Source organism: Laceyella putida (genome assembly GCF_042665195.1).
Classification (GTDB): Bacteria; Bacillota; Bacilli; order Thermoactinomycetales; family Thermoactinomycetaceae; genus Laceyella; species Laceyella putida.
The window spans coordinates 1-55,178 of the sequence record NZ_JBHTBW010000047.1 but is presented as its reverse complement, the minus strand read 5'-3'; the positions used below and the strand labels follow the sequence as shown (position 1 = coordinate 55,178).

General features: G+C 49.2%; 62 protein-coding genes, 6 tRNA genes and 1 pseudogene (1 of these 69 running past the window's edge). 14 read left to right on the top strand and 55 right to left on the bottom strand.

The window, feature by feature from the left end; translation table 11 throughout:
• The 6 genes from cysK to ACFQNG_RS14505 form a co-directional block, all read right to left on the bottom strand.
• Positions 1-855, bottom strand: partial view of a cysteine synthase A gene (gene cysK / locus ACFQNG_RS14530; protein ID WP_379866297.1) — the 5' portion only. The gene continues 78 nt to the left of window position 1, outside the view; the window shows 855 of its 933 coding nt (coding positions 1-855); the start codon lies at positions 853-855; its stop codon lies beyond the left edge, outside the window.
• Positions 856-863: 8 nt separating this feature from the next.
• Positions 864-1,184, bottom strand: a complete 321-nt coding sequence (locus ACFQNG_RS14525; RefSeq protein WP_379866107.1) for a rhodanese-like domain-containing protein — start codon at positions 1,182-1,184, stop codon at positions 864-866.
• A gap of 16 nt (positions 1,185-1,200) precedes the next feature.
• Complete coding sequence (resA, locus tag ACFQNG_RS14520) at positions 1,201-1,740, bottom strand: thiol-disulfide oxidoreductase ResA (RefSeq protein ID WP_379866106.1); 540 nt, start codon at positions 1,738-1,740, stop codon at positions 1,201-1,203.
• 56 nt (positions 1,741-1,796) lie between these two features.
• Positions 1,797-2,507 carry a cytochrome c biogenesis CcdA family protein gene (locus tag ACFQNG_RS14515; RefSeq protein WP_379866105.1) on the bottom strand — a complete coding sequence of 237 codons (711 nt, stop codon included), beginning with the start codon at positions 2,505-2,507 and terminating at the stop codon, positions 1,797-1,799.
• 17 nt (positions 2,508-2,524) lie between these two features.
• Positions 2,525-3,109 carry a TlpA family protein disulfide reductase gene (locus ACFQNG_RS14510; protein ID WP_379866103.1) on the bottom strand — a complete coding sequence of 195 codons (585 nt, stop codon included), beginning with the start codon at positions 3,107-3,109 and terminating at the stop codon, positions 2,525-2,527.
• A gap of 110 nt (positions 3,110-3,219) precedes the next feature.
• Positions 3,220-3,855, bottom strand: a complete 636-nt coding sequence (locus ACFQNG_RS14505; RefSeq protein ID WP_379866101.1) for an MBL fold metallo-hydrolase — start codon at positions 3,853-3,855, stop codon at positions 3,220-3,222.
• A gap of 131 nt (positions 3,856-3,986) precedes the next feature.
• Between ACFQNG_RS14505 and ACFQNG_RS14500 the strand changes: the two genes are divergently transcribed.
• Both ACFQNG_RS14500 and ACFQNG_RS14495 read left to right on the top strand, forming a co-directional pair.
• Complete coding sequence (locus ACFQNG_RS14500; protein ID WP_379866099.1) at positions 3,987-4,574, top strand: YhcN/YlaJ family sporulation lipoprotein; 588 nt, start codon at positions 3,987-3,989, stop codon at positions 4,572-4,574.
• Positions 4,575-4,761: 187 nt separating this feature from the next.
• Complete coding sequence (locus ACFQNG_RS14495; protein ID WP_379866098.1) at positions 4,762-4,971, top strand: DUF2197 domain-containing protein; 210 nt, start codon at positions 4,762-4,764, stop codon at positions 4,969-4,971.
• On the opposite strand, the gene ACFQNG_RS14490 is transcribed toward ACFQNG_RS14495, so the two are convergent.
• The 7 genes from ACFQNG_RS14490 to ACFQNG_RS14460 all read right to left on the bottom strand — a co-directional run bounded on the left by ACFQNG_RS14490 (position 4,953) and on the right by ACFQNG_RS14460 (position 9,532).
• A complete protein-coding gene (locus ACFQNG_RS14490) occupies positions 4,953-5,237 on the bottom strand; it encodes a hypothetical protein (protein ID WP_379866096.1) in 285 nt (94 codons plus the stop codon). The two genes, ACFQNG_RS14495 and ACFQNG_RS14490, sit on opposite strands and share 19 nt — an antisense overlap.
• Before the next feature lie 98 nt (positions 5,238-5,335).
• Positions 5,336-5,608, bottom strand: coding sequence for a YlaH-like family protein (locus ACFQNG_RS14485; RefSeq protein ID WP_379866094.1), 273 nt, complete (start codon positions 5,606-5,608; stop codon positions 5,336-5,338).
• Between the two features lie 15 nt (positions 5,609-5,623).
• Positions 5,624-6,460 carry a deoxyribonuclease IV gene (locus ACFQNG_RS14480; RefSeq protein ID WP_379866091.1) on the bottom strand — a complete coding sequence of 279 codons (837 nt, stop codon included), beginning with the start codon at positions 6,458-6,460 and terminating at the stop codon, positions 5,624-5,626.
• 31 nt (positions 6,461-6,491) lie between these two features.
• Positions 6,492-7,286 (bottom strand): glycerophosphodiester phosphodiesterase, encoded by a 795-nt coding sequence (locus ACFQNG_RS14475; RefSeq protein WP_379866090.1) that lies wholly within the window; start codon positions 7,284-7,286, stop codon positions 6,492-6,494.
• A gap of 13 nt (positions 7,287-7,299) precedes the next feature.
• Complete coding sequence (locus tag ACFQNG_RS14470; RefSeq protein WP_379866088.1) at positions 7,300-7,611, bottom strand: iron-sulfur cluster biosynthesis family protein; 312 nt, start codon at positions 7,609-7,611, stop codon at positions 7,300-7,302.
• A 103-nt stretch (positions 7,612-7,714) separates the two neighbouring features.
• Positions 7,715-9,205 carry a leucyl aminopeptidase gene (locus tag ACFQNG_RS14465; protein ID WP_379866086.1) on the bottom strand — a complete coding sequence of 497 codons (1,491 nt, stop codon included), beginning with the start codon at positions 9,203-9,205 and terminating at the stop codon, positions 7,715-7,717.
• A gap of 135 nt (positions 9,206-9,340) precedes the next feature.
• Positions 9,341-9,532, bottom strand: a complete 192-nt coding sequence (locus ACFQNG_RS14460) for a hypothetical protein (RefSeq protein WP_379866085.1) — start codon at positions 9,530-9,532, stop codon at positions 9,341-9,343.
• A gap of 325 nt (positions 9,533-9,857) precedes the next feature.
• Between ACFQNG_RS14460 and ACFQNG_RS14455 the strand changes: the two genes are divergently transcribed.
• Positions 9,858-10,484 (top strand): YktB family protein, encoded by a 627-nt coding sequence (locus ACFQNG_RS14455; RefSeq protein ID WP_379866084.1) that lies wholly within the window; start codon positions 9,858-9,860, stop codon positions 10,482-10,484.
• A gap of 228 nt (positions 10,485-10,712) precedes the next feature.
• A complete protein-coding gene (locus ACFQNG_RS14450) occupies positions 10,713-12,167 on the top strand; it encodes an aminotransferase class I/II-fold pyridoxal phosphate-dependent enzyme (RefSeq protein WP_379866081.1) in 1,455 nt (484 codons plus the stop codon).
• A gap of 74 nt (positions 12,168-12,241) precedes the next feature.
• Here ACFQNG_RS14450 and ACFQNG_RS14445 read toward each other — a convergent pair whose 3' ends face one another.
• The 3 genes from ACFQNG_RS14445 to ACFQNG_RS14435 all read right to left on the bottom strand — a co-directional run bounded on the left by ACFQNG_RS14445 (position 12,242) and on the right by ACFQNG_RS14435 (position 13,520).
• Positions 12,242-12,382, bottom strand: coding sequence for a GapA-binding peptide SR1P (locus tag ACFQNG_RS14445; protein ID WP_379866079.1), 141 nt, complete (start codon positions 12,380-12,382; stop codon positions 12,242-12,244).
• 246 nt (positions 12,383-12,628) lie between these two features.
• Positions 12,629-12,931 carry a DUF3055 domain-containing protein gene (locus ACFQNG_RS14440; RefSeq protein WP_379866076.1) on the bottom strand — a complete coding sequence of 101 codons (303 nt, stop codon included), beginning with the start codon at positions 12,929-12,931 and terminating at the stop codon, positions 12,629-12,631.
• Between the two features lie 148 nt (positions 12,932-13,079).
• Positions 13,080-13,520: a hypothetical protein gene (locus ACFQNG_RS14435; protein WP_379866073.1), complete on the bottom strand. Its 441-nt coding sequence runs from the start codon at positions 13,518-13,520 to the stop codon at positions 13,080-13,082.
• A gap of 305 nt (positions 13,521-13,825) precedes the next feature.
• Between ACFQNG_RS14435 and ACFQNG_RS14430 the strand changes: the two genes are divergently transcribed.
• A complete protein-coding gene (locus tag ACFQNG_RS14430; protein ID WP_379866071.1) occupies positions 13,826-14,242 on the top strand; it encodes a DUF1885 family protein in 417 nt (138 codons plus the stop codon).
• A gap of 87 nt (positions 14,243-14,329) precedes the next feature.
• Here the strand turns inward: ACFQNG_RS14430 and ACFQNG_RS14425 are convergent, their stop codons facing one another.
• Entirely contained in the window at positions 14,330-15,652 is a 1,323-nt protein-coding gene (locus tag ACFQNG_RS14425) for a tetratricopeptide repeat protein (protein WP_379866069.1), read from the bottom strand.
• Between the two features lie 196 nt (positions 15,653-15,848).
• On the opposite strand from ACFQNG_RS14425, the gene ACFQNG_RS14420 reads away from it, so the two are divergent.
• Positions 15,849-16,148 carry a hypothetical protein gene (locus ACFQNG_RS14420; protein ID WP_379866067.1) on the top strand — a complete coding sequence of 100 codons (300 nt, stop codon included), beginning with the start codon at positions 15,849-15,851 and terminating at the stop codon, positions 16,146-16,148.
• 152 nt (positions 16,149-16,300) lie between these two features.
• Here the strand turns inward: ACFQNG_RS14420 and ACFQNG_RS14415 are convergent, their stop codons facing one another.
• The 3 genes from ACFQNG_RS14415 to ACFQNG_RS14405 form a co-directional block, all read right to left on the bottom strand.
• Complete coding sequence (locus tag ACFQNG_RS14415) at positions 16,301-16,834, bottom strand: phosphatase PAP2 family protein (protein WP_379866065.1); 534 nt, start codon at positions 16,832-16,834, stop codon at positions 16,301-16,303.
• 120 nt (positions 16,835-16,954) lie between these two features.
• Complete coding sequence (locus tag ACFQNG_RS14410; RefSeq protein ID WP_379866064.1) at positions 16,955-18,139, bottom strand: peptidoglycan DD-metalloendopeptidase family protein; 1,185 nt, start codon at positions 18,137-18,139, stop codon at positions 16,955-16,957.
• Positions 18,140-18,383: 244 nt separating this feature from the next.
• Positions 18,384-22,019 (bottom strand): dynamin family protein, encoded by a 3,636-nt coding sequence (locus ACFQNG_RS14405; protein WP_379866062.1) that lies wholly within the window; start codon positions 22,017-22,019, stop codon positions 18,384-18,386.
• Positions 22,020-22,237: 218 nt separating this feature from the next.
• Here ACFQNG_RS14405 and ACFQNG_RS14400 point away from each other — a divergent pair, with 218 nt between their 5' ends.
• Positions 22,238-23,557: a DNA recombination protein RmuC gene (locus tag ACFQNG_RS14400; RefSeq protein ID WP_379866059.1), complete on the top strand. Its 1,320-nt coding sequence runs from the start codon at positions 22,238-22,240 to the stop codon at positions 23,555-23,557.
• A gap of 47 nt (positions 23,558-23,604) precedes the next feature.
• Here the strand turns inward: ACFQNG_RS14400 and ACFQNG_RS14395 are convergent, their stop codons facing one another.
• The 3 genes from ACFQNG_RS14395 to ACFQNG_RS14385 form a co-directional block, all read right to left on the bottom strand.
• Positions 23,605-24,786, bottom strand: coding sequence for a DUF819 family protein (locus ACFQNG_RS14395; RefSeq protein WP_379866057.1), 1,182 nt, complete (start codon positions 24,784-24,786; stop codon positions 23,605-23,607).
• Between the two features lie 131 nt (positions 24,787-24,917).
• Entirely contained in the window at positions 24,918-26,129 is a 1,212-nt protein-coding gene (locus ACFQNG_RS14390; RefSeq protein WP_379866055.1) for an ATP-grasp domain-containing protein, read from the bottom strand.
• Between the two features lie 333 nt (positions 26,130-26,462).
• Positions 26,463-26,606, bottom strand: a complete 144-nt coding sequence (locus tag ACFQNG_RS14385; RefSeq protein WP_379866053.1) for a hypothetical protein — start codon at positions 26,604-26,606, stop codon at positions 26,463-26,465.
• Between the two features lie 318 nt (positions 26,607-26,924).
• On the opposite strand from ACFQNG_RS14385, the gene ACFQNG_RS14380 reads away from it, so the two are divergent.
• Positions 26,925-28,133: an aminotransferase class V-fold PLP-dependent enzyme gene (locus ACFQNG_RS14380; protein ID WP_379866051.1), complete on the top strand. Its 1,209-nt coding sequence runs from the start codon at positions 26,925-26,927 to the stop codon at positions 28,131-28,133.
• Positions 28,134-28,793: 660 nt separating this feature from the next.
• Here the strand turns inward: ACFQNG_RS14380 and ACFQNG_RS14375 are convergent.
• From ACFQNG_RS14375 to ACFQNG_RS14350, 6 genes are all read right to left on the bottom strand, one after another.
• Positions 28,794-28,868: transfer RNA gene (locus ACFQNG_RS14375), tRNA-Val, on the bottom strand.
• A gap of 30 nt (positions 28,869-28,898) precedes the next feature.
• Positions 28,899-28,974, bottom strand: a tRNA-Ile gene (locus tag ACFQNG_RS14370).
• Positions 28,975-28,985: 11 nt separating this feature from the next.
• Positions 28,986-29,062, bottom strand: a tRNA-Asp gene (locus ACFQNG_RS14365).
• Between the two features lie 3 nt (positions 29,063-29,065).
• A tRNA-Met gene (locus ACFQNG_RS14360) sits at positions 29,066-29,142 on the bottom strand.
• Positions 29,143-29,206: 64 nt separating this feature from the next.
• Positions 29,207-29,386, bottom strand: coding sequence for a hypothetical protein (locus ACFQNG_RS14355; protein ID WP_379866048.1), 180 nt, complete (start codon positions 29,384-29,386; stop codon positions 29,207-29,209).
• Between the two features lie 253 nt (positions 29,387-29,639).
• Entirely contained in the window at positions 29,640-30,167 is a 528-nt protein-coding gene (locus ACFQNG_RS14350) for a phosphatidylglycerophosphatase A family protein (RefSeq protein WP_379866046.1), read from the bottom strand.
• 123 nt (positions 30,168-30,290) lie between these two features.
• Here ACFQNG_RS14350 and ACFQNG_RS14345 point away from each other — a divergent pair, with 123 nt between their 5' ends.
• Entirely contained in the window at positions 30,291-30,800 is a 510-nt protein-coding gene (locus ACFQNG_RS14345; RefSeq protein ID WP_379866044.1) for a 2'-5' RNA ligase family protein, read from the top strand.
• A 382-nt stretch (positions 30,801-31,182) separates the two neighbouring features.
• Here the strand turns inward: ACFQNG_RS14345 and ACFQNG_RS14340 are convergent, their stop codons facing one another.
• The 6 genes and pseudogenes from ACFQNG_RS14340 to ACFQNG_RS14315 all read right to left on the bottom strand — a co-directional run bounded on the left by ACFQNG_RS14340 (position 31,183) and on the right by ACFQNG_RS14315 (position 36,851).
• Positions 31,183-32,004: a PHP domain-containing protein gene (locus tag ACFQNG_RS14340; RefSeq protein WP_379866042.1), complete on the bottom strand. Its 822-nt coding sequence runs from the start codon at positions 32,002-32,004 to the stop codon at positions 31,183-31,185.
• Positions 32,005-32,573: 569 nt separating this feature from the next.
• Positions 32,574-32,879, bottom strand: coding sequence for a hypothetical protein (locus ACFQNG_RS14335; protein WP_379866040.1), 306 nt, complete (start codon positions 32,877-32,879; stop codon positions 32,574-32,576).
• 105 nt (positions 32,880-32,984) lie between these two features.
• A complete protein-coding gene (locus ACFQNG_RS14330; protein WP_379866311.1) occupies positions 32,985-34,241 on the bottom strand; it encodes a hypothetical protein in 1,257 nt (418 codons plus the stop codon).
• Between the two features lie 111 nt (positions 34,242-34,352).
• Positions 34,353-34,418, bottom strand: a pseudogene (locus tag ACFQNG_RS14325) (SEC-C metal-binding domain-containing protein); the annotation flags it as partial.
• A 320-nt stretch (positions 34,419-34,738) separates the two neighbouring features.
• Positions 34,739-35,716 (bottom strand): 3D domain-containing protein, encoded by a 978-nt coding sequence (locus tag ACFQNG_RS14320; RefSeq protein ID WP_379866037.1) that lies wholly within the window; start codon positions 35,714-35,716, stop codon positions 34,739-34,741.
• A gap of 154 nt (positions 35,717-35,870) precedes the next feature.
• Entirely contained in the window at positions 35,871-36,851 is a 981-nt protein-coding gene (locus tag ACFQNG_RS14315; protein WP_379866035.1) for a VanW family protein, read from the bottom strand.
• A 202-nt stretch (positions 36,852-37,053) separates the two neighbouring features.
• On the opposite strand from ACFQNG_RS14315, the gene ACFQNG_RS14310 reads away from it, so the two are divergent.
• Positions 37,054-38,406 (top strand): cytochrome ubiquinol oxidase subunit I, encoded by a 1,353-nt coding sequence (locus tag ACFQNG_RS14310; RefSeq protein ID WP_379866033.1) that lies wholly within the window; start codon positions 37,054-37,056, stop codon positions 38,404-38,406.
• Positions 38,403-39,416, top strand: a complete 1,014-nt coding sequence (locus tag ACFQNG_RS14305) for a cytochrome d ubiquinol oxidase subunit II (RefSeq protein ID WP_379866031.1) — start codon at positions 38,403-38,405, stop codon at positions 39,414-39,416. Before ACFQNG_RS14310 ends, ACFQNG_RS14305 begins: the two co-directional genes overlap by 4 nt.
• A gap of 65 nt (positions 39,417-39,481) precedes the next feature.
• On the opposite strand, the gene ACFQNG_RS14300 is transcribed toward ACFQNG_RS14305, so the two are convergent.
• The 11 genes from ACFQNG_RS14300 to ACFQNG_RS14250 all read right to left on the bottom strand — a co-directional run bounded on the left by ACFQNG_RS14300 (position 39,482) and on the right by ACFQNG_RS14250 (position 47,213).
• Positions 39,482-40,192, bottom strand: coding sequence for a gamma-glutamyl-gamma-aminobutyrate hydrolase family protein (locus ACFQNG_RS14300; RefSeq protein WP_379866029.1), 711 nt, complete (start codon positions 40,190-40,192; stop codon positions 39,482-39,484).
• Between the two features lie 465 nt (positions 40,193-40,657).
• Positions 40,658-40,876 carry a DUF378 domain-containing protein gene (locus tag ACFQNG_RS14295; protein WP_379866027.1) on the bottom strand — a complete coding sequence of 73 codons (219 nt, stop codon included), beginning with the start codon at positions 40,874-40,876 and terminating at the stop codon, positions 40,658-40,660.
• 125 nt (positions 40,877-41,001) lie between these two features.
• Positions 41,002-42,108: a flavodoxin-dependent (E)-4-hydroxy-3-methylbut-2-enyl-diphosphate synthase gene (gene ispG / locus ACFQNG_RS14290; RefSeq protein ID WP_379866025.1), complete on the bottom strand. Its 1,107-nt coding sequence runs from the start codon at positions 42,106-42,108 to the stop codon at positions 41,002-41,004.
• A gap of 165 nt (positions 42,109-42,273) precedes the next feature.
• On the bottom strand, positions 42,274-42,495 hold the full coding sequence (locus tag ACFQNG_RS14285) for a YqzE family protein (RefSeq protein ID WP_379866023.1): 222 nt from the start codon (positions 42,493-42,495) through the stop codon (positions 42,274-42,276).
• Positions 42,496-42,537: 42 nt separating this feature from the next.
• On the bottom strand, positions 42,538-43,464 hold the full coding sequence (locus tag ACFQNG_RS14280; RefSeq protein ID WP_379866022.1) for a shikimate kinase: 927 nt from the start codon (positions 43,462-43,464) through the stop codon (positions 42,538-42,540).
• The gene (locus ACFQNG_RS14275; protein WP_379866020.1) at positions 43,448-43,972 is read right to left on the bottom strand and encodes a hypothetical protein; all 525 of its coding nucleotides are present in this window, start codon (positions 43,970-43,972) and stop codon (positions 43,448-43,450) included. Before ACFQNG_RS14275 ends, ACFQNG_RS14280 begins: the two co-directional genes overlap by 17 nt.
• Complete coding sequence (locus ACFQNG_RS14270) at positions 43,914-44,291, bottom strand: pilus assembly FimT family protein (RefSeq protein WP_379866018.1); 378 nt, start codon at positions 44,289-44,291, stop codon at positions 43,914-43,916. Before ACFQNG_RS14270 ends, ACFQNG_RS14275 begins: the two co-directional genes overlap by 59 nt.
• Complete coding sequence (locus tag ACFQNG_RS14265; protein ID WP_379866016.1) at positions 44,288-44,725, bottom strand: Tfp pilus assembly protein FimT/FimU; 438 nt, start codon at positions 44,723-44,725, stop codon at positions 44,288-44,290. The genes ACFQNG_RS14270 and ACFQNG_RS14265 overlap by 4 nt, the downstream gene beginning before the upstream one ends.
• Positions 44,722-45,072, bottom strand: coding sequence for a competence type IV pilus major pilin ComGC (locus ACFQNG_RS14260; protein ID WP_379866015.1), 351 nt, complete (start codon positions 45,070-45,072; stop codon positions 44,722-44,724). The genes ACFQNG_RS14265 and ACFQNG_RS14260 overlap by 4 nt, the downstream gene beginning before the upstream one ends.
• 13 nt (positions 45,073-45,085) lie before the next feature.
• On the bottom strand, positions 45,086-46,129 hold the full coding sequence (locus tag ACFQNG_RS14255; RefSeq protein WP_379866013.1) for a type II secretion system F family protein: 1,044 nt from the start codon (positions 46,127-46,129) through the stop codon (positions 45,086-45,088).
• On the bottom strand, positions 46,101-47,213 hold the full coding sequence (locus ACFQNG_RS14250) for a GspE/PulE family protein (RefSeq protein WP_379866011.1): 1,113 nt from the start codon (positions 47,211-47,213) through the stop codon (positions 46,101-46,103). Before ACFQNG_RS14250 ends, ACFQNG_RS14255 begins: the two co-directional genes overlap by 29 nt.
• A gap of 182 nt (positions 47,214-47,395) precedes the next feature.
• Here ACFQNG_RS14250 and ACFQNG_RS14245 point away from each other — a divergent pair.
• Positions 47,396-47,470, top strand: a tRNA-Gln gene (locus ACFQNG_RS14245).
• 127 nt (positions 47,471-47,597) lie between these two features.
• Here the strand turns inward: ACFQNG_RS14245 and ACFQNG_RS14240 are convergent.
• The 5 genes from ACFQNG_RS14240 to ACFQNG_RS14220 form a co-directional block, all read right to left on the bottom strand.
• Positions 47,598-48,290 carry a TerC family protein gene (locus ACFQNG_RS14240; protein WP_379866009.1) on the bottom strand — a complete coding sequence of 231 codons (693 nt, stop codon included), beginning with the start codon at positions 48,288-48,290 and terminating at the stop codon, positions 47,598-47,600.
• 276 nt (positions 48,291-48,566) lie between these two features.
• Positions 48,567-49,766: a tRNA uracil 4-sulfurtransferase ThiI gene (thiI, locus tag ACFQNG_RS14235; RefSeq protein WP_379866007.1), complete on the bottom strand. Its 1,200-nt coding sequence runs from the start codon at positions 49,764-49,766 to the stop codon at positions 48,567-48,569.
• Entirely contained in the window at positions 49,763-50,926 is a 1,164-nt protein-coding gene (locus ACFQNG_RS14230; protein ID WP_379866005.1) for a cysteine desulfurase family protein, read from the bottom strand. The genes thiI and ACFQNG_RS14230 overlap by 4 nt, the downstream gene beginning before the upstream one ends.
• An 85-nt stretch (positions 50,927-51,011) precedes the next feature.
• Entirely contained in the window at positions 51,012-52,037 is a 1,026-nt protein-coding gene (locus tag ACFQNG_RS14225; protein WP_379866003.1) for a LacI family DNA-binding transcriptional regulator, read from the bottom strand.
• Between the two features lie 138 nt (positions 52,038-52,175).
• On the bottom strand, positions 52,176-52,523 hold the full coding sequence (locus tag ACFQNG_RS14220) for a CHY zinc finger protein (RefSeq protein WP_379866001.1): 348 nt from the start codon (positions 52,521-52,523) through the stop codon (positions 52,176-52,178).
• Positions 52,524-52,556: 33 nt separating this feature from the next.
• Between ACFQNG_RS14220 and ACFQNG_RS14215 the strand changes: the two genes are divergently transcribed.
• Positions 52,557-52,688 (top strand): hypothetical protein, encoded by a 132-nt coding sequence (locus ACFQNG_RS14215; protein ID WP_379865999.1) that lies wholly within the window; start codon positions 52,557-52,559, stop codon positions 52,686-52,688.
• A 49-nt stretch (positions 52,689-52,737) separates the two neighbouring features.
• On the opposite strand, the gene msrA is transcribed toward ACFQNG_RS14215, so the two are convergent.
• Positions 52,738-53,208: a peptide-methionine (S)-S-oxide reductase MsrA gene (msrA, locus tag ACFQNG_RS14210; protein WP_379865997.1), complete on the bottom strand. Its 471-nt coding sequence runs from the start codon at positions 53,206-53,208 to the stop codon at positions 52,738-52,740.
• Positions 53,209-53,223: 15 nt separating this feature from the next.
• Positions 53,224-53,781 carry a beta-class carbonic anhydrase gene (locus ACFQNG_RS14205; RefSeq protein ID WP_379865996.1) on the bottom strand — a complete coding sequence of 186 codons (558 nt, stop codon included), beginning with the start codon at positions 53,779-53,781 and terminating at the stop codon, positions 53,224-53,226.
• 106 nt (positions 53,782-53,887) lie between these two features.
• Here ACFQNG_RS14205 and ACFQNG_RS14200 point away from each other — a divergent pair, with 106 nt between their 5' ends.
• Positions 53,888-54,181: a PGPGW domain-containing protein gene (locus tag ACFQNG_RS14200; protein ID WP_379865994.1), complete on the top strand. Its 294-nt coding sequence runs from the start codon at positions 53,888-53,890 to the stop codon at positions 54,179-54,181.
• Positions 54,182-54,225: 44 nt separating this feature from the next.
• On the opposite strand, the gene ACFQNG_RS14195 is transcribed toward ACFQNG_RS14200, so the two are convergent.
• Positions 54,226-54,858, bottom strand: a complete 633-nt coding sequence (locus ACFQNG_RS14195; RefSeq protein WP_379865993.1) for an O-methyltransferase — start codon at positions 54,856-54,858, stop codon at positions 54,226-54,228.
• 101 nt (positions 54,859-54,959) lie between these two features.
• Positions 54,960-55,033: transfer RNA gene (locus ACFQNG_RS14190), tRNA-Gly, on the bottom strand.
• Positions 55,034-55,178: the final 145 nt, after the last annotated feature.

Sequence of the window (55,178 nt, the reverse complement as noted above, 5' to 3'; positions counted from 1 at the left end):
GCCAAGACGTTCGGCCATTTTGAGGGCGGCCCACACCGAAGCTCCGGAAGACGGGCCCACAAGCAAGGCTTCTTTACACGCCAGGGCCCGGGTTGTGCCGATCGCATCCTCATCGCTCACATGAAAGATTTCATCATATATTTGCTGATTGAGCACAGGCGGAATAAAACCGGGACTTGTCCCCGGAATCTCGTGCGGACCCGGGTCGCCGCCCGCCAACACGGGAGAGCCCTTGGGTTCCACCACCCCGATGAAGAGGCCCGGCAAGTGTTCGCGCAGGTATTCTCCCGCTCCAGTGATGGTGCCGCCCGTTCCCGCTGTGGCAATAAACGCATCCAAACGCCCATGCATCTGTTTGAGGATTTCCGGTCCCGTCGTTCGCCGATGGACATCCGGGTTAGCCGGATTCTCAAATTGCGACGGCATAAACGCATGGGGGATTTCCGCCAGCAACTCTTCCGCTTTCCTGATCGCTCCGGGCATCCGTTCACTTCCCGGGGTCAACACCACTTCCGCCCCATACGCTTTCAACAGTTGCACACGCTCTTTGCTCATCGTGTCCGGCATGACGAGAATGGTGCGGTATCCGCGGGCCGCCCCCACCAGAGCCAACCCGATCCCCGTATTGCCGCTTGTCGGTTCCACAATGGTGGCGCCACGCTTTAAGCGGCCCTTGGTCTCCGCATCAAGAATCAGATTGTAGGCGGTCCGGTCTTTGACACTGCCGCCCGGGTTCATTCTTTCCAATTTCACATAGACATCGGCCCAATCCGGTTTGACGAGCCGATTCAATTTCACGACCGGCGTCATGCCGATCAAATCAAGCACTTGCTGGGCTACCCGCGCATGCGGCATCTTTCTGTCTACTCCTTGGTTTGCGGACCCGTCCACTCCAGCATTCCTCCTTTGAGGTTATATAAGTTCGCAAATCCTTGATCGGCCAAAACATTGGCGGCAAACACACTGCGCCGTCCACTGCGGCAAATCAACAGGATCTTTTGTCCTTTGTATGGCGTAAGCTCCGTGTGGCGCGTTTCCATCTGGTCATGCGGGATATGTATGGCCCCCGGAATGTGGCCTTCCTGATATTCCTCATCGGTGCGCACATCGACACAAACATATTGCTTTACCTCTTCAGGCGCTTGGCTAAGTTGGCTCGCTTCAATATCCTGGTATTTTCCCATGATGGATCACTCCTTGTTATTTTTGCGGCAACATCGGCCGAACGATTTGTTCCAACTGCTCCACCGTGAGTGGCGCTTCCATTCGCTTCTTTATCGTTCCCTGACGATCGATGAAGAATGAGCTGGGGATCGGCACCACATCATACAGCTTGACGACATCACGTTGACGATCCATGAGAATCGGAAAGGTGGTTCCCATTTGTTTCGTAAAGGCATTGGCCGTAAATTCCGTTTCAGCAATGTTGATTCCCAACACCACAAACCCCTGATCCTTGTATTTTTCATAAACGCTCTCTAAGGCGGGCATCTCCTCGCGACACGGCTCACACCAGGAGCCCCAGAAATTAAGCATGACCACTTTTCCTTTGTAGTCATCGAGCGAAACTTCTTTGCCATCCATGGTCGTCAGTTGGAAATGGGGAGCCGGATGACCCGGTTCAGGACGCTTCCCTTCTCCCTGCGCCACGGATTGGTACAAGGCGTAACCGACGAGACTCAGCATCACAATAAACAGAAGCCGTCTGGACCAATACCGCACCCGTCTGTTCAAGTTCATCACCTGTCTTTCCTATCAAATTGTAGCAAAAAAGCTGAAATGGCGCACCACTTCAGCTAAAACCCGGCAAATCCGGTCACTTGCGTCAACCAAGCGGCAATGGCCGCCATCTGGTCGGTATACAACAAAACACCAAACAATACCATAAGGCCTCCACCGATTTTCATCACTTGGCCGGAGTACTTTAAAATCCAGCGTGTCTTTCCAATGAAGAAGGCCATGATGAAAAACGGAATGGCGAAGCCCAAGATATAAGAAGTCAAATATGCGAATCCCATTTCCGGCCTTAGCGTCGTCATGGTGATAATCCCGCCCAAAATCGGCCCCACGCAAGGGGTCCATCCTGCCGCGAAGCCAATCCCCACCACGAACGAGCTGAAGTAACTCACGTTTTTCTTGGTCACTTGCCATTTATATTCGCGCATCAGGAAAGACGGCTGGAAAACGCCAAGCATAAACAGTCCGAAAGCGATCAGTAAGATGGCCGCGATCATGCGGACCAGATCATCATAAGCTTTAAAAGCGGTCCCCACCCAACTGGCCGTAAAACCGATGGCGTAAAAGAGCAAGGAAAAGCCCAGGATAAAGAAAAAGGTATGCAGCAGCGTGTTTTTCTTAATATCCTGTGAACGTTCCCGATCTTTGAGCTGAGCTACCGATATTCCTGTGATATACGACAAATATGAGGGATACAACGGCAGGCAACACGGCGAGATAAAAGACAAAATTCCCGCGCCGAATGCCAGCCAAACACTTAACCCTTCCATGATTTCTCCTCCTACAGCTACCTGGACAATTCTTGCATCAGCATGAATATCTGCTCTTCTTCGATGCCGCCGATAAACCGATACAGAATTTTCCCGTCAGCCCCCACCACATACGTGGATGGAAGCCCATACAGCCCATACAAGTCAAACCCGACCGTCTTTTTGTCTTTGAGGGGATCGAGCGCCACCGGGAACGTGTAACGGTACTTGTCCAGATATGCCTTAATCTGCGCTTCATCTTTCTCTTGCGATGTTTCATTGACCATGATGAAATTCAGCTTGTCCTTATACTGGGCGTAAGCCTTTTGGAAATAAGGCATCTCTTTTTTGCACGGCGGGCACCATGTCGCCCAAAAATTGATGACGGTCGGTTTGCCGTGATTCCGATAAAGTTCCACTTCTTTGCCATCGATTGTCTTTAATGTGAAGTTCGGCGCGCAATACCCTTCTTCCGGACGCGCTTCCCCTTTGCATTGAACGGAAGAGGTCGCTTGGGTGCCACCCACCACATCCACTTTTTGCTTGTCCTGGGTCACCGTCCACAAGGCGGCTCCCGCCAAAGCAAGTAAGACACAGAGGACGATCAGGTTTTTTCCTTTCATGTCTCTCATGCTCCTTTGACTAAAAATCCAATTGAAAATCGTTTTGCCATACGCTTAACAAGCGATGTGGCGCCCGCTCCGTCCAAGGATTTCCGCGCAAACACTTGGGCTCATAAGCCACCCGTAACGTAAGGATTGGACTGTTGCTCCCGCCCGATCGTCGTCGCCGGCCCATGCCCGCACAGCACACGGGTCCCTTCGGGCAACTCCATCAACAGCTCGTGAATGGAGCGCATCAATGTTTCGTAATCCCCGCCAGGCAGGTCGGTCCGGCCAATCGATTGCTGAAAGAGCACATCGCCACTGAATATCACGTCACGCCAGACATACGTCACACTTCCGGGGGAATGGCCTGGTGTATGCAACACCTTCAACTCTTCGCCAACCAGTTCAAGCGACTCTCCGCCCGCCAATAATTGCTCCGCCGGCTGACACGTTACCAATGGAAAACCCGGAAAAAAAGTGGAACCGTTTTTCGCGGGATCGGTCAACCAATCGGCTTCGGCCCGGTGCACATAGACAGGCGCTCCCGACAGCTCACGCACCGCTTCCACACCGCCAATATGATCAAAATGGGCATGCGTCAACAAAATGGCTTCCAGCTTGATTTCCAGCTCTTGCATGCGGCTAAGCAATTGGCTTGGGTTCATGCCGGGGTCGACGACCCATCCCCGCTTGCTCCCTTCATCATATACCAAAAAACAGTTGGTCATCGCGGGACCGAAGACATATGTTTCTATTTTCATGTGCGAGCCTCCTAACCTCTCTTCCTTTCCCATTCTACACCGAACGCCGGCCCGGTTCAAAGTTGGTACATGGTGACAGCGGAAATGGGGTAGACTATGGAACAAACGCGCAGAAAGGAAGAGGTTGCGAAATGCAGTTTTTATGTAGACTGGCCATACCTCTCATCGCTTCACTCGTCTTGGCGACGGGTTGCCAACAGGAAAATAAACCACCCGCCAATCAATCGGCGCCCCGCATGGATAAAAATATTCCGGAGGTCCAGCGTGTCAAGCAAACGGCTCCAGAACCCCGCCGTGACCAATCTTCCCAAGCGATAGCCAATCGACTGGTGCGCATTGCGACCAGTGTTCCCCATGTAAAGGGAGCCAACGCGATCGTCATTGGCAAGTACACCTTAGTCGGGATTGATCTGGAACCCACATTGGACCGGGGCCGTGTGGGCACGATCAAGTATACGGTAGCGGAAGCATTGAAAGAAGATCCGCAGGGAGCCAACGCATTGGTCACCGCGGATACCGACATCGTGCAACGCATTCGCGAGTTGAGCGAAGATATCCGGCAAGGTCGCCCGGTCAGCGGGTTGATGCATGAACTGGCCGAAATCGCCGCCCGCATCGTCCCATTACCGTCCCGGGAAACGGAGAAATCCGAACAAAAACCGGACAAATTGAACCAAGAGCGGCTCAACCAATCGCGCCGCGCCCCCGCCAATCACTGATGGCAATAAAAAGTCGTTCCCAGCAGAGCCGGAACGACGCGCTCCGCAAGCAATCATTTGCGGAGTTTCTTTTTTATGAACATAGCGCACGAATGGGTCGTTTCCCTTGTCCCTACCATTAGCTTATGCTTCCGTTTATGTAGTATACTAGCTTTATACTATCTGCACGGAAAGGACGTAACTCGCTGTGAAAGTGATCTGTATCTTATGTGACCGACCCTTCCAACCCGATAAGTTCACCGAAAAAAAAATCAAGAAGCATCCCCACCGCATCCAAATTTGCCCCGGCTGCCACCAGCGCATCACCGAGCAAGCAACGCGGCGCAAACGCCAAACCGCTTTATCAACCCCTTTCCACGCGGCTGACCTAAAGCCTGATCAATCTTCAAAGGATTGATTGTACTTCGGCTCATTGATGATATCGTTCAAAAGCTTTTCCGCCATATCGCGCGGAAACTCAACTTGCCGCTGTTCACCAGCTTGCTCATAAGTGATCACGTAATTTCCGCCCTCCACCTTTTTCTCCACAATCGTCACTTGATGATCTTCACGCAGCATTTCCTCAAAGAAATGCGCCGTGTCTTTGGCTGAGCGATCACTTGGACGTTTATCCCACACCACTTGGATCTGCAACCAATTAAACAACGCGTCTTTCAACTGCATGCTTGATTTCTCCTCTCAATTCCCTCTTGCCAAAAACGGGAAAGGGTCTTGATCCCCCTTTGGCTTTCTCCACTTCTTTCCCTCACGCCGGCAAACACTCAATTTTGTTTTCGGAAAAAATGGAGCCGTATCCTTGTGACAGCAATGAGAACAACGGTAAAAAAGAGAATGGGAACAATGGGAAAGCCCATGTAGTGAAACAGGGTCAACAATAAACAGCCGACAGCCAAAGCCAAATAAACAACGGCTTGTTTCAACAGCGGCAAGCGAATGGCAAAGGCCACCTTATACACGACAGCCGCCAGTACAAGAATGAGCAAATACGTCATCCACGGTGAAAGGCTTCCCAGCCACGATTGTATCGCCTCCATGTCGTTTCTCCTTTCTCAAGCCCCTTGGCTCAACTGGTGTAAGTATTTAATCTCTTCGGCATACTCCATCTCGTCATCGACCGGGGTCTCCAAAATGATGGGCAAATGGGCAAACGCATCATCCCGCAAAAATAAAGCCAAGGCATCTGACCCGATTTCCCCCTTGCCGATTTTCTCATGCCGGTCTTTTCGGCTGTTGAACGGCACCTTGCTATCATTGAAGTGAATGGCCACAAGATGGTCAAGATAACCTGTCTCCTTCATCTCTTCCACCAAGGCTCCAAACGATTCCTCTGTCCAGATTCCCGCAGCAAAGGCATGGCAGGTGTCAAAGCAGAAGCCGATTTTTTCCGGATAATTCGTCGCATTGCGGATCTCCGTCAACTCACGGATCGTCAAACCCAGCTCACTGCCTTGACCCGCGGTATTTTCCAACAGCAGCTTCGTGGTTCCCCGGTAATCAGCCAGAATGAGGTTGAGCGTTTCAACCATCCGTTTGCGTCCGTATTCTTCCCCTTCACCCACATGCTTGCCACAGTGAACGACTGCGCCAACCGCCCCATAAGCTTCGGCAATGGTCAGATCTTCTTTGATTGACCGAATCGTCACTTCATGCAAATCTTCTTTGGGAGTGGACAGGTTGGTAATATAAGGGGTATGCGCGATCAACACGATGCCGTGCTCTTCGCAAAACGCCTTCCCGCGGTCCGCATCGCCCATGTCAAGCTTCTTTGGTTTCAAGCCGCGCGGATTTTTCGTAAACACTTGAAACGATTCAGCCCCCAACTCTTTGGCTTTTGATGCCGCTTTGGCAAAGCCTTTCGCTACGCTGATATGGCAACCTATTTTCATCTCGATTCCTCCTGAAAGACAAAAAGCGCCGCTATTTCAGGCGCCGCTCCACTTTCCCTATTGTATCATCTTCTGATTGGGGCAACAACTCTTCGGCCCCATGCCGCGCCAACTTTTGCACGCGATCGGGATGATTGGTGATGATCGCCTCCACTCCCGCCGCAAGGAGCCGCTTGATATCCCGCTCCTCATCCACCGTATAAGGGCGTATGCCAATCCCGTGTCGCTGGCAGGTTTGCACCATCTCCTCGTCGACGGACCGATAATGGGGATGAAGTGAATTCACCCCAATAAGGCGCGCATATTGCCATGGCTCGACCAACTTGCAATCATAGAGGGCCGCAAGTGACCAACTGGGCTTCAGCAAGCTCAACTGTTTCAAGGAGTTGTGGTTGAATGAGGATAAAATCACGCGTTCCGCCATATGATATCGTTCCACCAACGCAACTACCCGCTCTTCCATTCCGGGGTAAGCGACCCAGTTATTCTTCAATTCGATATTGAGGCAAATGTCCGTTTCCCACGCCAATTCCAGCACCTGAGCCAAGGTAGGCAACCGTTCCCCCTTAACGGGCGGGACATACCACAAACCGCATTCCACCGCTTCCAGCTCAGCCCACGTCCGATCTTTCACCCAACCGGTTCCCGTCGTGGTCCGCTCCAACTGCTCATCATGCAACACCACGATTTCCCCATCCCCGGTCATGTGCACATCCAGCTCTATTCCGTCCGCTCCCGCTTCCACCGCCAATTGGAACGCCGCCATGGTATTTTCCGGAGCGATGCCGGAAAAGCCGCGGTGGGCAAACACTTTGGTTCGCTTCATCTTCTCACCCATCTCATAACATTAGATGATTCGCGAAAATTTGTTCCTTGTTCTTCAATACATAAGCATGATGCGCCTCATGCCAATCCACCCATAATGCGGGCCCAAAAAATTGAACACTCTCCCGGTCCAAAACGACTTGCAAGGCTTGCGACACGGTCACTTTGACATCATCCGGCTTCGCGTAATCCCAGTTCATCTCAAATGCCGCATCCGCACTGCAACCGCATCCTTCCGTAATGGCGGCAATGCGCAACACCGCTTCATCTGTTGGTTTGGCTTCCAGCAAATGGGTTAAGGCCCGATCCGACACCGTTATGTTCATCTTGACTACCCTCGCTTTCTTTGTTTCTTGTCTATTGTACACAAAAAAACCGGAGCAGATGAGCGGTCTTTCTGCCCATCTGTCCGATTTTCATCCCATCCGTTCAGCCGAAGCGAACCGCCAATTGGATCAATGTCCGCACCGCCACCCCGGTCGCCCCTTTGACAAAGATTCCTGATTCGCGAGGCACCGTGGCTGTTCCGGCAATATCCAGGTGCACCCATGGGGTCTCTTCGGCAAACTCCCGTAGAAACAAGCCGCCTTGGATGCACCCCGCCGGGCTTCCACCTTCGTTCTTCACATCGGCGATTTCACTTTTGACATAGGTTTCAAACTCTTTGTACATCGGCAACTCCCACATGCGCTCACCTGCAATGCGGGCCGCCGTCTTCACTTCGCTCACCCATTCTTCATCATTGCTCATCACGCCGGTCGCCTCATGTCCCAGGGCAACAATCACCGCTCCCGTCAGTGTGGCCACATCCACTAAGCGTGTCGCTCCCTTCCGCTTCGCATAAGAAATCGCATCAGCCAGAATGATCCGGCCTTCGGCATCGGTATGGACAACTTCGATCGTCTTGCCGCTAAATGAGTGAATCACATCGCCAGGCCGATACGACTGACCGCTGATCATATTTTCACAGACCGGCATCACCGCCAACACATTGCTATGGGGCCGCAATTCCCCAATCGCATCCATCGCCGCCAGCACCGCTGCCGCTCCTGCCATGTCTTCTTTCATCTCATTCATGCCTTGCCAAGGTTTCACCTGAATGCCACCGCTGTCAAAAGTCACACCTTTGCCGACCAGACCGAGGACCTCTCTGCTTTCCGGCGCCCCTTGATAAGACATCACGATCATGCGCGCGCCGGTTTCGCTCCCGCGCGCAACGGACAACAATGCCCGCATGCCCAATTCTTCCAAACGCGCCTCTTCCAACACTTCTATCTCCAAACCCCGTTTTTCGGCAATCTGTTTGGCATAGTCAACAAACTGTTGTGGCGTTAACAGATTGGCAGGTTCATGAGACAAAAACCTAGCGTAGTTGGTTGCGCGGGCAAAAATCTGCCCCCGTTCGATCCCCGCTTGTGCGGCCGAATCTTTTAATTGGGGAGAAATGATCAACACACTCTCCAGCTCTTTCTTCTTTTCTACCGTTTGGTATGTCTGGTGTTGATATGTGCCCAATTCGACCCCTTCCACAATCGCTTGCACGACATCAACTGAGTTGTATCGTTCGATAATGAATGACGGGCAACCGATGCCCACACTTTTTAGCCCTTTTTGCTTGGCGGCGCGACTCGCTTCCGCAATCGCATGTTTGAACTGATGCAAATCAATGCTGGTCTCCTCGCCCAAACCAACCACAATGACACGCCCAGATGGAATCTTACCCCAATTGTGCAACTGGGTCACTTCGCCCAGTTCACCCGTAATCTCTCCTGCTGCGATCAGGCTGGAAATCCGAAAACCGAGAGCCTCGTCAATCTCACGCGCCATTCCCTGTGTCGATTCTCTTTCTTTGGAATGAAATACAATAATCCCGTCCGTAGCCACTGAGGCTAACGGTTCTCTTGTCAATTTCCACTCCATGATTACGCCCCCCGAATAATTGGAATAAGTCACTAAAAAAATAAAAAGTGTAACATGCGACCTAAAATTCTCACATGTTACACTTTCGACAAATTCTAATTTATTTCCTTTTCTCCAGAAATAGACGGAATTGTTTTATAAAACTTCCAAGATGAGCATCTCTTTTCTGATTTCTTCCAATCGAGCTTTACATTGGTCGATCTTGTGGTAATTTCTGTTCTTCAAGGCTTCATGTAGCTTCTCCAGTTCATAATCTAATTCCATTTGCAAAATCGGGATACGTTCCTCTGCATCTCGGCAACGGTAGGCTCTGATTACCTCTTCCACGGTCCACTACACCCCTTTTTTATTCTTGGGCTTTGGGTCCCAACCGCTGACCTAAAAGGTTAGCTTGGATACAGCTTTGCCCCAACTCAGACGAATTAAACCTACCTGACGGCTAACATTCTTTCCTTTAATTTACGCAGTGTTCATAGAAAGGGGAACGGTGAACAGCTTTATAAAGTTTAAATTTTTAGAATTTAATTCTCTGAAATTTTTATCTACCTCACCACTGTGGTAAGATAATACAAAATCCACTCTGCTCTATCGCCCGTTCCCAGACAACGAATAGGAAGACACATGACTTCAATCAATACGGATGGTGAAAACGATGAATAAACCCGGTTTTATTGACCAAGATTTTCAAGTGTTCCACATCGATGGGCTCGAGCCGCGCATGTACGCGATCAAACGGAATATCCAGCCCAAATTTGAAATCATCGGGCAACACATTTCTTCTTTTTTGACGATGAAATTGGGAGAACCCGTCACTGTACATATTGCCAAACACGCCCGCCGCACCGTCAATCCCCCAGAAGAGACGTGGGTGGCCTGGTCCACCAGCAAGCGGGGGTACAAAGGGTTGCCCCACTTTCAGTTTGGCATTCGCGACACCCACCTCTTCATCTGGTTTGCCCTGATTTATGAATGTGAGCGCAAACAACCTTTTGCCCGTAACCTGCGCGAGCAATTTGATGAAATGTGGCCCACCATTCCTGATTCTTATTATTTTTCACAAGATCACACCATGCCCGATGTCACCCGCAAAGCGGATTTGACGGAAGAACAAGCGCACAAGCTGCTGGACCGTTTGGAAAAGGTGAAGAAAGCGGAGTTTTTATGCGGAAGTGTGATTCCGCGCAAAGAAGCTTGCCGGTTATCCGGGGATGATTTGATCAGCAAAATCGAATCCACTTGCGAGACGCTATATCCCCTTTACCAATTGTCGCTGAAATAAAAACACTTCTTCAAAGCGCCTCTTCGGAGGCGTTTTTTGCTATGTTTCTTCCAACTCCCGGCCCCCTCCCTTCACCCCTCAGCCCGCTGTCACATTTTGCTTCGAAATTTTTCTTTTGTTGCCGGTTCGTTTTTGTTATACTAACGGTCGTGCATATGATCAGGCAATCATCCGTTTATTCATGCGGTTCATGTGATAAAGCTAATACGGTAAAGGCAGGCAACGCTTATGAACAGACAATATCATACCCCTTTATTTACAAAATTGAGAGAACACGCGAACCTTAATCCCATTCAATTTCATATTCCCGGACATAAAAAAGGGCAAGGCATGGACCCCGAATATCGCGATTTCATCGGCTTGAATGCCCTGTCGATCGATTTGATCAACATTGCCCCTCTCGATGATTTGCATCATCCGCAAGGCATTATCCAGGAAGCCCAACAGTTGGCCGCCGAAGCCTTTGGGGCGGATCATACCTTTTTCTCCATCCAAGGAACCAGTGGCGCGATCATGACCATGGTGATGTCCGTGGTGGGGCCTGGTGATAAAATCATCGTGCCGCGAAATGTGCATAAATCCGTCTTATCCGCCGTCATTTTAGCGGGGGCGCTTCCCATTTTTGTCCACCCGGAAATGGATAAGACCTTGGGCATCGCTCACGGCATCACCGCTTGCCAAGTGGACAAAGCGTTGAAACAACATCCGGATGCCAAAGCCGTACTGGTCATCAATCCCACCTACTATGGTGTGGCAGGCAACCTGAAGGAAATCGTCGAGCTGGTTCATCGTTACGGCATCCCCGTCCTCGTCGATGAAGCCCATGGTGTGCTGACCCACTTTCATGACCGTTTACCCATGTCGGCGATGGATGCCGGCGCCGACATGGCCGCCACCAGCGTGCATAAATTGGGAGGTTCGCTCACCCAAAGCTCCGTTCTCAACGTGCGCGAGGGATTGGTTAACCCAGCCCGTGTGCAATCCATCATCAGCATGTTGACCACGACGTCCACATCGTATATCCTACTCGCCTCCCTTGATGCCGCCCGCCGTTATTTGGCGGTCAATGGGGAAGAGATCATTGAAGAGACACTGAAATTAGCCGATTACGCCCGTCGCCAGATCAATGAAATTCCCGGTTTGCGTTGCGTCGGACGTGAATGGTTGGGGAGCGACGCCGTCTATGACATGGATGAGACAAAGTTGCTCATCCATCTGGAAAATATGTCCATCAACGGAAGTGAAGCGGAGAATTGGTTGCGTGACCACTACCAAATTGAAGTGGAACTCAGCGATTTATATAACCTTCTCTGCCTGATCACGCCCGGTGACACGAATGAGACCATCGATCAATTGCTCACTGCGCTCAGAGGCATGTCTTCCCAATTTTATCAAGCGGGACGATGCTCCGCCGTGGAGATTCATCTGCCTGATATCCCGACGCTGGTTCTCTCTCCCCGCGAGGCTTTCTACAGCGAAACAGAATCGATTTTGCTGAAGGAAGCCGCTGGCAGGGTGATCGCCGAATTCATCATGATCTACCCGCCGGGCATCCCGATCTTGGCACCCGGAGAAGAGATTACCGAGGAAAACATCTACTATATCGCGGAACACATTCAAGCGGGCCTTCCCGTCCAAGGGCCGGAAGACCCCACGCTGCAAACGGTTCGAGTGATCAAATAAGCCACCGCCTTGAATGGCGGTGGCTTTCTCATTTATCTTAGAAGGAATAAGGTTTCTGTCTTATGCAATCTGGTTTACTCTCTTGAAGCGTTAGCCAAAGCGGCTTTCTCTTCCTCTTTGTCACAACCTGGACATTGTCCGTATAACGTGCCCACCTTTTCAGATGGCACATACGTAATAACATCCTCACACGTTTGGCACACAATCGCTTCCATTGAAGTTCCCCCCACACCTATTTTGCATCCTCATCATTGTAAACGCTTTTAATATGGTGTCACTTATATTGTATTATGTCATACTATTTTTGTCAAAGGGAAGGAACATCCTCACCACTACGGGTTGGGGTGGCCGAAAATCAAGAAAAAAGCGAACCCGATTGAGACGGCTCATTTCGTCCACTTTTGTATGGAAGGGAATTTCGCCCACAAAAAAAGAGCAAATCCGAAGACTTGCTCTACCTATCAATGCTCCGATTCTATTTCCATTGTAATCGCGGGAAGATTGTTTTTGAAAAAGAGGGCGATCTCTTCCGCTTCTTCTCGTGAACGAAGATTAAAGATCTTCTGTAGATATTCCAAGTTCTCAGCATCTTCTAAGCAAAGTAATGAGGAGCGTCCTGTTTGCATGCAGATTACCAGCGGCTTACCAAAAAACATTTGTGTATACACGATTCCGAAGTCATACCGGCCATTCTCGGATATGAAACCAACAAAGCGAACTTTCGCTTTCTCGGACTCGTCATACAGTCGTTCGTAAAGACTCATCTTATCTCCTCCTCACTTTCTTATTAGAAGAATAGGAAAGACATTGCGGATGCAATGCCCTTGGTCATGAAGCGCTCTCTTACTAGAAGCTCGATAAGACAGGGTTATTAACCTATTCCCCGTCCACCTATCAGCTAAACCTCTTTTTTCACGAATGATGTTTTCCCACTTTCGTCTCAAAAAGAGATGCTAACTCCATAAACAAAGTGATGTCTTCTTCATCAATTACGTCTTCCTGTTTGGCTACTACAACGAGTACACCAATCAAATGATGCGCTCGGTAAAAAGGCATGTACACCTCTACCTGTTCAGCCAGTCGTTCGCGAACCATGCTGCCTCTAGCCGCCGCCACACTCATCAAGCCTTCGCCAAAAGGGATCTTTTTCGGCAACGACGTTTCTCCCATTTGATAACTTAGCGAGAAGGAGAAATCCTGAACCAAGTAAATGCTTACCCATTTATAACCTGACATTCTTTTTTGCAAACAGTCACAGACAAACTGGTATAAATGGCCTATTTGATCCTCACATTTGTCCGAAAAGACGCCGATCTCTGAGCGTAACTCGTCGAGCAAATCCACTTTACGCATCAGAAAGCCTCCAAACCTGTAGAATAAGTGAAATTCTAACATAACAACATATCAAAAACAAGACAAAATTTTTGATATTTTTAAAAATTCAATTGATATCAACCAACCCGTTCAAAACATCGCTTTCATGCCCCAACACCTTATAACCGAAAAAAACGATTTTCAAACGTTCGCGCGACAAAAACGGATTCCCCGTGGCCCGTCCGCTTTCCAAATACTAAGATTTGATTGATTTGCGCAACCATTTCTCCCCATGCTAAGATGATAATAAAGATGAGAAAGCAATGGATGAGGAGCGAATTTCATTGAATAAAAGCGCATACATAAAATTGGTGAACGGTTCGGCACAGACTGAGATCACCTTGGCTGAAGTGAAAAAACTCTTTGAGCACTATCAGCATATGACCTCGTTGACCGGCCAACAGCTGGGTTGGGATTACAAGGCAGCCGCTTTCCCTTATACCATGGAGGAAAAAGAACAGGGGGGAATCCCCTACCTGCTGCTTAATGGAAATCAAACTCAACTGTACCATTACTTGATCGTGGGCGTCAGCCAGGAAGAAGAGACGGGTCTCCATTATATTCAGATCGTCTTGCCGGAACAAGCGACGCACGGGGATCTTGCCAAAGCCAATGAATTTTGCAAATACTTGGCCAAACGACTTAAAGGGGAACTGCATCTGTTCAATGGACGCATCATCTATTACAATCCCCGCAAATAAAAAACACCCTGGGGCTACCAGGGTGTTTTTAGGTTACCGTTCGGTCCGACCGGTCAGGCCAATGCGCGGATTCCCAACCGCCAACGGTTAATAAGGGACATCCAGTTCCAAATCCAATTCGTTTTCCACGCGATATAACTCTTGCAAAAACTCGGCAAATTTCTCTTTATCCTGTTGTTCATAACATCTGGCCAATTTGAGGATCACCTTATGCTCTTGAGGCTTATCCCCTTTTTTCCGGGCCATTTTCCACACTTTTTCATACACCTGGATCGCTTGCGCATACTCGCCTTGTCTGGCGTAACAATCCCCCAACACAATATACGTTTCCCGATGTGGCATCGTCTGGTGATTTCGTTCACAAATGGCCACAGCTTCTTCCAGCACATGTCTGGCTTCTTCGCTTTTCCCTTGTTCCAACAACACCATACCCAAGTATGTATGTGTTTTGATTTTCAATTCATCCGATTTTATCTTTTCTTGCAGGAAGAGCGCCGTGCGAAAACAATCTTCCGCCTCGTCCCATTTGCCCTTGCGCAGATGAATGCCTCCCAGCATCATCCACAGCTCAGACGCATGCTCCGGTTTTTTGTTGATCCGCGCCAACTCGATCCCATTGTTGGCATACTGAATCGCTTCATCATACAATTTAAGCTTGGTCAACATGGAAATGCGCGATTGAGATAATTCCAACACCACTTCCACATTTTTAATCTCATGAATCTCTGTCCACAATTCTTCAATAAGCCGCAACCCCTCTTCCAGTCTCTCCAACTTTTCTAACACCTTCACTTTGGCGGTCAATAACATCGCTTTGTAGTCGTTGCGGTCACCATCCTCTTGATAATGCTCGATTCCCTCTTCCACATACTTGAGGGCTTGGTCCGCATCATGCACCTCCATAGCAATGCGCCCCAACTCATGGTAACTGGCCGCCTTGATATTGCTTTTTAACCATTCATTCTTTTGGTCAACAATGCGGATCGCTTCCAAAAAATGATTTTGCGACTTCACCCAATTCTTTTTTTGCAGATATATTTTCCCGCGCAAAAAATGTACATAAGCCGTGGACAAATGGTTATTGGGAACTGGCAATTTGCGCAGTTTCTCCAGTCCCTTATCGGGATTCATCAAATCCACAACGCTCTCCACCGCCGCCAATTTCAATTCCATCTGCTCTTCTTCTTGCTTCTCTTTGGCCCACAATTCATGGATCTGATCAAGATTCACACCCAATTTGTCGGCAATATAACGCACCTTTTCCTCATTCACATAGGTAATGCCGCGTTCAATATTGCTTATCGTGGACGGGGAAATGAAATCATCGGCCAGATCCTCCAGCCGCAGACCCAGTTCTTTCCTCCGCTTGCGCAGCAATTCACCTACTTGACTGGGATGAATATATTCCATCACGTTCACCTCTTTGTTTGGTGTTTTAATGCAATACTAATGGATTGGTTGAAATTGCAACAAAATAACATCATTAGAATTTAAGGTCATTGATTTTTCGCGCAAAGAATCAGTTTGACATAAATTTTTCCAGGATGTATACTCTTCGTATCACAATATAAAATTTTCAGTAAAAAGGAACGAGAGGATTGAAACCATGTTGACGTTGCTCATTACTGGAAAGCCCGCCGAATTACACCCCTTCCTGTTTGACCTGACCACTCAACCGCAATACCATGTGCAATTGCAATCAGTGGAACAATCACCTTCACCCGTGCAAGAAGCGAAGGTAGAAGCCCGGATTCATTTTGCACCAACCCATCGCAAACCACTGCATATCACGTTGATCACAGACACAGATGAGCAGATCCACATCCATTTTGTCGATGGCTGTGCAGTCAAAATGGATGAAACATTCACTTTTATCAGTGGGAAAGTTTTTGACATATTTGGATAGAAAAAAAACCCCACAAAAAAAAGTCTAGTTGGGGCAAAAAGAAAAGTTGGTCTATTCTATATTGTAGCACAATTGTTGGTGAATGGTAAGAGGTCTGTGCAAAGGAAATCAGCCCCTTTCCAAACAATTTGTGCGGAAAGGGGCTGAATGGGTTATACCACTTGAAACAGATACACCGAACCGACCGCAAACGCGCTTCCCAAGCATGTGCCGATCAATACATCGGTTGGATAATGCAAAGCGAGGTACATGCGCGAGAAACCGACAATCACAGCATAAGGCAATAAGATATAGATAAATGCCGTTGAATGCAAGATAAACGTCACGGCGACAGAAAACGCCGCTGTGGTATGGCCTGATGGAAAAGAATAATCTGTCAATGGATTGGGAAATGTATGCAAATGCTCAAGCCGCAAATAAGGACGGATTCGAGGCATAAACATTTTCAGCAATCGCACCATCAAATGGCTGCCGGCCAAGGCGATCATGCCTTCCACTGCCCATGTTTTGAAGTCTTTGGGCATGAACAAGTACCACACAATCAAAAAGCCGATCGTAGCCGTGGGGCCACCCAGATGAGTGATCCGCGGCATCAGCCAATCCAATAAACGACATTTCCAATGACAATTAACCAGCTGAATCAATGAATGATCGTATCGAGTCAGCCATGAAGCAAAAGTTTTCAAACCGCCTCACCTCCGCCCTAGTCAGCGCAACATTTCTGTATAATACCATGGTAATCCAATTGGTTAAAGAGAAAGTAAATAAGGTGTTAATCTTTGTAGTGAGATTAACACCCGTGTCCCTTATTGATTGAAGACACCTTCCAAAATCATCCTGCGTTCTTCAGGGCTGTATCGGTTCCAAAACCAGTCACCGTAAAGAAGCAGATCCAAGTGCAGATGCAACCCATTATCATTGCCTTTCGCACCGTCACTCGTTCCAGAATTACCAACGTAACCTATGATTTCGCCAGCTTTGATCTTTTGTCCTACTTTTACATGATCAGGAATTCGGTCCAAATGCACATAACGGGCCAAAATTCCTTTGTCATATTGAATCCATACCGATCGGCCCCGCATCCGGTCAAGGATGTATTCAGGGGTTTGCCCGTCATTGTCGGATCCCTTCGCCAACAACGCTTCCCGCTCTGGTGTGGTCATTTCCCGATAACCATGATCCGCACGGACGACTACCCCATCAGCGATGGAATGGATGGGTGTTTTCTTATCGATCAGGACGCCCGTTCCATAACTGTACCAATCCAGCCCTTCGTGCACCCCATTCCGATAAGTGCGAGGGGCTCCCGGCAAATGGGAAGCTTTTGTGCTGACATGGGCTCCCTTGATCGGGGTTTCCAAAAAAGATAAGTACTCAATCATGTCCCGAGCGGAGTATTCAGGTAATGTTGGCTTTTGGGCAAAAGCCGGAACATCCGCTTCATCCGCGATCCAGACAACCTGGTTGCGCTCAATCTTGAGTGATTGCTTAAACACCTCTTGCAAGATGGATACGGGAATCCACGCCACCGAATCTTGCATGAGCGGCGCCGCCTCCAATGGGGCATAAATGCCGTTCAGGTTCATAACCGGATTGTCGCGGACCAATTCAATCTGCAAATCTTGATATTTGAGTGAGATTTTGCCGGAGGTGAAATCAACCTGTCCTTTGATCGGCAGATGTTGCTTTATTTCGTCAAGCTGAATATAGGCATGTCCATTTTTTTGCTTCACCTTTAATGCGATGCCTTGTTGTTGATCCTCTACCGGTTGATCCGTTGTTGGCTTGGGCTCGGGCATGACCACGGCCGGCTTCTCTTGCTTCACGTCGCGCCCCGGTCCCCCGTCAGTCGGAGATGGAGGCAGAGTGGTGACAAGGTCAGCTTCAACCAAATTGCCCATCATTTGCAACCACGCTTTATTGCTTGGAGGCAGGAAGACAATCAACCCAGATAGGCTGACCATCGCTATGAATAAAGATGCCTTTTTCATGGTCATCTCCTCGATCATTTTGCATTAACCTTAAGGTAACTAAACGAACCCACACTTGACCCGAACCATCCATTTACCCTTTCGCTTATTCATTGTACGCTTTGTCGAAATAGAGGGTCAACCTACCTACATAAAGTAAATATTTCGATTCGATGAAATTAAATCTTATCTATCACATAAACATAAAAACCTTCGCAAAACAATTTGCGAAGGTGTTCGTTTTCCATTCTTTCCCTAAGTCCCGTCATTCGGCCAGAACCTTGTTCAGCTCTGCGCTTACCCGGGCAAATTGCCGTTTGGTTTCCATAAACACATCCAGCGGGAGTGCCTCGTCGAATCCTTGCTCCAACCACTCGTACTCGCGAACCACTTCATGCCGCAACGCTCGTTTCACTTGCTCGACCGCTTCTTGCCATGCCGCAACATAATAAGACTTCCACTCCGCTTTGCTCTTTTCCAAGTAAGTGGTCACCGCTTGTTCCAGCACTTCCTTTAACGCCGTTTCCATGTGCACCTTTTCCCCTTTTTCGAAAAAGGCTTTGGCGTTTTTAAACAAACCGAGCGATTTTTTGAATGAAGTCAAGGTCAGATCGGCAAAAGGTTCGGTCAGCGCGGGAGAAGGGACACTTCCCTCACTGGTGAATGCCGCTTGGAACTGCGGGCGAACCGTTCGGCACCGCTCAGCGATTGTCTCCGCCAAGGCCCCTTGGGCCTGCGTCATCCATTTCTCCATCCTGAGCGCTGTCGCCCGCATTTCTTGCAACAAGTCGTGCTTGATAAACTCAACCAGTTCCCAAACACACCCTTGCAACTTCTCTTTCACTTGACCGTCCTCCCGCAGCGCGGACGGATTGAATATCTCCGTAAACACATCATGATAGCGGTAGAACAGCCGTTGCTTCACATAATAGATCAACTCATTCAACTCTTGTTCCAACGCTTGTTCTTCCGCTTTTCCTCCGCTCGTGCGGATGATGCGCTCCAACGCTTCCCGTTCATCGGCCAAAGCCAGCCTGTTCGCTTCTTGCTCCGCCTTGCTTTGCTTAAGCGTTTGTCCCATCTGCTCCAGCATCCGTTCCGCCCGTTTCACTTCACTGCCCAACTGGTTTAATGAGACTTCCGTCAGATCATGCAGGATAAACGAAAGGAACGATCGCTCAAAACGTGCCATACGTTCATCATGCGGCTCAGCCAAAGCTTGGAGACTGGACAACGCAAAGAGGCGCGGCTGGCGGATGCCGTATTGTTGCAACTGGCTTTCGATATACTGTTGCACCATGGTCAGCTCCGCCTCGGAGGAAGCCAAGTCGGCCGCATTAATCACAAAAAACATCTTATCCAGCGAGAAGACATCTTTCACCCGTCCCAGCTGGATCAAAAATTCGCGGTCAGCGCGGGAAAAAGGGTGATTGAAATAAGTGACATAAATTATGGCATCGCTGTTTTTAATGTATTGGAACGCCACTTCCGTATGGCGCGCATGAATCGAATCAGCCCCTGGCGTATCCACGATCGTAATCCCCTGCCGGGTTAATGGCGCATCATAATGCAGAGTTACCGATTCCACAAACGCCGACTTGGCCTCATTGGCGACAAACGCTTCACATTCCTCTTGCGAAACCACTTTTTCGCCGCCCAACTCGGCAGCAAGACCCCCGTACCCCTGTTGAATCGCGCGCAAAAAAGGGATCGCCAGCTTTTGCTTGGTGTAGGCGGTCGGCTCCTGCAACAGTTTCCCGATCCCGGAAATCGCTTCATCCAATGACTCCACTTCCCGATGAAATAAAGCGTACACCTGCTTTAAGTCATGGAAAAGCGCGTCCCGCGATTTAAAGCGAATCACCGCTTCTCCATGGGCGTGTTGATCGGTGGGCGGGCTAATTCGATGAATCGTCGCCGTCGTCGGATGCGGGGATACCGGCAATACGCGATTTCCCAAGAGCGCATTGGCAAAAGAAGATTTGCCGGCGCTAAATGCGCCAAATAGGGCTACTGTATACTGTTTCTCCGCAATCCGCGCGCGTTTTTCCCGCCATTCCTGCCGCAACTGGGCAAAGCCCGGCAACTCTTGCAACCAGCGTTCCGCCTGCTCCACCAGATGCAGAACCTGACTCGTGCGCCCTGCCGCTTGGGATGCCTCAATGGGTTTCGCCACCCATTCAATCAACTCATCGCCGACCTCGGTTGGTTCTTCCGCCGGTTTCACTTCGTAACGTTGCTGAGCGCTGCGGATGTCTTCAATCAATAAGGAAGAAAGGTCAGACTCGGTCACCTCGATGGCGCCCTCCACGATTTTGAGAAGCGTCTCCAGATAAGCGGCCCGTTCTTGTTCCATCGTCGCCAACTGGTGTTCCGCCGCCATCGCTTGGCGAATCTCATTTATCTGCGCCGCCAACCCCGCCTTTTTCGCTTGCACCTGCTCGTCCCGCTCTTCCTTCATGCGAGCGTAGACTGTTTCCGCCCACTCGCGGGCCCTTTTCTTGATGGCTTGGGCCAAATCTTCGGTGTAAGTCAACACATAGGCGCCTGACCACTCGGCACCCGGTTTGATCACCTGCGCCAACATGTCGGGGGAAATCCAAGAAACGGGTTGGTAAATCGCTTCCCCCATCGCTTCCGTGTCAAGTTGCCGTTCTTTGGCAAATTGCATCAGGCTTGTTTTCAGATGGACTTCCAGTTGCGTTTCCACCGTTTGCCGCAACTGTTCATAAAACGCTTGGCGGCGCCGTTCTTTTTCTTGTTCGGTCTTTTTGCCGCTGAATAAGAGCCCCACTTTAAACGGCGTCAGCACCGTTTCCAGATAATTGCGGGCCAACTCGCGTAAGTATGCCGGCATCAAATAGGCGTTTTTGAGCAGTGCGTTTAACCCTTGAACCCACTCTTCCCGTTCCCGCCTGCTTTGTTCGTCAAGCTCACTTAACCCGGCTTCGCATTCATCCAGCCACTCGCCCAAGCTCCGCCCGTGAGGAGGGGTTGGCTTAAGCCGCTTCTCCTCCAACCGTTTGCGCTCTTCCTGTTCACACAAACGCAACCAAGAAACGTGTTCATGAATCAGATAAAGGGCTTCTTTCCGCACACTCTCCTCCAGATGGCGATCCCGCCCGCGCATCAGTTGGTGGATCAGCGCCTTGCATTCCGCCAACTGATTATAGGGATGAGAGCGATCGGCAAGGGACGTGTAAAAAACGCCTTGCGGATGTATCCCCCACTCAGCAAACGTTTTCTCCACACTCGCCTGGTAAGATCTGAAGGGAAGCTCCGCATCCCGATGTTTATCTATTTGATTGATAATGAGATACACTTGCTCTTTCCGCTCCATCAATTGCTTGATAAAGGAGAGATTGCCTTCAGATTGCACATGGTTATAATCCATCATGTAAAAAATGGCGTCCGCCAGATGCAAGGCGGAGAGTGTCACCGCTTGGTGCGCATCATCAGCCGAATCCACACCAGGCGTGTCCAACAACGCCACTCTCTCCGGCAACGCCGCCGTCTGGCGCTCAACATGGACAGCCAACACCTCTTCCCCATTTTTGCAGAGGGCCTTTAATTCCTGTTCGGTATAAGTACCGGCAAAACGGTGGATTTCCCCTGTGTTCAAATACAGAGTGACTTGGTCTCTACCGGCCATGATTTTCACAACATTGGCGCTGGTCGGGATCGGGCTGGTGGGCAACAGTTGCTCCCCATAAAGCTCATTGAGCATGGATGATTTGCCCGCCGAAAAATGCCCGCAAAAGGCAATGACCCATTCTCCTCTGGCCACTTTCCGCATCAAGTCTACCATTTTCTTGTGATGCTCTTCATCTTGCCGCTTCTTCATCGCTTGTTCCACCGCGGCTAAACGATGAAGAACCGGTTGCAGTTTCACATCGATCATGAAGATGCGCGTCTCCTTTTAAACTCAGTCTAGACACTACGTACGTTCATTATCTTAACATATTCTCGCAAGAAATCCCCCTCCTGGAGCAAGAGTGCAGGCGGGGGATGTCCTTAAAAACAGAAACGAATGACAAAAAGCTTATCGCGCCTGAACAACTTTTTCCAAATCGGGTATAATGGAAATTGCTCGACTTTTAAAAAAGAAGGTGTGCTTTCATGGCGAGTGTGCTCGGGATACTCTCCCTCCTGTTAAACCTGGTGATTCTCTATTTCATCACCCAACGCTGGCAAAGCCGAGGGCCAGACCCCTCATTGCTGAAGCAAGTTGAACGATTGCAACATAACCAAGAGCGCTTGGAGAAATTGATGCGTGAAGAATTTGCCGCCAACCGATTGGAATGGAACCGTTCCGTTATTGAAAATCGAAAGGATCTCGGAAACTCCTTCAGCCATCTTACCCAAACGACCATTGCCACCATCCGCGAAAGCTCACGCCAACAAAAGGACTTGTTGGACAGTTTCGCCAAACAGCTGGGGGACATGACGAACATGAACGAACGCAAATTGGAACAGCTTCGCAGCAAGGTGGAAGAAAAATTGCAACAGCTTCAAGAAGATAATCAGCGAAAACTGGAGCAAATGCGGCAAACCGTAGACGAAAAATTGCATCAAACGTTGGAACAACGGTTGGGCGAATCATTTAAATTGGTAAGTGAACGATTGGAACGCGTACATAAAAGCTTAGGGGAAATGCAAAACCTCGCCACCGGTGTTGACGATTTGCGCAAAGTGTTGGCCAATGTGAAAAGCCGTGGGGTCTTGGGGGAAATTCAGTTGGAAAATATCTTGGAACAATTGATGACGCCGGACCAATACAGCAAAAATGCGACGATAAAGGAAAACAGCAAAGAAAACGTCGAGTTCGCGATCAAGCTGCCCGCGAAAGATGAGGAGCAATCCCATCTCCTGCTCCCGATCGATTCCAAATTCCCATTGGAAGATTATCAACGCCTGATTGATGCCCAAGAGCAGGGACAACTCACCAACGCCCACGAAGCGCTGAAAAGCTTGGAAACACGCATCAAGCAAGAAGCGAAGAAAATATCGGAAAAATACATTCATCCTCCCACTACCACGGACTTCGCCATTCTATTTTTGCCAATTGAAGGGTTATATGCGGAAGTCTTGCGCCGGCCCGGATTATGGGAGTTCATCCAACGGAAGCATAAAGTCGTGATCACAGGGCCCACCACGTTATCCGCCTTTTTAACCAGTTTGCAAATGGGCTTCCGCACCTTGGCCATTCAGAAGCATACAAGCGAAGCGTGGAAATGGCTAAGCCTGCTCAAAACAGAACTCTTTAAGTTTGGCGACACATTGGCCAAAGCCCAGCGCAAGTTGGATGAAGCGAGCAAAACCATCGGCCAGGCGACCAAACAAACGGAAACGATGAAGAAGAAGCTGCACCAAGTGGAAAACCTCCCCCAAATCGGTCCCGAAGCGCTGCCACCCGCGGCCAATGACGATTTGGGTTAATGAGACGAGCCTTCTTTCCGCCACGGAAAGAAGGCTCGCTTTTTCCCTTACCCCAACCACGCTTTGACGAGGGTGCCCACCCCGATGCCAACATAATTACCAATGGCGTATCCCAACAATCCCATTAACACCCCCGGCGCAACCAATCGATCCCAGCGCTTGGCCGTGGCCAAAGCCAAAGCGGTGGAAGGGCCGCCCACCGTGGCTTGACTGGCAATGGCCAGCATTTCCACTTCCAACTTCAACACTTTGCCCAAACCAAATACGATCAGGGCATGAATCGCCACCAAAATGACCAGAAACAAGAAGACAATGGGTCCTTTGTCGACCAAGGAAGACAAGATCGTGCCCGCGCCCATCGTGGCAAAGAAAAAATGCAGCAGGTAATGGCCCAATTCCATCCCGCCCCGCACTTGCGATAAAGGCGTAAACAAAGACAACAAGATCGCCAGCGTGGTATACCACAACACAGCGGGAATGTTCACCTTAAGGGCTTCATTCACCATGGGCGCAAGTCCATCACCGATCCAAACCACAAGAAAGGCCACCGCCAGCAAGAGTCCCATCTGTCCCAACGAAATACCAGCCACTTGTTTCCTTTGTTGCGCACGGGTGATTGACTCATCAGCCCCCCCACTATTGTAGGAAGGATACCAAGCCCGAAGCAAGGGAGGCAACACCGCCGTCGCCACCATCCACAGATTGGTCATGATATTGTCGGCCGCGGCGCCCGTCGCATACATCGTTTCAGAGGTTTCCAGCGCTTCTCCCACCGCCGCATAATTGATCCCCCCACCAATATAGCTGGCCACGAATTGCCCAGCCAACTTCCAACTTTCCGGCCCGATTCCCCCAGCGGTCAGCTGAATGGCCAGCAAGGTGCCCAGCACCGTTCCCACACTCGCCAATCCAAAGGCGATCAATGACGACCTTCCCAACAGGCGCACACTTTTCAGATCGGCCGAGATGAGAAGCAACACAATGGATAATGGCACAGCCACATCATTGGCGAAGGCATAAACCGGATGCATCGTTTCCTTGTCCGCCACCAGTGCGGATGGAATGATATGCAGGTTGGCCAACACCGCTCCGCCAGTAATCACCAAGATGGCTGATCCCAAAAAGGCCAATGAACGAAAACGCTTCTCCAACCAAATCGAGACGGCGATAAGCGCTGCGATGACCGCCCCGACTCCCATGGTGCTTGTGATCCAAGCCGTTGTCTGCATAAATGGTCTCCTCCCCTCAAAATATATAAGCCTAAGCAGTTGAAAAAGGACTCCTCTCCCTTTTTAAACTGCTTAGGCATCTCTGTCAGCGTAAAACGCTTTCTTTCCAGAAGTGATCTACACCAAATACATCAATCTGTTTTCCAAACGGAATTCCGCTCAAACAAATCCGCCACTTCCTCCAATCTCGCCAACACTTCCCGCTCTGTATCGCCCCTCACCAAGATCGTGACCGCATAATCCACACTGGTGTGCGGCCCATCAAAATATTGGCCCGGTTCCGCCAATAAACGGTACTCCGTCACCCAATCGGGAAGCTCGTCCACATTGGGACCAGCCAGAAAAACCCCTTGCTTCGGCGGGATGCCGATAAAGCCGAACTGCGCCTTGGGCCCTTGCTTCTGCCGCACTTGCTCAGGCACTGTCACGGTCAATCCGCATTGGGCTTGTACCGCCAGCTTGGTCAAATCGATGTCAAACGCCTGACGGTATTCTTCACAAATACGTGAACCGCCTGTCCGGCAGGCAATTTCACATAAAATGAGTTCATCTTGCGGCGTATGAAACACTTCCGCATGAAACGTGGTATATTGCGGGGTTGGCAAGACGCGGAGAACGGAAGTCACATAGTCTTGCAACCGTGCCGTGAGCAGATTTTGCGGTTCAAGCATGTAACTGCCCAGATATTTCCCTTCTTGAAAGGCGAGACAGCTATTCAAATACTTGGACGGCCAACACAATTGAATGGTGCCATCCAATACCACGCCATCAATGTGGTACATTTCTCCCTCGATAAACTTCTCCACTTCCAAATGGGGGGTCAATCCCTCGTTCAAATAAGCGATGGTATCTTCATCATTATACAAAATGGTCGTATTGCGGGAGCCCATGCCATCAATGGGCTTCACGACAACAGGATAGCCCACCTCTTCGATAAACAGAACCAAGTCGATGACAGACTCCAGCTCGGCGAACGGGGGAACCTTCACATTTGCCGCCTTGAGCAGCCTCTTCATTTTCACTTTATCGCGAAAGGCGATGGCACTCTCCCAAGATTGACCCTCTATTCCCAAATGTTCCCGGATTCTGGCCGCACGCAAAATATCCCGTTCGGCAGTTGCCACCACACGCCGAAACGGGGTATGTTTCGCCATCTGCAAAGCTGCAAATTCAACGGCATTATTATAGTCGTAATTTTCAAAAGATAATACGTACGCGTTTGCTTGAAATTCCGGCGCCAACTTCTCTGTGGTTAAGATAACCAACGGTTCATTCAAATCCTCCAGCCATTTGTCATAGGGTACATCATAGTAAGGCAAGCGATTGAAAATTAAGATGCTCAACCTAAGCGTTCCCCTTTCAATCCATGATGTGCGAGCAAACCGCAGCTTGCTCAAAAAGCCAATCTCGCCATTACTAACAGGCACAGCGATGAGCCTGTCATTCACATCCGAGATGCTGGAGTGCGACACCACCGGTGCAAACCACCGCCAGGTAAGATTTGGTTTGACAGTGATGGATGAGACCATTGTCAACCAATTGATCGAATTGGTTAATCCTTTCACAAACAATACCCGTTAGAAGGGGTTCCTTTTAATATTAGAGAAAACATAATATTTTGTCAATCTTTTTATTAACAGAAGCAACCGCCCCCTGTCGACGGAGCGGTATGACCTCTATGAGGTTGTCGCTTCATCTTGCCCATCGTTTACGAGATGAGCCGGAATCCGAATATCCCAGCAATCTTCTTCCATCTGGAGCAAACATGTTTCTTCTTCACCGTTTTCACTCAGTCTGCCGTTCTCCTGTTGCTCTTTCATGGCATCCTCCTTTTCAGCTCAGTATGTCCAAGCCACGCGCTCTTTACACACCAAAAATATAAAATGTTATATAAATATATAGAATGACTAACAAAATTCTATCAAATTCCCTGATCCCTTCTGCGCAGAAGGTCACAACCGCGCCTTTGTCATGATCCTTTCAGTCCCCCACCACATGAATTCTTGTTTTGGAACTTATTTTTTTAGCATCTCCCGACCTCGTACCCATTACGACGCGAAAAGTCAATTGTTCTTCCCTTCACACATCTATATAATATAGACAATGAATTTTATGTTATAAAAAAAGGATGGTGCTTGATGTCAACCCAATGGCCTCGCTTTCAAGACCTGTGCCCACAATTGGGAGCCAGCCTTTATCTCAACACAGGGACGTGCGCTCCCCTATTGGACCCCATACATGAAGCCATCGCCCAAGCCAACCATTTCCTCCAGTATCCTTCAGCCAAGCCCTGGCTGTTCACGGAAAACGCCTGCACGCAAGTGCGCTTGAAACTGGCCGCTTTGTTGCGGGCTCACCCCGACGAAATCGTGTTGACAGAGAACGGCACGTTCGGGCTAAACACGGTCATCGCCGGCATCCCTTGGCGGGAAGGGGATGAAATCATCATCACCTCACATGAGCATGTGAGCAGCCTGATCCCTTGCTTTAGCATCGCCAAACGTTACCACCTCAAGGTAACGATCCTTCATCTGCACGGCAAAACAGATGAGGCGGTGATCGGGGAATTGCTCCAATTGATCAACAAGCGAACGCGCCTCATCATCATGAGCCATATCACTTGGAATACGGGACGCATTCTGCCTGTGGCCGAAATATGCCAACTGGCCCGGGCCCATCAGGTGTTCACATTGATTGACGGCGTGCAAGGGGCGGGACAAATCGAAGTGGACGTGAAGGCCATCGGTTGCGATGCCTATGCCCTGTCGGGCCATAAGTGGTTATTGGGCCCAACCGGAACAGGCGCCTGCTATGTCTCCGCAAGCCTGTTGGAACAACTTTGGCCCCTCGCTTCAGGTTATTGCTCAATCACAGGGTTTTCGCTTGACGGTGAGATTGACTGGAAAACGAATTCAGAAAAACTGGAATACTCGACCAAAAACACCGCCCTGTATACCGGCCTTGGCCGTAGCTTGGAACTATTGGAACAATACCAACTCCCCGCCATCACCTCACACATCCACTGTTTGGCTACTTGGTTCAAGGAGCAACTGCAGCTTCTTTCCGGTGTCACCCTGTTTACCGACCTCACTTTTCCCACTTCCGGCCTGGTGTCTTGCCACATTGACGGCGTCTCTTATGAGGCCGTATTGGAACATTGTCACAAGCAACGCCTATACATCCGCTATCTGCCGCGTCCGGAAGGCATACGTTTCTCCATTCATGCCTTCAATTCCCAAGAAGAGCTGATCCGCGCCCTCATGATTTTTGAAGAAGCGATTGCCTATGGCCGCAAACTGGGACAAGCCGGTTCGTCATCCGTCTTGATTGCCACGCATCGAGAGTGAGAGCGAGTCACAACCAGATGAAGAAACCGCTGCATCCCGATCCCATGCAGCGGAACCCATCTATTTGTCCGTTAGGTGGTATCGGCGTCAAATATGTTCGATCAAAACACATAGAAAAACCCACCGGTTATCTTGGCAGGTTACTCAATGAAATGAACGCTATTCTTTGTTAGCAAACTGCTTACGGATCACTAGGTTCAGTTCCAACATCACCTAATCGTACCCATGGATAAAGGAGTATCGTCTCTCCCCCTTACATTTAAACCGTTGCGATGAACCTTTTTGGAATATACCGAATACTTGTCCATTCTGTTTTCGTTGACGATATGCCCTGGACAAGCCCAGCTCACAACATGTTCTAAAATAAGGAATCGCTTCGCCGATTTCTTCTCAGCAAGAAGTGCTTCTCCCAGCAACATGCTCGAGCATATTTTGGCATTCTATTCTCTCTTTTCGCAACCTCCATTCCTTTCTGCAATACCTTTTTTGCTTTCTAAACTTTTTGTTGCTTGTTGTATACTTCCCCCAACTCCACATGAGCATTGACAATCATCCTATTCATCGCTGGGTTTATCATCCTAAGGTTTATATCATAGGAAATGGGATAAACAAAAAAAGTCTGAGTTTGTACACGATTGTACAACTCAGACTCCCTTCGTTTGGTGGGCAGTATAGGAATCGAACCTACGACCTCTTCCGTGTCAAGGAAGCGCTCTCCCACTGAGCTAACTGCCCAAGCAAAAAGATATGTAATTTTGGAAAAGTTGGTGGGCCCAACAGGACTCGAACCTGTGACCGATCGGTTATGAGCCGACTGCTCTACCAACTGAGCTATAGGCCCATGATGGTGGATGGCGGAGCTGACGGGATTCGAACCCGCGATCTCCTGCGTGACAGGCAGGCATGTTAGGCCTCTACACCACAGCTCCACTTGGTTGCGGGGACAGGATTTGAACCTGCGACCTTCGGGTTATGAGCCCGACGAGCTACCAGACTGCTCCACCCCGCGGCGTTATCGCCATCAGCGACATTTACTAATATACATCAGATTTATAAAAAGTGCAAGGGTTTTTTTAAGTTTTTTTATCCCAAATATAACGAACCCCGTAACGCCCCTTTTTCGAACGGAAGACTTCCACCCGCTCCGGGCTGTCATATCCGTATAACCACCAATCTTCCTGCATTCGCGCCGCCAAGCACCGTGCCTGAAAACGGCTGTCATATAATTTGGCCCAGTAGATCCATTGATTCATGTTGCCTTCCTCCTTCCATCCCTTATTTTTCACCGTTTTCCATTTTTCATCCATTGGTGGGCAAGAGACCGCTACAGGATATGCGCACATTTTTCCATTCGTCTAGAGCGGGCTCCCATTCTCCGCATAAGATATACCAACCAAGCAACCTTGCTGGTTTGACCTTTTCAAAAGCCGTCCATTGTTCCCTCCTCACGGCTATATGGCACAGCCGTTGTCACGTCTTCCTGACAACGGCTGTTTTATTTTTGCTTTATTGATTCAATTCCCTATCCAAGGCCTGTTCTTCTTCATCGCGCAAACGGTGGGCCAAGCGTCCTGAAGCCGCCGCCGCGACACTGGCCACCAGATCATCCATAAACGTTTGAACAGGTCCGCCTTTTTTGGTATCCAACTCACGGATGAGGCCGATCTTATGCTTATCCAAATGTCCAAAGGTGGTGACGGCAATGCTGCCATATCCCAAAACAGAGCCCAAGGCCAAGGTTTCATCGCATCCAAATAATCCTTCATCCTCTTTAACAAGGGATAAGAGCGGTTCGGACAACATGTTTTTCTCAGCCAACCGATCCAATTCCACCCCAACCAAAATCGCGTGCTGCAACTCCCGTTTGTTCAACACCGCCAACACGCTTTCCACGCACTGCTCCATGGTCAAACCGGGATTGTAAGGGATTTGCATTTCGTAGACGATCTCAGCGATCGCTTCGATGCTGACACCGCGATCTTTCAGGCTCTCCATCACCGCTTGTTTCACTTCACTGCTGTGTACTCTTCTCATCTGTCTCCCTCCCAAAGCCATCTTACCACAATCCACTTTGGTAAAAGATGCGTAAAAGAAAAATTAAAGATATAATAAAAGAAATGCGCCATTTTTCTGCCACTACCAAGGAGGGAATGCGTTATGCATTATGGCATTGCAGTTTTTCCACAAAAACATATTCAAGACCTTGTCAATTCCTATAGAAAGCGGTATGACCCGCATTATAGCCTGATTCCTCCCCATATTACATTAAAAGAAAAGTTTGAGCTCTCCGATGATCGATTGGAAGACGCCACGAAACGGTTGGAAGAGATCGCCAAACAAAACAAGCCGTTTACCATTCGCTTTCATAAAGTGAGCCATTTCCATCCCACCAGCAATACGATCTATCTGGCGATCAAAGACAGCGAGCCACTTAAGACATTGCACAGTCAAATCAATGCCTCCTTTGACCCAACTGAGTTACCTTATGACTATATTCCCCATCTCACCATTGGACAAAAAATGTCGGAAGAAGAGCTTCATGATGTGTACGGCACACTGCGTTTAAGACAGTTTGAATTGGAAACGAAAATTGACCGATTTCATCTCATGTACCAACTGGAGAACGGCTCCTGGAGCATCTATCAAACATTTTTGTTGAATAAATGACAAAGCGCGGGAGCATGTTTACGGCTGTCGCCGTGCGACATCGCCCAGACCGCAGTGAAAATAGAAAACGCTTTATCCGTTCGCGCGAAGTGTTTACATGGGTAGCAGCGCTTCAAGACTACAACTTATTTCAAACGTCGTTGATGAGCGGAAAAACCTTTTCCCGATGAGCGCCGATGGCCAAGTGAAGCGAATGGGAATACCATTTCTCCAGCCAAATTTGGTTTTGAAATAGCTTCTACACATACCGATGAAGGACGGCGCAAGCCCGCGCGAAACAAAAAGCGGCCCACGCCATTCACCGCCAGTCCCATGTTCCGCTCAATCGGCAGTCGGGCAGACGTCAACGGGTGAGCCATTTGATGATGAACATGGAATGGCGCTATAGCTTCGCCAAAATTTGCTCATCGACAGTGCAAGTGCCAAGTGGCGCATGATACATTGAACCGTGCCGTTCCCCATGGAAGTCTGACCCGGCGGTCATAAGCAAGCCAAATTCTTCCGCCATCTTGCTATACCTCTGTTTGGCCTCGTCCGTGTGGTCCGGATGATTCACTTCAATCCCATCCAACCCGTTATCCACCAAAAAAGGAATCAGGTCGTCTTGCCCATATAAGCCTGGATGAGCGATGACAGCCTTTCCTTTGCTTTGGTGAATCAATTGGATGGCTTCCATCGGAGAGATGCGCATCGGGGTCACATACGCCTTGCCTTCCTTCCCCAAATAACGGTCAAAAGCTTCGTTCATCGACCGCACAACCCCTTTTTCGATCAACACCTCCGCGATATGGGGACGTCCCACGTTATCGGCTGGGCCCTCCCCTTTTTTCTTCGCCATGACATCTTCCAATGTCATCTGAATACCCAACTCATTTAATTTCTCAATCATCATGCGGTTTCGCTGTTGTCGCACATCGCGCTGCCGCTTTAGTTTCTCTTGCAAAGCCCTGTCGCGGAAATCCACATTCAATCCCAACATGTGAATCTCTCTGCCTTGCCATAACGTGCTGAGTTCCACGCCCGGCACCACATGGACGCCCCATTCACGACCCGCGGTGAGCGCCTCTTCCACCCCACTGACGGAATCATGATCGGTGATCGCCAGGCCCGACAGTCCCGCCTGTTTAGCCAATCGCACCACTTCAGTCGGAGATAACAATCCATCTGACCCCGTTGTATGCACGTGAAGATCCACACGTCCCATGTTCATTCCTCCCCGTTTATATCGCTTCATCTTCTCTACTTTGACCACCCTTATCCTTGAATATGCGTCAGTCAGCAGTCAATCATCCTCTCCTCATGATTTTACCTTAATTCTCTGCGGATTGATCAAAAAGATGATGATGATACCCCAGACAAGGGTGATGAACCATTTACTACGGCAAGGAGAGGTTTATATGCCATCGTGATTGAAAACGCTTTCAAACGTGGACGCGACTTATGAACAAATGGACAAGATAATGCAGATGCAAGGTTTTCGTCGTTTTCGTCCCCATGCGCCCGTCTATCAGTTGCAAATGAAAGATTTTGTCTCTGGACAAGTTTATCGTCTCTCCCTTCCAACCAAGCAATACAGACCCAGAACACAGTGACACTCGGCCTCAAACAGCCCACGATTCAACCGGAAACACATCTCCAGTATCATCGGGCCAAACCGGTGATCCCTGAAGAGGTCATTATGGATATCTATGACAAATTAGAAGAAATCGCTTCATACTTGAAATAATTAAACGAGCACCCTTGTAAGAGGGTGCTCGTTTCACTCAACGTGTGTTATTTGCGCTCTTGAATCTCTTCCGTTATCCGTTTGGCCAATTGCTTTGGGTTTACATTGGTTTTTGTTGTATTCTCGGTAATCCCTAGCTCTTTTCCGGCTTCGTTCATCACTTCTTTAACCAAGTCTTTCTTGCCCGCTTGGGAATCCGTTCCTGTCAAGCCCAATTCCTTGCTGAACTCTTGCGCGATCTTGGTAATGTCTTGATCGCCTTTGCCGCGGGCGTTTTGTTTCATCCCAAGTTCTTTCGCAACTTCATTCATCATCTTTTTGAACATGTTGCCAGAACGCAAGAAGCGGAACATGCGAAGAGCCCCCTTTACGTTGAGTGTATCGTTAGTATCCCAACAGACGCGGAGGTTCATGCAAAAATAAGGTAGCCTATGCACACGAGCAGCATGGCTACCTTATCATTTATGGCCTAACACTTTTAATTGTTTATCCAACGATACGATCGGATAAAGCCCATCGATTCGTGTGAAATAACAGCCGGATGGTTCCATTTGGACGGTGCCGTGCACCCAGAAGCGGTGCTCGCTCCACATGGTGGGGACACCAAGAAGATGAACGGGCATCCACTTGTCTTCGATCAAAAGAACGGGGCCGGTTGACGAGAAGGCCAACATCACCATATGCGCCGGCTCATTTTGATCATTGTTTTGGTAATCGGGTTTAATGCCATTCTCCTTCATCCATTTTTTCGCTTCAACCGCGACAGGCAACGTGCGAATAAGGGACGCATACACCCTTTTATACGTTTGGTACACATCGCTGATCCCTTCTTCCTCCAGCCAACGGAAAAGATACTTCAAGGTGTTGAGGAAGATTTTGGAGCCCGGCACACTCACTTTGCCATGATCCAAGTACCATACGCTTAAAAAATGAAACATCACTTCCTCATCCAGCATCGACCAGTCAAACGATTGCCCAAAACGCATGGATAAGTACTTATACAACGATTCCAAAGAACGGCTGTACAGATTTTGCGTCCCTTTTTGCAATGAAGCCACATGGTTCATGTAAAACTGTTCCAAATGCTGCATTACGCGCAAAGGCAACTCCTCTTCCTTTGGCTCCACGACAGGCCAAAAAGCCGCCTCCACCATGGATTCAGTCATCGCCGGCGCAGACACCATCACTGGTTCAACCTCTTCTGTTCGTTTAATAGACCAACCAAATACTTTCCAACCATTTTCCCAGGCATTGTATTCTTGACGATCTTCTTCTAGATGATTGTATTTCTCAAGTTGCACGAGTATCTCCCCTCTCATCTCATGCACAAAAGATGTATAAGGGCCAAAGAATTCATATCGTTGACCAACACGAAGCAATCGGGTAAAAACAAGTTTTTCCCTGGGAATGGATTCCCCTTTTATCACTTGAATTTGCTTCCTGGTATCTAAGGCTGTGAGGGTCATGGTGTCTTCGTTGATCTGTGAAATTTCATAGCAGGCAAACATTGACTCGCTCATATTGCGAGCCAAACGTTCCTTATGCGGGGCATTGCGAATGGTAGATAACCAAACCTCTACCGGTCGCCGGCGGTTTAAACAAGGTGCATCAAAAAGGAGCCAGAAACGAAAATAAGTGGAGTATTCTTGGGGAATCGGCTGATCTAAAGGCAATTGCATGAGTTCTTTAAAACGTTGTGCCCATTCCTTTTGCATCTCAGGTGATATCCGCCCTGTAAACCAATGTTGCAAATCAACCAGCAGGTCATGTTTTAAGCGACTTTCTCTTTCAGTTCTGGCTTTTTCCACTGAAACAAGCGCTACAACTCTCTCACAACATTTCTTATACTTCTTCCCACTGCCACATGGGCAAGGTTCATTCCGACCTACCATACTCACACCTCGGATGCTAGTTTCCTTGCCATTAAGTATATATGAAAGATTTGGATATGACAAAGAGTTTTCCCACAAAAACCCAGTTGACACATCCCCTTTTTTACCCAGCAATCAGTTTATTTTGATTACCTATACCTCCATTTTATCGATTTAAAACGCTCTTTTAAAGAAAGTTTTATAGAGTGATGGAAGAAATGGATGTTGTATTGAAGACCTTGCTGAGAGATTAAGGGAGTGGCGGAAGATTCTTATTAATGATTCCCTGTCAAAATAAAAAATACCTGCAATGAAAACTCATTGCAGGCATTTTTTTTCACTTATTTTAAAATCTTGATTGTTACTGTGCGACGGCCCCATTTAATGCATTCAGCGCGCGTTTCAAAGAAGAGGTCGATGATTTTGCCGTTAACGGCCCCTCCCGTGTCTTCAGCAACACCATAACCATATCCGGGGATATACAGTTTGGTGCCAAGCGGAATCACGTCGGGATCCACGGCAATGGTTCCCCGTTTGGGATAGGTGCCTGTTGCGGTGCGGCTGCCCGTATGGGTGTAACCCGTTGCCTCTACCGTCAGCGTTCCTGCTGCCGTTAAGTCTACATCGTCTTTTTTCGCCAATTCCTTATTCGTTCCAATTTTTACTATTTTATCAACAGGTTCGATTGTTTTTACAAGTCTTTGCGTTGCTTTAGGCTTTCCGTTTTCCAGCACTGGCTTTCCATTTTTGTAGACGAGAAGGACTTCGAAAATCTTTTTCCCTTCCTTCCCTTCTTTTTCCACTTCTTTTTTGCCGTCCGCCAGTTTGTCTGTCTTTTCCTCTTTGGTGTTAAATGGGACTTCCTCTACTTTTTTCTGTAGCCTTTGCTCAATGCGATCCACCACGATGTTGGTTCCGTTCACGACTTTCTTATCCAGTGGCATATTGACTTCATCCCACTCGGTCAAGGCAACCTTTTTCTCTTTCAAAACCTCGCCTACAGTCGGTTGCAAGGATTCAAAAGTGCCAAGGTCACTCCCCGCCACTTTGAGGGAGACTTTGCATTTGCATTTCAATTCAATCTCACTATGGCCTTCCATTTTTTGATCCCAACCGATACTGGGCTGGTAACGCTGTTTCAGCTCGGCAATATCATATCCTTGGCCTTCCAACGCTTCTGCCAACGTATCATTGGAGCGTTCAAACTGCAACGCTTTATCTTGATCACTGAAAGTAATTTTCACAGTTTGCGAGGAACCAGAACAACCCGTGAGCAGGATAAAAAACATCGCAAGGCTTGTTAGAAGGAATTTCTTCATCAACACCCTCCTTCTGATTTTAGCCTAAACAATGATTCCAATTATAGCAGATGTTTTCCTCCTTATCTATGATTCTTCCTGGATTGTCATAGATTCACCCATTTTTTATGAGATTTATGCCCACGGTATCTGGTTTATGACCGTTCTTGACAATTTATTCCTCCACCTCTAATTGGGCTGTTTCTTTTGGTGCGGTCGGAACCTTGCGGGGAACGGTCTGAATCTCTTCCGGCCCATATACCGAGATGGTTAACCGTCCGTACTTTGCCTTGGCCACAATCAGAATCGGTTCGTTCAACTGGTTTTGAAACTTAAAGTCGGGACCGCCCCAGGAAACGGTGGCGTCCCGATTGCGCGGGACGTACGATACGTGTTTACTGTGCGTTTGGCGTTCCACGATCCGCAGACCCGCTTTATCCACACTGTTGTATAGAGTTGAGGAGGTTTGGCAAATCCCGCCGCCGATTCCTTCACTATACTCTCCTTTCACGATGATGCGGGCGCGGCGATACCCTTTGCCCAATGACCGTGGTCCGACTGTCCGGTTAAATGAAAACACTTCGCCGGGCAACAAGACTTTATGGTCAATGGCTTGAACGGACAAATGGATATTGTGCGAACGGTTCGCGTTGCGATGATTATAGTAAGTGGTATAAGTGCCTATGCGTTTTTCCTTCAAATGTTGCAGTTTTTCTGTGGTCAACGAAGGCTTAATCCAGTTGAGCGGCACTTCGAGCGGTTGGCCCATGACCTCATGAATCTGGTTCAGCCATTCTTTGATCTGCTCCCTGTCGACCTCCCGTCCGTCCTGGTGCGGCACAATCCGACGGTCCCGGTAGTAAGCGGACCGTGCGGGACGATTCAGTTCGTGTTCAAGGGTTCTGACAATCCACTCCATCGCTCTTTCTTGGTTCAGTGTGGTGGGATCAATTCCATCAAACCCGATTTCATTTAAATAAAACACCCATTGTTTGCCTTCATAAGTCAAAACCATGGTCGGCACAAAAGGTTGAACGCTTTTTGCTTCGACTCGCGGATACTTGGGAAACCCCAAGGTCAGGTTGGGCCGCAAGAATGAAGCTAACAGGACTACCGTGGTCAACAAAAAAATAAAACAAGTTTTCTTTCTCGTCACCGCGCTCCCCCCTTTTACCGTTTAGTCTGCGTCAAATCACTTGTCGCTATGACCCGGCGTCTATTTGTTCAATATTGAACATATATATCAAAAGCGTAAAGTTAAATTGTTGAGTTTTCTTGTCAAAGTTAGTGAAATAGTGTTCAAAGTGAATGGCTCAAAGTATGATAAAAGAGAAAAAGATGAAATAGGAAGTGATTGGATGGATTCAGTATTTTGGAGTCGCGTTCTTACTGAAACGACCTTGGCGTTCCATATCATCTGGGCGACCATTGGTGTGGGCGTACCTGTTTTCATCTCCCTTGCCGAGTTTTGGGGTATCCGCAACAAAGATCCCCATTATATCCTTCTCGCGCGGAGATGGACACGCGGCTTTGTCATCACGGTTGCCGTCGGAGTCGTAACGGGAACGTGTATCGGGATCATGCTTTCCCTGCTTTGGCCCAAATTTATGCAATTGGCTGGAAACATCATCAGCTTGCCTCTGTTTATGGAGACGTTTGCGTTCTTCTTTGAAGCCATCTTCCTAGGTATCTATTTGTACACATGGGACCGTTTTAAAAATCCGATTACCCATTGGCTGACTTCCATTCCCATTATCATCGGATCAACCATGTCCGCCGTGTTCATCACCATGGTTAACGCATTCATGAACACCCCGGCCGGTTTTACCATCGCAGCTGACGGCAAATTAACCGACATCGACCCTATTGCGGCGATGTTAAACCCGGCCACGCCATCCAAAGTCGCCCACGTCGTCTCATCCGCTTATCTAACCAGCGGCTTCTTGTTGGCGGCCATTGCGGCATACCACCTCTTGCGGGGCAAAACGCACGCATACTACAAAAAAGCACTGCGACTGACCATGATTGCCGGACTTATCTTTGCACTGCTCACGTTCATCGCAGGCGACATCTCAGGCAAATTCTTGGCCAAACACCAACCTGCCAAGTTGGCCGCCGCCGAATGGCACTTTGAGACGCAATCGGCAGCGCCGCTCTATTTTGGTGGAGTACTGGACAAAGAAACAAAAGAAGTGAAATATGCAATTCAAATTCCTTATGCCCTTAGCATTCTGGCGGGCAATTCGCCAAAAACAGAGGTGATCGGGTTAAACGATATCCCGCAAGAGAACCAGCCTCCGCTGTATATCCATTACCTCTTTGACATCATGGTGGCCATCGGCATCTATTTGGCCTTTATCGCGGCCCTCTTCCTGTTCCTGTGGTGGAGGAAGAAAGGGCAGGAATGGAACAAATGGCTCATGCGCGGGATTTTCCTCGGCGGCCCCCTCTCGTTTATCGCCATCGAATGCGGTTGGATCTTTGCCGAAGTCGGCAGGTTGCCTTGGATTGTCACGGGAATCATGCGTGTGGATAAAGCAGCGACCACATCCGACAGTGTGGCGATGATGACGATCATGTTTTCTATCCTGTACCTGATCCTGACGGTCGTCGCCTTAACCGTTCTCAATCGTCTCTTTACGAATCAACCCGCAGAAGCAGAACTGGAAAACATGGCTTCGCCCGGGAACGGAAGGGGAGAAGGAGCATGAAACTGGAGATGATCGGGATCACGGCCCTTTGGATCTTTTTGTACGGATATGTGATCGTCGCATCGATCGACTTCGGGGCCGGCTTCTTTTCGTACTACAGCATGTTGACCAAAAAGGATCATATCATCAATAAAATCATCGATCGCTATTTATCGCCCGTCTGGGAAGTAACCAACGTCTTTCTCATCTTCTTCGTCGTCGGTTGTGTCGGTTTCTTTCCGGACACCGCCTACTATTATGGGACGGCGCTTTTGATCCCGGGATCGATCGCGCTGGTCTTGCTGACGATTCGCGGTTCCTTTTATGCATTTGCCAACTATGGCGCCCGTAAAAGCAAAGTGTACATGTTCTTGTACGGCATGACCGGATTGTTTATTCCCGCCTCCTTGTCCACCGTTTTGACCATTTCCGAGGGTGGGTTTATCGAAAAAGTGGAAGGCGATGTCGTCTTCCACGCGGATCGGCTGTTTACCAGCCCTTATTCATGGAGTGTGGTGTTTTTGGCCCTCGTGAGCATTTTGTACATCAGCGCCAGTTTCCTCACTTTTTATGCGGACCGCGCCGGAGATATCGGCGCTCGCGAACAGTTGCGCAAATACGCTTTATTCTGGAGCGCTCCAACGATTTTCGCCAGCTTATGGGTATTCTGGAGCTTGTCCAAACATAATTACGATCATTTCCAAAACGCCCTGTCCATCGGCTGGATGTTTGGATTCTCTTTTCTCTGTTTCTGCGTTGCCGTCTACCTGATGTGGAAGCGCCAGAACTTGGGGATTCAGTTTATCTTTGTGATGTTCCAATTCGCTTACGCCTTTTTTGGCTATGGCATCTCGCATATGCCCTATCTGCTATACGATTATGTCACCATCTCGAGCGCCTTGACGGACAGCGCCATGGGGTGGGCTTTGGTTGCCGCCTTTATCGCCGGCCTGTTCTTGCTCATCCCTTCGATCGGGTTGCTTATGTGGCTGTTCTTGTTTAACGCCAAATATGTGCGCGGCGAGAAATGAATTTCATCTGAAAAGAAAGAAGAAACTCGGCCAAACGCGAGTTTCTTCTTTTTTTGAGCAAGACCTTACCCTTGCTGCTCTTTGCACGCTTCCACAAAAGCGGCGAACAACCGTGGCGTGTCGGAATCGGTTTTAACCATCTCTTCCGGATGCCATTGCACCGCCACGACAAAACGATGACTTTCACTTTCAAACGCTTCTATCACCCCGTCTCGGGCCATCGCGCTTACGCGCAGGGGCGGAAGCACTTCTCTTACTGCCTGGTGATGGAAGCTGTTCACCTTGGTCACCGTTTTCCGGTATATCTGATGAAGAATCGTATTTTCCTCAATGGTAATGGTATGGGAGGCATGGTGCCGCGGCGCCCGCTGGGTGTGCTGCAACAGGTTTTGCTTCTGCGATGGGAGATCCTGGTACATTCCGCCCCCCAAAGCGATATTCAATATTTGGCAACCCCGGCAAATGCCCAAAATGGGTTTATCCTGCGAGATGAAATGTTCTATCAAGGCAATTTCCATTTCATCCCGATCGGGATCAATTCGTCCCAAGCCCGGCAAGGGCTCTTCGTCAAACAAGGTGGGGTCGATATCACCGCCGCCCGACAGCAGGAGACCATCCAGCGCACGGCTCATCTCTATAATCACTTCATCCTCTGTCGTATAGGGAATCAAAAGGGGTACCCCGCCCGCCTCGATGATCGCATCGCTGTAACCTTTCCCCAATATCTGCTCTTTCTCATTTTCCCGAGACATCGTCATCCCAATGATGGGCTTCATCCTCCCACACTCCCCCGATCGTGTTCTTAATATTCCCTATGTTATGATCGTGAACCTCTCGCCATTAAAATGGCGAGCTTCTCGTTTCATCTGGCATAGTCATCTACATCCATCCACAAATACGAATTTTACACTTTCGAACAAAAATTCCTTTCATCTTCTCACAAACTAAACAACAGGTTAGTTAACATTGCATACGCGGGTTGTAACCTGTTTCACTCTGTCGTTTTCATGAATATAGTATAATGTAAAATGTATATAATTGCCAATATACATTAGATTAATTATATTAATATGGTATAGAATAGATCGAACATGTTCACTCTAGTCTCTCCACATGGGAGACACACAACGATCCTCCCTTTCATTTATTGCCAAAGAATTGGCAAGTCTTCCCGCTCGTAGTCCATAAATGATGCCATAAAAAACTCCAGACATCTGCCTGGAGCCTTTTAACCTTGCTGCTTATCGATTGTCGTTTACCGTTGCGCGCTCATTAAAGAAGAAGCGAATCGCGTAGATGCCCGCCAGTCCGATTAAGCTATAGATAATCCGACTAAATGCGGAGGATTCCCGAATCGCATCCCCACCAAAAATTGCGGCTACCAAGTCCCATTGAAACAATCCAACCAGGAGCCAATTTAACGCTCCAACAATAACCAAGGTTAGGGCAAAACTTCTCATACCCTTTCCTCCTTTCTATGGTGAGGTCTGTTTGTAGTATGGAACAAAACCGGTGAATTTATGCAAAAACCCCCTGTTTGAGCCGAACAACCGCTCAAACAGGGGGTCTCTCACCACACAAACGATTACACTTCTATTTTTTCTTTGTCCGCTTCCGCTTGTTTCCGATAGTATTCTTCAGCCAACTTGTCAATCTCTTTTTTCAGCTCAGCAACCATGTCCTTTTCGGGGATTTTGCGAACAATCTCGCCATGTCTGAACAGGAGGCCTTCTCCGCGGGCACCGGCAATCCCGATATCCGCTTCTTTCGCTTCACCCGGGCCATTCACCGCGCAACCCAGCACAGACACTTTAATGGGCGCTTTCACGGTGGCGATATATTCTTCAATCTCATTGGCGATGCTGATCAGGTCGATTTCGATCCGACCGCAAGTTGGGCAAGAGATCAGCGTAGCGGCATTGGCAGCCAAGCCGAACGCTTTCAGCAATTCACGAGCCACTTTCACCTCTTCCACAGGATCGGCGCTTAAACTGATGCGAACGGTATTACCGATGCCCATCGCCAGTAAAGCGCCCAATCCGGCGGAGCTTTTGATTGTGCCGGAGAATAGCGTGCCCGATTCGGTGATGCCCAAATGCAATGGATAACGGAACGTTGCCGCCGCTTTTTGGTACGCTTCGATCGCCAAGCGCACATCAGACGCTTTCATGGAAATGATAATGTCTTCAAAGCCCAAGTCTTCAAGAATGCCCACATGGTGCTTGGCGCTCTCAATCATGCCATCGGCCGTGGGATATCCGTATTTATCCAGAATCCGTTTTTCCAACGAGCCCGCGTTCACGCCGATGCGAATGGGGATGCCACGCTCTTTGGCTGCTTTAACAACCGCCTCCACTTTTTCCCTGCGGCCAATGTTTCCCGGATTGATCCGAATTTTATCAATGCCGCCTTCAATCGCTTTTAAGGCCAGCTTATAATCAAAGTGAATATCGGCTACCAATGGGATCTTAACTTCTTTCTTGATATCCGCGATCGCTTCCGCGGCACGCATGTCCGGGCAAGCGACACGCACGATTTGGCAACCCGCTTCTTCCAGACGTTTAATCTCAGCGACAGTGGCTTTCACATCATGGGTTTTGGTCGTGGTCATGCTTTGAATGACCACTTGGTCGTTCCCGCCGATTTGAATGTTTCCAACCTTGACTGGTCTTGTTTCCGTACGATGATACATAAAGGATTCTCTCCTTTTTATAACACATGAAATCATGAAAAATGTGGCAATGAGGACATCGAAACTTCAATTACAAAGTATACCACACATATACAAAGAAAAGGAGCATCAACCGCTCCTTCACATAATCTTTAACTATTCTATTTCTGTTTCGGTCTGCCACGATTAATCCGCCTCCCTCGCCGGGCGTTTGGCCATGAGGCGATTTCGGAGCCGCGACCGTTGCCGATTGACCGCCATTTTCATGGAAAAAGGAATCAATCCAAACCATTTGACCGACCAAGGCACTTTTCTCATCTGTTTCAATTCTTTCCGCTCATGCTTGGGTGTTTCGACATACCTGAGCCAGCGCTCCAGCAAAAATCGTACCCAATCCTTAAAAGACATCTTACCCACCTCAGTGCTTAGCATTGCCGCAGTCGATTTGCTTTAAACATGATCTTGCCATGCGCGCACAATCGCAGTCGCCATCTCATCGATCGATTTTCCTGTCGTATCCACCCTTACATCCGCAAATCGATAAAGCTCCCGCCGCGCTTCATATATGTCATACACCCGTTGGCGGAGATCTCCTTTCAACAAAGGACGTTCTTCGTTCGTTTGCGTCAACCGTCGAATAATCTCTTCCGGCTCGGCATCCAGATGAACGACAAAAGCCCGCTCGGCTAAGAGTTGGCGATTTTGCTCCCGCAGGACAATGCCCCCACCCGTCGTTAACAACAAGGATGGTTCGGCCAAACAGGCTTCCAACATCTGCGTCTCTTCCTCGCGAAATCGCTCTTCTCCATATAGGGCAAAGAAATCGGCAATGGAACACCCCCACTTGGCGACCAATGCTTGATCCGTGTCTTTCCACGGCAATGGTACTTGTGCCGCAATGGCTTGACCTATTGTTGTTTTGCCCGTCCCCATCATCCCGATTAATACCAGGTGTCGTTTGCTGTGTTCCATAGGAGCCTCCGTTTTTTTATTACCATGGTAACCAATCCAGTTGATGATCGCCAGCGTCTTTTGATCTATCAGGGCGGAAATCGTTTGCTGCACCCCTTTTTCGCCATAACCCGTCGCCACCACATGCAATGCATTATCTGGTTTCTCTTCCACCTGAACGTAAACGGTCACGCCACCCACATCGAGTAGCGTATCTTGTTTTCGCTGACCCAATGCCCATTCCTGTTGCATTTTCGCAATTCCTGTTTCGGCGGCGTACTTGACTCTCATCCGCTCTTCATACAACCTTCCCGCTTCATGGCTGCGCACAGCCAATGCGGCCACAAACGTCACCAAGGTAAAGAGCAGCGTGGTTACGGCGATCACCGCCGGCAAGGCAAAGCCCCGTTCATCGGTTTGTCGCATGGTGCGCTGTCGTCCTTCCTCCGATAAAAATCTTCATGTCCAAATCAGCCAACCAGTTTTGCAATCCAATATCCAACTGAACCCCATGTTCTTCAGGATAAAAGCCCATAAAATAAACATGCCGCAGAACGACGGTAGTTCCGGTGAATTGTCCCGCTCCAGCCTCTTTCACCTGTCTGATCACTTGCCGTTTTTTGGCCGCATACCGCACGGCCTTCCCATCGGGACAAATAAGCACCAGCATGCCATCTTCAGCAATGAAGTTGGTGGCTTGGGCGATGTCCCGCTCAACCAAAGGGCGAAAAGCCATGTACTCCAATTGCAATTCCTGCCGCCCCACCATCTTTTTCAAATTGCTTTCAAACGTATGCGCAACAAAGAAGATCACAGGCAGCAAAATCAGCAAGAGCATAAAAGTGATCATGAGTTCAATATAGGTGTAACCCGATTCAGCCCGCTCTGACAAAGCGGTGCGTAACCCAGCGTTTTTTGTGGATTTTCCCGTCACGGTCTTTGCCGTTCACCTCCACCTGCACTTCATAGAGATAAGGTCCGATCTGAACCGATCGCCATGTGATTTGATAATGCTGCCTTTCCAATTCCTGGCTGGATACTTGTTCCGATCCGGCTCCTGCCAGGGTCGCATTGCTCGCCAAGCTCTCGATTTTATGCTCCAACATGTGCACCATCTCCATCTCCATCCGCTCTCGGTAAAACATCTGATTGAGCTCCCGATGCAACGGGACGGCGAAGGTGATGAATATGCCCAATACCAACAAAGCTGTCATCGTCTCTACCAAAGTAAAACCCCGTTCCGCTTGCTTCATTGCACCAACTCCACTTTCGGATGCCCTGACGCCACATGGACCACGATTTTGCCAAGCAATTTTTCCCCTTGCAATAAGGTGATCGTTCCCCCGCGAACTTGACCTGTTTCACGAAAAACGATGCGATTGCCCGGATAATTGCTAACTATCTGATAACGACCGGGTATCAGGAGGGCTCTTTGTTTTTGCTCTCCTTGGTATACGATGACCCGTTTGGCGGGACCGTCAATCAGGACGGTCACTTCCGCTTCCCTGCTTTCGGCCTCCGTTTGAGCCAAGATGAGCTCATTCGCCAATACCCCAAGAAACAACTGCCGCTCTGTCCGTTCACCCAAGGTCGCAAAGGCGGGATAACAGATGGAAAAAATCCAACCTAACACGAGAATGACCATGGTGAGTTCTATCAACGTCCAGCCTCGCTCACCTGTGTTCATTTCACGCATACCACTCTTTGGTCCGCCGTCAACTGAGGCGACCGCCGAATCTGATATTTCTTGCCAAAAGGGCATTTCGGCGCTGAACGCAAGTACCCGCGCTTGACCAACTCTTCCACTTCCGAAGGGTACTCCCCATACTCCAAATAATAATTATCCGCTTGGGCACTGATCATATGCCGATTGGCACGATCCGCCTGCCGCTTGGCCTTCTCCCCAGCCGCACGCAAGTTGGGAATCGCAATGGCCAATATCACCCCAATGATAAAGACGACGAGGATCATCTCCATCAATGTGAATCCCCGCTCCCCATCCATGGCCTGACAAAGCCTTCCATGCCTTCTCATGTAAGATCCTCCTTTAAATTGAGCGTACGATATGCAATAGCGGCAAAAACATGGCAATGACGATCATGGCAATAAACAACCCAATCATAAAGATAAACAGCGGCTCAATGCTTCGAGTCAAACGCTCTAACCGATTTTTGATGACCAGTTCCGTTCCTTGGGCCATATGAAGCATGATTTCATCCAATTTCCCGCTTTCTTCGCCCAAGGCCACCATCTTTACGAGGGAAGGCAAAAACAGGCGGCGACCGCTTTTTTGAATCGCTTCCGACAAAGAGGTTCCTTCCATCACATTGGCCTCCATTTTCGTCAAGGAACGGCCAAGAATGGACCATGGGGCCATCTTGCGCAATGTCTTTAGCGCATTTAACAGAGGAACCCCCGCTTTTAATAGCGAACCCAATTGGATGGTTATATAATGGGTCATTCGATGCCTTAACACGGAACCGATCACAGGGAGGAAAAACAGCACCCGACTGAACCAAGCCCGCATCGGCCGGGGGGCCAAACGGAGCAAGCCGCTGATGATCATCAGCCCACCCATCCCCATGGCCATCTTGGGAGCCCATGCCCGCACAGAAGCGTGCAGGGAGAACAGCCACTCTGTCAACTTCGGCAGCGGTACCCCCATCGTTTGGTACAACTCAGCAAACCGGGGCAACACGACACCCAGGAGAAACGATAAGGCCAAACCCGCGATCGCAAGCACCAATGCCGGATAAATAAGCGACTTGCCCAACTCACGTGCCCAACGGGCCCGCGCTTCATAGTAAGCTTCACACTGCTTAAATGCATGCACATAATCCCCATGCTCTTCAGCCGCACGGATGAATGAAATGAAGAGGGAGGGGAACGCCAATTTTTCCAATGCGCCCGACAGGCTAAATCCCTCATTTAACATTTCTGACAACCGCCGGTAGAACGGTTTGGTGATCAGCCTTTGTTCCGCAAGCAAATCCAGGCAGGTCAACAGCGGTATTCCGCTATCCAACAGATGGGCCATCTGTTGGCTGTACAACATATATTTTTCAGCACTCCACTTGTTCTTTCTCCACACCTTCGATCACCCGCATCCATTCTTCATAAGTGGTCCGGTTCTGGTCAACCAACTCTTGAACCGCTTCCTTGAGTCCTTTCATCCCTTGGTTTTGCAAATGATGCCGCACTTCTCCCAATGTCGCACCGCGCGCGATGAGACGTTCCAGCTCCTCATCCATTTCCATCACTTCAAATGCGCCTGTTCGCCCGTAATACCCAGTGTCTTGGCAATCAGGGCATTGGGTCCCCCGGCAAATTTGGCAGACCAATCGCACCAGCCGTTGGGCAACCACTCCGGATAAGGCGGCCGCGACCCGATAGGGTTCAATCCCCATATCGATCAAACGGGTTATCGTGCGGACAACATCAGACGTATGCAAGGAAGTCAGCACCAAATGCCCTGATAAGGCGGCGCTGATCGCAATGTTGGCTGTTTCCACATCGCGTATTTCCCCGATCATGATGATGTCGGGGTCTTGCCGCAACACCGAACGCAATCCCCGAGCAAATGTAAGGCCCGCCTTGGGACGGATTTGGACTTGGTTCACCCCATCCAACTTCAATTCGATGGGATCTTCCAACGTGACAATGTTGGTTTCCACCCGATTTAACGCTTGGAGCATGGCGTACAATGTGGTTGTTTTGCCTGAACCCGTCGGTCCCGACACGATGACAAGACCACTTTTCTTATGCAAGATCCGCTCTGTTCTCCTCTGTTCCTCTTCCGGCATGCCCAAGTCATGCAGCTGAAAGGATTGTCGGTGATTTTTGAGCAGGCGCAAAACCACTTTTTCACCATGGATCGTCGGCAAAGTCGATACCCGAATGTCAACGCAGGTGTCCGCCCGCTCCCAACGCATGGCTCCATCTTGGGGCATGCGCTTTTCTCCGATGTCCAATTGACTTGTCACTTTGATATGGGAAACCAGCGCATTGGCGAATTCTTTGGCTAACTGATCCGTCTCAAGCAGAAAACCGTCGACGCGTTGGCGAATCCGCACTTGTTCCGCCTGCGGTTCAATGTGGATATCACTCGCCCGCCGTTCTGTCGCCTTGGCCAACAATTGATTGATAAAGTGCATGACATCGTTTTTCTTGCCCATCTCATCTCTCCATTCCCTTCCAAGCGACATCTGTTATATTTTGACATTTTCTACCTAAATATGAAAAATCCTTCCCTTATTTCGACAATAACAGAACATCTTTTCGCCATATTAATAAAAATAAGAATTGATGTTTGCGTGTATAAAGATTTTTCCTTCTCCATAAGATAGGGATGAAGCGATGGGGAATAGCCAAGCGGTAAGGCAACGGACTTTGACTCCGTCATGCGTAGGTTCGAATCCTACTTCCCCAGCCAATAAAAAAGTGGCGTCCGCAAGGGACGGCCACTTTTTTATCGTTCTTTTGCTCTCCGCTTTTCACCCATCGGATCAATAACAACAAACAGAGTGACTCCCACATGGAAGCCACTCTGTTTGTTGTGATTATGCCGTTTTGTGCTTGCCCATGGCTTTCTTGATCGAATAGCCGATCAAGATGACCAGGATCGCCAAAATGATCGGAATCCCTGTGATCCATCCTTCCTGCCCATCCAACAAGGTTTTGGAGACATAAGGGTCTTCCACAATCAAGGTGCCGGCCGTATAACCCAAAATCGCCGAACCGACATAGATCAACCAAGGAATGCGGTTCATCACTTTCGCCACCAGACCACTGCCCCACATGATGATCGGGATGCTGAGCGCCAAACCAAACAACACCAAGAAAATGTTCCCATGCGCTGAAGCGGCCACGGCGACGACGTTATCCAAACTCATCACCACATCGGCGATGATGATCGTTTTAATGGCACTGCGTAAGTTTGCCCCGACAGAGACATGCGTCCCTTCCTCTTCTTCCAGCAACAGTTTCACGGCGATCCACAACAATAACACCCCGCCCACCGTCATCAACAGCGGAATTTTCAACAAGTAGGTCGCCACAGCCGTTAAGGTGGCCCGGAGCAAAATGGCCGCCCCCGCTCCGAAGAAGATCGCTTTTTTCCGTTGGTGTGCCGGTAGGTTGCGTGCGGCCATGCCGATGACCACCGCATTGTCTCCGCTTAGAATGATGTCTAGGATGATGATATTGAAAAAACCCAGCCAAAATTGAATGTCTGTCAACCCATGCGCTTCCATCGTTCAGCCCCTCACCTAGAAGTAATGTATTCCCATCTTCCGTCGCTTGTCCATAACCCCCCTGACCAAGCGCCGTTTTATATATAAAAAACAATAACATAAAATGTCGGCTCAAAATGTTAACAATAGACAAGCTTTTGCTCCGGCCGGATGCTTCGCTCCTCCGCTCGGAGACTTGTCAACCTATCCATATGACAAAAGCAGAGGAGCCATGACAGGAACAAAGAGGGAAGCGGAAGAGTTGTTTCCGCTCACCCCTCATATGTCCAGCGCCGTTTAGAAATAGGAAAACTCCTCATCCGGTTGTTCGGGAACGAGATCGATCACTTCAACGCCTTCGACCGCTTCGCCAATCAACCGCTCCAAGTCCAATTTCGCTTCTTGCGCGCGTGCCACCTTTTTGTCCGGTTTAGTTTTTGGCGCTTTGGGCAAGAAAACGGTACAACAATCTTCATAAGGCAATATCGAGGTTTCATAAGTGCCGATACGCTTGGCGATATTCATGATCTCATGTTTATCCATGCCGATCACCGGGCGCAAAATCGGCATGTTGGTCACATCGTTGATGGTGTTCATGCTTTCAAGCGTTTGGCTGGCCACCTGACCGAGACTCTCACCCGTCACCAACGCCAACGCCCCATTCCGCTTGGCCACTTCTTCCGAGATTCGCAACATGATTCGCCGCATGACCGTGATGGAATACGACTCATAACAATGTTTATTGATCTCCGTTTGGATCTCGGTGAACGGTACGACATGCAAGCGGATGGGCCCCCCGTACCGGGTGAGCGTCCGCGCCAGGTCGACCACTTTTTTCTTAGCCCGTTCACTGGTGTACGGATAACTGTGGAAATGGATCGCATGCAATTCGGCTCCACGTTTTAAGGCCAAATAACCCGCCACGGGGCTGTCGATCCCGCCCGACAGGAGCAACATCACCCGTCCGCTCACACCAACGGGCAATCCTCCGGGCCCCATCACATCATTGCCATAAACATAAGAGTATTTGCCACGGACTTCGACATGAACGGTTAATTCCGGATGGTGCACGTCCACCTTCAAGTGAGGCAACATCCCCAATAAGTATCCTCCCAGACGGTGGTTCATCTCTTGGGAACTGATCGGGAAGTTTTTGTTTGCCCGCTTGCTGTTCACTTTAAAAGTGCGGACCGAATCACCGAGCGATTGAACCAATTCCAGCGCAGCCTCTTTAATCTCTTCCCAATCCGTCGCAACCCTAATCGCGGGGCTGATGCCCACCAAGCCAAATACTTGGGAAACTTCTTCCAGAATCGGAGCAACGGCATGATCGGCCAATTCAATAAAAATCCGCCCGTGCGTTTTATTTACTTGGACCCCGGAAAACCGTTTCACTTTATCGCGGATGTTTTGCACCAACCGATCTTCAAATTCCGCTTTGTTCTTGCCCTTTAACGCCAGTTCGCCATATCTCAACAAAATGCAATTTCTCTTCATCTTTTACGCACCTTTATCACTTGTTGTAATGATGGGATCACTTTCAGCAAGGCATCGGCTGAGCGGCGCACTTCTTCTTCCGTCGTCATGAAGCCCATGCTGATCCGAATCGATCCAATCGCCGCTTCATCGCCCAACCCGATCGCTTTAAGCACCCGGCTGGGCAATTCCTTTTTGGACGAGCAAGCCGATTTGCTGGAAACCACCACTTGTTCTTGCTCCAAAGCATGCACGATCACTTCGGCTTTAAGTCCGGGAAAGGAGAAACTCAGAATATAGGGTGCTCCACCGTCCCGTGTAACATCACCGTTGACGCGAACTTCACCTATCTCCGTGGTGATCCGCTCGATCAACCATTCCTTCCACGCCTGGCATCTGTCCAGAAACGCTTCTCTCTGTTTGCCCGCAAGCACCGTCGCTTTCGCCAAGCCGACAATCCCAGGCACATTTTGCGTACCCGAGCGCAATCCTTGTTCTTGTCCTCCACCGGCAAGAAGCGGTGTCAGCATTAAATTTCTCCGCATATATAAACAGCCGATCCCTTTCGGCCCATGGAATTTATGCCCGGACACCGATAACAGATCAATCCCCCACTGTTCGGGTTGAATGGGATATTTGGCAAATGATTGCACGGCATCCACATGAAACAAAACCTTTGGATAATTTTTCAACCGCCTCCCAATCTCGGCAATCGGTTGCACGGTTCCTATTTCATTGTTGACATGCATGATGGAGACGAGCACGGTTTCCTCCGTCAACGCTTGTTCTACCATCTCAGGGCGGACCCGACCTACATGATCAACAGGCAAGATGGTAACCCGCCATCCCCGTTGTTCCAACTGTTTGTACACATCGTAGACGGAAGGGTGTTCAATCTCCGTTGTGATGATGTGCATGCCCCGCTGTTGATAAGCATCGGCCACACCTTTGATCGCCATGTTATTGGCTTCCGTGCCGCCCGATGTGAAAATGATTTCCTGTGGGCTCACGCCCAGCTCTTGCGCCATGATTTTGCGGGCTTGCTCAATCAACCGTTCCGCTTTGACGCCGAGTCCATGCAAGGAGGACGGATTTCCATATACATTCGTCATCACATCCGCCATGACCTTGACCACGTCGGCGTCCGTTTTTGTGGTTGCACTGTTGTCCAAATAGATCATCGCACAAACCCCCTTTCATTGCTCTCTTCCATAACTTCACCATTCTAACACAAAACAACACACCTGACATGCAGGTCAGGTGTGTTCATTTCATTCCCTTTCGCAAACTGGACGCGCGCACGACCAGTTCCGAAGGGATCAGGATTTCTTTTTTCGTTCGAGCCTTGGCCGGTTGCTCCAAGGTATCCAGCAACAATTCCATCGCTTCCAATCCCAATTCATAAGCCAAAATCTTGACACTGGTCAAAGGGGGATTCACATAAGAGAGGAGTGGCGAGTCATTGAAGCCGACCACCCCCAATTGCTCAGGCACTTGGCAATGGACGGACTTCGCGTATTGGAGAGCACCCAAGGCCAGCAAGTCATCCGCCGCCAGCACGGCATCAAACGGAATGCCCCTTTCCCTCGCCGCCTCTAACGCGGCAAATCCGCTTTCGATCGAAAAGTCCGCTTCAATCATGAAAGCTTCGTCATAAGCGCGCTGCCATTCAAAACAAGCTTGTTTATAGCCCGTCAACCGATCTTGCGTCACAACGAGATTGCGATCCCCTCCCAAAAACAGCACACGCTCATACCCTTGTTCAAACAGGTGGATCGTCGCCGACCTCGCTGCCTGAACATTATCGTTATTAACCGATAAGACAGGGGTATCGGCACTTCTCCCGATGAGCACAAACGGAATTTGTTCAGAGATCAAGGTTGCGATCAGTTGGTCTTTCACCCGGGACGTAGAGACGATTAGTCCGTCAATGCGCCTTTCTTTGATGAGGCGCAGGCATTTGTCCCGCTCTTCCTCAGGGGTGGGGTTGATCGACAACAAAATATTATAATCACGCGCTTGCGCAACGGTGGACATCCCTCGCATCACTTCAGAAAAAAAAGGATTGGCAAAGGCATCGTCTGCTTGCCGCGCAACCGTGAAACCAATCGTGCGCGTGTGGCTTCGGGCCAAACTTCTGGCAATGGCATTGGGAACATAATTCAGCTCTTCCATCGCTTGTTGCACGCGCAATCTCGTTTGAAGGCTGATCCGGGTACTTCCCGCAATCACTCGGGAAACGGTTGAAGGTGAAACAGACGCTCGTTTTGCAACATCTTTAATTGTAACCATAAAAGCGCTCCTTCTCCGATGGTGCAATCGCTTTCACAACCATTATACTCTAATTGACCCCGTTTTTCTGTTAATCAAAAACGCAACTCACTCGATCACGAAATAAAGCACTGCGCTCAAAGAAGGATTCAACCGGTTTCATATCGAAGTACCTTGACACTTATCCATGTCAAAGTAGAGGGGCCAATGTTTTCGGCATCCCGGATTGAACTTTCTGCCACAAGCGGGACACGTTCCTTCGGCGGAAAGGTAATCCCGGATGGATAGCTCCTGTTTGCACCCGCCGCAATAGACCGCTTTCAAGTCCCACTCTTCCCGTTTCCAAGGTACGGCTTCATGGTTTTCCGCCTCCTGATGACATTTGATGCAAGGATAGTAACGCCCACAACACGCAAATTTAATCGCAATAATGTCCCACTCGCCATGATAGTGGGCACAGCGCGTTTCCTCATCGACAACGGCCCCGTGTATCGGTATCCGGTTCAATGTTGCCACCTCCCTAAAGAAAGGAGCATCCCCATGTCTCCCGAAATTTGGTCTATCCTTCAAGAATACTCCCTGTATTTGGCCTTTGTCATCATCGTCTATCTCATATTCGAAGCGCTGGAAGCGCTTGGTATCATTCGTTATCGCAATAAAAGTGACGAATAAAAGAAAAGGACTGCCGCGTTTCAGACAGCCCTTTCTCTTCGAATCGGTTTTACAGATGGCAAGAATCCATGCCACGCTTTTGGAGATAGCGTTGGTGGTATTCTTCGGCCCGCCAAAACGTGCTGGCAGGCTCCACTTGGGTGACGATCGGATTTTTCCAACGGCCCGATTGATCCATCTGCTGTTTCGAAGCCTCCGCGATGCGTTTTTGCTCCTCATCGTGATAAAAGATGACCGAGCGGTATTGGGTCCCCACGTCCGGGCCCTGACGGTTAAGGGTTGTCGGGTTGTGGTTGTTCCAAAACACATCAAGCAATTCTTCATAACGGATCTCAGCGGGATCAAATTCGACTTGCACCACTTCGGCATGTCCCGTTTTATCCGTGCACACCTCTTCATAAGTTGGGTTTTCTTTGGTCCCGCCCATATATCCGACCACCGTGTTTAATACGCCCGGCAGCTTGCGAAACGTTTCTTCGACGCCCCAGAAACATCCGGCGCCAAATGTTGCCAATGCCATGAACAATCCCTCCACTTATCTGCCATCGTGAATCAAGGTTAATTCCCCTGTTTCCGGATGGATCACCAATCCGTGCACCAGCACGTCTTCAGGCACCAGGGGATGGTTTTGAATCAACTGAACACTTTCCATCACGCCTGTCTCTACATTTTCACATCCGCACAGCCATTTGTCCACACTGACGCCAGCTTCGTTTACACTGGCAATATCCGCCTCCGTGATCCCGCGATCGGCGAGGTCGTCCAGCACCGGTTCAGCCGTCAACCCGACCATCCCGCAATCATGGTGGCCAATGACCAGGATCTCACGCGCCTTTAATTTCGTAATCCCGACCAACACACTTCGCATGATGCTTCCATAAGGTTGAGAAATAAGGGCCCCTGCCGTTTTGAGCACTTTGGCATCCCCATTTTTCAAATCGAGGGCGCGCGGCAGCAATTCCGTCAATCGCGTATCCATGCAGGTGACGATCACCAGTTTCTTGCGAGGATAACGCTCCGCTTTAAACTGCTCATACACTTTATTTTCCACAAAATGACGGTTATGCGTTAAGATTTGCTCCAGTTGGCTCATTGGCCTCTCCCCCAGTCATTGCCAAAAATCATTCATATTCATTCTTTATCAGCTCGGGTATACTAATACAGAATAAAAGCACTTTAAAAGGAGTTCGATAAGTTGCATGAATTCAGCGAAAACGACGTTGCTCTATACGATTCTCGGCTGGACGTTTCTCATCTTGGGTGTGCTTGGATTATTCCTCCCGTTTTTGCAGGGCATCCTCTTCCTACTCATCGGGCTCTATCTTTTATCCAAGAGCTCCCCTTGGGCCAAGCGTTTGTTGGAACGAATGAAAATGCGCTACCCCAAGCTTTCTTCCAAACTAGAAGATTGGATTCATCGAGTAGAACATTGGGTCGCTCGTTCGGATAAGAAAAAAAAGAAATGGGATGCAAAGGCCCCCGACAAGGGGTAGGCATGCATCGCTTACTGAACTTCCCCACTTTTTCGTGGGGAAGGTTATTTTTTGACGCGGCAGACACCCAATCCATCACCGATCGTCAGAATGATGGATTCCAATCGCGGATCATCGGCGATCTGCCGGTTGAATTGGCGAATGGTCGTGGGTGAAGGCCCTTGGTCGGATTCATCAAAAATGCGGCCATGCTGAAAGAGGTTGTCCGCGGCGATCACGGCATTGGGTGAAGCCAGTTTGATCGCCTGTTCCAGATAATATGGATAATTGGGTTTATCGGCATCGATAAAGAAGAAGTCAAATTTTTCTTGGGACTGCACCATTTTTTCCAAGCTCTCTTTGGCATCGCCGACGATAATGGTGACACGGTCAGCCAGCCCCGCCTTCGCCACATTTTCCCGTGCAAATTCAGCATGTTCTTCTTTCAGCTCCAATGAAACCACTTGGCCATTTTCGGATAAGGCCCGCGCCAACCAAATCGTGCTGTAACCACCCAACGCGCCGATTTCCAAGACCCGTTTGGCTCCGGACAATCCCGCCAGCAAATGAAGCGTTTTGCCCACTTCGGGCGGGACGGAAATCTGGGGCATGCCACGCCGGTCCAAGCCGGGCGCGATGTTCTGGAGCACCTCATCTTCCGGGGCAAATAGAGAGCGCACATATTCTTGTTCGCGCAAGAGACTTCTCTCCTTTGTCACTGATTGATTGTATACCCAATTATTTTAGTTGTTTAAAAAGAAAAGATACCTAAAAAGGTATCTTTTCCGCTACAAGTGTGTGGAGCGGATGACGGGAATCGAACCCGCGCCGCTAGCTTGGGAAGCTAGAGTTCTACCATTGAACTACATCCGCAAAATCTTATATACTTCCTGAACAACTTTTATTTTAACAAAAGTCGATGGAAGTGGCAAGCGAAAAAAGCTCCCTTTTTGGAGACTGATGCAGAAAGATTACTTAAAAATGATTATTCTACAGTTTCTGGAACCAAAACGGCTCA

Bases quoted from the DNA above. Each gene is read 5' to 3' on its own strand.
- ACFQNG_RS14525 (WP_379866107.1), bottom strand. From the start codon at position 1,184: ATGGGAAAATACCAGGATATTGAAGCGAGCCAACTTAGCCAAGCGCCT.
- resA (WP_379866106.1), bottom strand. From the start codon at position 1,740: ATGAACTTGAACAGACGGGTGCGGTATTGGTCCAGACGGCTTCTGTTT.
- ACFQNG_RS14515 (WP_379866105.1), bottom strand. From the start codon at position 2,507: ATGGAAGGGTTAAGTGTTTGGCTGGCATTCGGCGCGGGAATTTTGTCT.
- ACFQNG_RS14510 (WP_379866103.1), bottom strand. From the start codon at position 3,109: ATGAAAGGAAAAAACCTGATCGTCCTCTGTGTCTTACTTGCTTTGGCG.
- ACFQNG_RS14505 (WP_379866101.1), bottom strand. From the start codon at position 3,855: ATGAAAATAGAAACATATGTCTTCGGTCCCGCGATGACCAACTGTTTT.
- ACFQNG_RS14500 (WP_379866099.1), top strand. From the start codon at position 3,987: ATGCAGTTTTTATGTAGACTGGCCATACCTCTCATCGCTTCACTCGTC.
- ACFQNG_RS14490 (WP_379866096.1), bottom strand. From the start codon at position 5,237: ATGCAGTTGAAAGACGCGTTGTTTAATTGGTTGCAGATCCAAGTGGTG.
- ACFQNG_RS14485 (WP_379866094.1), bottom strand. From the start codon at position 5,608: ATGGAGGCGATACAATCGTGGCTGGGAAGCCTTTCACCGTGGATGACG.
- ACFQNG_RS14480 (WP_379866091.1), bottom strand. From the start codon at position 6,460: ATGAAAATAGGTTGCCATATCAGCGTAGCGAAAGGCTTTGCCAAAGCG.
- ACFQNG_RS14475 (WP_379866090.1), bottom strand. From the start codon at position 7,286: ATGAAGCGAACCAAAGTGTTTGCCCACCGCGGCTTTTCCGGCATCGCT.
- ACFQNG_RS14470 (WP_379866088.1), bottom strand. From the start codon at position 7,611: ATGAACATAACGGTGTCGGATCGGGCCTTAACCCATTTGCTGGAAGCC.
- ACFQNG_RS14465 (WP_379866086.1), bottom strand. From the start codon at position 9,205: ATGGAGTGGAAATTGACAAGAGAACCGTTAGCCTCAGTGGCTACGGAC.
- ACFQNG_RS14455 (WP_379866084.1), top strand. From the start codon at position 9,858: ATGAATAAACCCGGTTTTATTGACCAAGATTTTCAAGTGTTCCACATC.
- ACFQNG_RS14450 (WP_379866081.1), top strand. From the start codon at position 10,713: ATGAACAGACAATATCATACCCCTTTATTTACAAAATTGAGAGAACAC.
- ACFQNG_RS14445 (WP_379866079.1), bottom strand. From the start codon at position 12,382: ATGGAAGCGATTGTGTGCCAAACGTGTGAGGATGTTATTACGTATGTG.
- ACFQNG_RS14440 (WP_379866076.1), bottom strand. From the start codon at position 12,931: ATGAGTCTTTACGAACGACTGTATGACGAGTCCGAGAAAGCGAAAGTT.
- ACFQNG_RS14435 (WP_379866073.1), bottom strand. From the start codon at position 13,520: ATGCGTAAAGTGGATTTGCTCGACGAGTTACGCTCAGAGATCGGCGTC.
- ACFQNG_RS14425 (WP_379866069.1), bottom strand. From the start codon at position 15,652: ATGGAATATATTCATCCCAGTCAAGTAGGTGAATTGCTGCGCAAGCGG.
- ACFQNG_RS14420 (WP_379866067.1), top strand. From the start codon at position 15,849: ATGTTGACGTTGCTCATTACTGGAAAGCCCGCCGAATTACACCCCTTC.
- ACFQNG_RS14410 (WP_379866064.1), bottom strand. From the start codon at position 18,139: ATGAAAAAGGCATCTTTATTCATAGCGATGGTCAGCCTATCTGGGTTG.
- ACFQNG_RS14405 (WP_379866062.1), bottom strand. From the start codon at position 22,019: ATGATCGATGTGAAACTGCAACCGGTTCTTCATCGTTTAGCCGCGGTG.
- ACFQNG_RS14400 (WP_379866059.1), top strand. From the start codon at position 22,238: ATGGCGAGTGTGCTCGGGATACTCTCCCTCCTGTTAAACCTGGTGATT.
- ACFQNG_RS14395 (WP_379866057.1), bottom strand. From the start codon at position 24,786: ATGCAGACAACGGCTTGGATCACAAGCACCATGGGAGTCGGGGCGGTC.
- ACFQNG_RS14385 (WP_379866053.1), bottom strand. From the start codon at position 26,606: ATGAAAGAGCAACAGGAGAACGGCAGACTGAGTGAAAACGGTGAAGAA.
- ACFQNG_RS14380 (WP_379866051.1), top strand. From the start codon at position 26,925: ATGTCAACCCAATGGCCTCGCTTTCAAGACCTGTGCCCACAATTGGGA.
- ACFQNG_RS14355 (WP_379866048.1), bottom strand. From the start codon at position 29,386: ATGAATCAATGGATCTACTGGGCCAAATTATATGACAGCCGTTTTCAG.
- ACFQNG_RS14350 (WP_379866046.1), bottom strand. From the start codon at position 30,167: ATGAGAAGAGTACACAGCAGTGAAGTGAAACAAGCGGTGATGGAGAGC.
- ACFQNG_RS14345 (WP_379866044.1), top strand. From the start codon at position 30,291: ATGCATTATGGCATTGCAGTTTTTCCACAAAAACATATTCAAGACCTT.
- ACFQNG_RS14340 (WP_379866042.1), bottom strand. From the start codon at position 32,004: ATGGGACGTGTGGATCTTCACGTGCATACAACGGGGTCAGATGGATTG.
- ACFQNG_RS14335 (WP_379866040.1), bottom strand. From the start codon at position 32,879: ATGTTCCGCTTCTTGCGTTCTGGCAACATGTTCAAAAAGATGATGAAT.
- ACFQNG_RS14330 (WP_379866311.1), bottom strand. From the start codon at position 34,241: ATGCAAAAGGAATGGGCACAACGTTTTAAAGAACTCATGCAATTGCCT.
- ACFQNG_RS14320 (WP_379866037.1), bottom strand. From the start codon at position 35,716: ATGAAGAAATTCCTTCTAACAAGCCTTGCGATGTTTTTTATCCTGCTC.
- ACFQNG_RS14310 (WP_379866033.1), top strand. From the start codon at position 37,054: ATGGATTCAGTATTTTGGAGTCGCGTTCTTACTGAAACGACCTTGGCG.
- ACFQNG_RS14305 (WP_379866031.1), top strand. From the start codon at position 38,403: ATGAAACTGGAGATGATCGGGATCACGGCCCTTTGGATCTTTTTGTAC.
- ACFQNG_RS14300 (WP_379866029.1), bottom strand. From the start codon at position 40,192: ATGAAGCCCATCATTGGGATGACGATGTCTCGGGAAAATGAGAAAGAG.
- ACFQNG_RS14295 (WP_379866027.1), bottom strand. From the start codon at position 40,876: ATGAGAAGTTTTGCCCTAACCTTGGTTATTGTTGGAGCGTTAAATTGG.
- ispG (WP_379866025.1), bottom strand. From the start codon at position 42,108: ATGTATCATCGTACGGAAACAAGACCAGTCAAGGTTGGAAACATTCAA.
- ACFQNG_RS14285 (WP_379866023.1), bottom strand. From the start codon at position 42,495: ATGTCTTTTAAGGATTGGGTACGATTTTTGCTGGAGCGCTGGCTCAGG.
- ACFQNG_RS14280 (WP_379866022.1), bottom strand. From the start codon at position 43,464: ATGCGACAAACCGATGAACGGGGCTTTGCCTTGCCGGCGGTGATCGCC.
- ACFQNG_RS14270 (WP_379866018.1), bottom strand. From the start codon at position 44,291: ATGAAGCAAGCGGAACGGGGTTTTACTTTGGTAGAGACGATGACAGCT.
- ACFQNG_RS14265 (WP_379866016.1), bottom strand. From the start codon at position 44,725: ATGAACACAGGTGAGCGAGGCTGGACGTTGATAGAACTCACCATGGTC.
- ACFQNG_RS14260 (WP_379866015.1), bottom strand. From the start codon at position 45,072: ATGAGAAGGCATGGAAGGCTTTGTCAGGCCATGGATGGGGAGCGGGGA.
- ACFQNG_RS14250 (WP_379866011.1), bottom strand. From the start codon at position 47,213: ATGGGCAAGAAAAACGATGTCATGCACTTTATCAATCAATTGTTGGCC.
- ACFQNG_RS14240 (WP_379866009.1), bottom strand. From the start codon at position 48,290: ATGGAAGCGCATGGGTTGACAGACATTCAATTTTGGCTGGGTTTTTTC.
- thiI (WP_379866007.1), bottom strand. From the start codon at position 49,766: ATGAAGAGAAATTGCATTTTGTTGAGATATGGCGAACTGGCGTTAAAG.
- ACFQNG_RS14230 (WP_379866005.1), bottom strand. From the start codon at position 50,926: ATGATCTATTTGGACAACAGTGCAACCACAAAAACGGACGCCGACGTG.
- ACFQNG_RS14225 (WP_379866003.1), bottom strand. From the start codon at position 52,037: ATGGTTACAATTAAAGATGTTGCAAAACGAGCGTCTGTTTCACCTTCA.
- ACFQNG_RS14215 (WP_379865999.1), top strand. From the start codon at position 52,557: ATGTCTCCCGAAATTTGGTCTATCCTTCAAGAATACTCCCTGTATTTG.
- msrA (WP_379865997.1), bottom strand. From the start codon at position 53,208: ATGGCATTGGCAACATTTGGCGCCGGATGTTTCTGGGGCGTCGAAGAA.
- ACFQNG_RS14205 (WP_379865996.1), bottom strand. From the start codon at position 53,781: ATGAGCCAACTGGAGCAAATCTTAACGCATAACCGTCATTTTGTGGAA.
- ACFQNG_RS14200 (WP_379865994.1), top strand. From the start codon at position 53,888: ATGAATTCAGCGAAAACGACGTTGCTCTATACGATTCTCGGCTGGACG.